Genomic DNA, 56,817 nt, shown 5'->3' with positions numbered 1-56,817 from the left:
ACGGCAGCGGGGGCAAGAGTTACCGCGAGGTGATGGGCAAGCCGATGAACGCCATCCCGGCCTTCCGCAACCCCGAGGCCCGCCTCGAGGTGCTCGACGCGCTCGGCCTGGACTACACCCTGATGTTCCCGACGCTGGCCAGCCTGGTCGAGGAGCGTCTCAAGGACGACCCCGAAGCAATTCTCGACATCGTCCACGGGTTGAACCGGTGGATGTATGAGACCTGGCAGTTCAACTACCAGGACCGGATCTTCTCCACCCCGGTGATCAACCTGTCCATCGTCGACCGCGCGATCGAGGAACTCGAATGGTGCGTCGAGCGCGGGGCCAAGACGGTCCTGGTCCGGCCGGCGCCGGTGCCCGGTTACCGGGGCAGCCGTTCGTTCGGCCTGCCCGAGTTCGATCCCTTCTGGGACGCCTGCGTCAAGGCCGGCATCCCGGTGTCGATGCACGCCTCGGACAGCGGCTACGCCGAGTACCTCAACGACTGGGAGCCCGGCGACGAGTTCAAGCCGTTCAAGCCGACCTCGTTCCGGATGGTCGCCATAGGCAAGCGGCCCATCGAGGACACGATGGCCGCGCTGGTGTGCCACGGCGCGTTGACCCGCAACCCCGACCTGCGCATCCTCTCGGTCGAGAACGGCGCATCATGGGTGCCCTACCTGTTCTACCAGTTCAAGGACGTCTTCATGAAGATGCCCAACGAGTTCCCGGAGGACCCGATCCAGGCGTTCAAACGTTGTGTGTACGTCGCGCCGTTCTGGGAGGACAATTTCAAGCAGATGGCCGACCTGTGCGGCATCGACCGCGTGATCTTCGGCTCGGACTGGCCACATCCGGAGGGCCTGGCCGACCCGATCAACCTCGTCGATGATCTCGAGGCCCACGGGCTCGATGAAGAAGGTGTCCGAAAGGTGATGGGCGGCAACATGGTCGATCTGTTCAAGGTCGAGAACAAGAAGGTCTACAAGCCCGACGTTCCTGCCCTCGTCCTGACCTGACATCCGCCCACGACACTCGCGAGGAACAGACATGACGGTCGCCAACCCGGAACAGATGCTGTTCGCCTCCACCACTGCGACCTTCCTGGAGAAGCAGGCGTCGCTGACCCATGTGCGTGGTCTGCATGCCTCCGGCGTCTCATTCCAGGACGAATGGTGGCGCCGGGCAGCCGAACTGGGCTGGACGAGCCTGCTGGTGCCTGAGGAACTCGGCGGCGGCAGTGTCTCCGGCGACGGGGTCGCCGACCTCGCCATGGTCGCCGAGCAGATCGGGCACACCGTCGCACCGGGCCCGCTGCATCCGGTCAGCATCGTCCTCGCCGGCCTGATCGAGGCGCCGAGCGGACACGAAGCAGCGATCGGGGCCCTGGTGTCGGGACACACGGTGGCCTCCTGGGCGGTGTACGAACCCACGCGGGGCTTCGCCCCAGCGCACGTCGCCACCACCGCAACCCGCACCGGGTCGGGTTACCGGATCGACGGCGTCAAGGACCGCGTCGAAGCCGGAGCCGAGAGCGGCGCGGTACTGGTGGTCGCCGAATGCGAGGGCCGGGTCAGACAGTTCCTGGTGCCGACCGACGCCGCCGGGGTGACGGTCACGCCGCAGGCTTCGATCGACATGGTGAAGCGTTACGCACGAGTGCAACTCGACGGTGTCCAGGTCGACGAGTCGGCAGTGGTGGGTGGTGCCGAACAGACTCCGGCGATCATCGAGCGCCAACGCCAGGTCGCACTGGTGCTGCAGTGCGCAGAGATCGTCGGGATCCTCGACGCCGTCCTCGCGATGACCAACCAGTGGCTGTTCGACCGCCACAGCTTCGGCCGGCCGCTGGCCTCCTACCAGGCCCTTAAACACCGGGCCGCCGATATGAAGATGTGGTTCGAGGCGTGTCGCGCCACCACCAGGGGCGCAGTGTCCGCGGTCGCGGCACGCTCACCGGAAGCCCAGATGCTGGTCAGCGTCGCGAAAGCCTATGTCGCAGATCGTGCTCCGGCAATGTTGCAGGACTGCGTCCAACTACACGGCGGGATCGGCGTGACCTGGGAACACGACCTGCATCTCTACCTGCGCCGGGTCGCGCTGTACCGGGCGATGTTCGGGTCACCCGAGGACCATCACCGTGCGGTGTTCGCGCTCACCAGCGCGAACCGCACCCGCGAGGAGCAGCAACGAATGGAGCCCTCAGCATGACCGAAACCGCACTCTCGACCGGGACCAGCGAATCGGTCGCCGACTTCGCGGCCCGCGCCCGCACCTGGCTCGCAGCGAACATGCCGCGCATCGACCCCGACCATCCGCCGTTCGCGGTGCGCGCCGAGGCCGAATCCTGGGAACGCGCAAAGGAGTTGCAGAAGCGGCTGTACGAGGGCGGTTTCGCCGGGATCTGCTTCCCGCGGGAGTACGGCGGGCTCGGCCTGGACTCCTCCTACCAGAAGGCCTTCGATGCCGAGTGCCGCTGCTACGAGATGCCGCTGATCCTCAATGTGCCCACGTTCACGATTTGCGCCGCGACGATCCTCGACATGGGTAGCGAGGCGCAGAAGCGCGACCGCATCTCGGCCGCCATCCGCGGCGACGAGGTCTTGGTGCAACTACTCAGCGAGCCCAGCGGCGGATCCGACCTCGCCGGCGTCATCACCCGCGCCGACCGCCGTGACGGCAAATGGGTGGTCAACGGCGCCAAGACGTGGAGCACCAGCGCGTTCGCCGGCGACTACGGCCTGCTGCTGGCCCGTACCGACTGGAACCTGCCCAAGCACGAGGGACTGACGATGTTCCTGGTGCCGCTGAACTCCCCCGGCATCACGATGCGCCGGATCAAAGAGGTCAACGGTTCCGAAGAGTTCTGCGAGGAGTTCTTCGACGGACTCGAACTCGGTGACGACGCAGTTGTCGGCGAAGTCAACAACGGCTGGGAAGTGGCCTCTCGGCAGCTCTTTCACGAGCGCCGCGCGGTCGGGGGCGGGTCGGAGTTCGCCAGCGGATCCGGCGCGGAGAACGCCCATGAGATGCCACCCGACCATGTCGAACTGGCCGAGATCACTGGACAGGCCGACGATCAGCGGGTCCGGGACCTCGCCGGTCGTGCGTTGGTGCGCCGCGCGGTCAAGGAGCAGCTCATCGCCCACGTGGCGCAGTCCATCGGGGCGGGCTCGCTGCCGCCGAACGCGGGCACGTTGATCCGGCTCTTCCACGCCGAAACCACCGAACTGGAGATCGACACGGCGTTGGCCATCGCGGGCACTGCCGGTGTGGTCGACGAAGGCGGGGACCTCGCAGGCCTCATGGACAGCGTCGGCGTCCGTTACCTGTCCCGGCAGACGGGGTCGTTGGGCGGCGGTAGTTCGGAGATGGCCCGCAACGTCATCGGCGAACGCATTCTCGGCTTTCCCCGGGAGCCCGCGGCCGACCGGGGCGTTCCGTTCAATCAGGTCAAACGCGGCCGCCAGTAGCCGTCACCTGAACCGGACCACCGGCATCTGCCGTAGCGCAACTCACAGTGACAGCTCTGTGTTTGCCCGGCGATGTGATCCGGGTCATAGTCGACATAAGTCCGCTGATGGTTCGGACAAGCGTTGCGCGGCAGGCGATGTCGGACTTGCGCTCGGCACACAGCACAACGGCCGATAACAATTCGGTAACAGCACCGAAACGATAGGTCGTCGCGTCCGGACCGGCATCAGGGCAGGTGAGGCCGCTGGCGGCGACCTCTCGACCACCGAGTTCGGCGTTGCCGCTGCTTGCTTCTGCCCATTTGCTGAAATACGGTCGAACCACCGATGACGTGACTGACGAAACTCGATACTTGTTCGGTGGTGAACAAAACCAAGTGGATGTGCGTGCGCCGCGCGCTGGACTGAAAAGTCCGAACGCGCGCCCAAGCGATGTGAACAGCTCGGCCGGACAGCCTGATTCATGGCAGCAGTATCTGCGTCGTCCGACCGACGCGGACGCGATCGCAATGCGCCGTCTGGTCGCCGAGACCGGGGTTCTCGATCTCAACTCCACCTACGCGTACCTGTTGATGGCCACCGATTTCGCCGACACATGTATCGTGGCGGACCGCGACGGTGAGCTGTGCGGGTTGATCACCGGCTACCATCCGCCGACCAGACCAGAAGTGCTGTTCGTCTGGCAGGTAGCCGTAGCCGCATCCGCGCAGGGTGCCGGCCTGGCGGGCACGATGCTCGACACGCTGACCCGATGGGTCCGCGCAGACCGCCATGGTCACCCCGTCACCGTGGAGGCGACAGTCGCTCCCAGTAACACCGCCTCGCGCGCGTTGTTCGGTGCCTTCGCCCGACGGCACGGTGTGCCGATGAGCGAACACGAACGATTCCTGGCCGAGCATCTCGATGCCGATCAGGCGCACGAAGACGAACCGATCCTGCAGATCGGTCCGATCACCGCGAATCTCGACAACTAGATCTGTGAAAGGACTTATGTCGATCTCAGAGCTCAACCCACCCATGACCGATGCCGACCTCCCCGAGGTGTACCACTCGGTGGAATCCGAGGTGCGCAGCTACTGCCGCAGCTGGCCCACCACGATGGCGGTCGCGCAAGGCTCCTGGCTGACCGACGTCGCCGGCCGGCGCTATCTGGACTTCTTCGCCGGCGCAGGGGCCCTGAACTACGGCCACAACAACCCTGCCCTCAAGCAGCCTCTGCTCGACTACCTCGCCAGTGACATGATCGTGCACTCCCTCGACATGGCGACCTCGGCGAAGACCGACTTCCTCGAGACGTTCGAGCGGCTGATCCTGCGCCCACGCGGCCTCGACTACAAGGTGCAGTTCCCGGGCCCCACTGGGGCGAATTCCGTCGAAGCCGCCCTGAAGCTGGCCCGGAAGGTGACCGGCCGCGAGTCGATCATCAACTTCACCAACGCTTTCCACGGCATGACGCTGGGAGCACTGTCGGTGACCGGGAACTCGATGAAGCGCGCCGGCGCCGGCATCCCGCTGGTCCATTCGACCCCGATGCCGTACGACAATTACTTCGGCGGAGCGACAGAGGACTTCCACTGGTTCGAGCGCGTGCTCGACGACTCCGGCGGCGGGCTCAACCACCCTGCGGCCGTCATCGTCGAAACGGTGCAGGGCGAGGGTGGCCTGAACGTGGCCCGCGCTGAGTGGCTGCAGGCACTGGCCGAACTGTGCCGACGCCGAGACATCCTGCTCATCGTCGACGACGTGCAGATGGGGTGCGGACGCACCGGACGGTTCTTCAGTTTCGAGGAAGCCGGGATCGTGCCGGACATCGTGACGCTGTCCAAGTCGATCAGTGGCTACGGCCTGCCGATGGCGCTGACGCTGTTCCGGCGCGAACTGGACGTCTGGGCACCCGGCGAACACAACGGAACCTTCCGTGGCCACAACCCGGCATTCATCACCGCCACCAAGGCGCTCGAGACCTACTGGGCCTCAGATTCTTTCGCAGATGAAACAGAGTCCAAGGGTCGGCATGTCAGGGATCGCCTCGAGGCCATCGCGCAGACCCACGAAGGTGTCAGCGCCCGCGGGCGCGGGATGGCCCAAGGGCTCAAGTTCGCCGAAGCCTCCCGGGCCGGCGAGGTGTGCCGGGCGGCGTTCGACCGCGGCGTGACGATGGAGACGAGTGGCCCCCGTGACGAGGTGGTCAAGTTGCTCCCGCCGCTGACCACGACGGTGGAAGATCTGGATAAGGGCATCGACATCCTGGCAGAATCGGTCGCAGCGACCCTGTCCTGACCCACCCTCTACCTGACCGAAAGGAGACGCGACTTTGATCGTGCGTACCACCGCCGACATAACCGGCACCGAACGTGACGTGTCGGCCAAGCACTGGCGGTCGAAACGGATCATCCTCGCCGACGACGGCGTCGGATTCTCGTTCCACGAGACCACCATCGAGCCCGGCTCGGTGAGTGAGTTCCACTACCAGCATCACGTCGAGGCCGTGTGGGTGGTCGAGGGCACCGGCACCCTCACCAACCACGAGACCGGCGAGGAGCATCCGCTGGCTCCCGGATCCATGTACCTGCTCAACGGCCACGAGCGGCACCGCGTCAGCTGCCACACCCAGTTGCGCATGCTGTGCGTGTTCAATCCGCCCGTCACAGGGCAGGAGGTGCATGACGAGAGCGGAGCCTACCCACCCGCGGCGGCGATCCGATGAGCGCCGACGGCACCGACCGCTGCCACGACCACTACCCCACCCGGCTGCCGCATGCCGTCGAGCCGATCGCACGACGCGAGCCGACGGTGTGGGGCCAGGAGTCCGACGGGCCGCTCACCGATGCGGACCTGACTTCGATGACCGCCAACGGGTACCTGGTGCGACCCCGGACCGTCGAGGACAACTGGCTACCGCCGGTTCGTGACGAACTCCAGCAGATCGGGGAACGCGCCGACGACAGCGACCCGCGGATCATCCGCGAGACCTCCGGCGGCATCCGTTCGGTCTTCCAGCCGCATCTGCTCAGCGACCTGATCGCCGAAGTGGTCACGCTCGACACCGTGCTGCCCGTTGCGCGCCAAATACTGGGCAGCGACGTCTACCTGCACCAGGCACGGATCAACCTGATGCCCGGATTCACCGGCGGCGGCTTCTACTGGCACTCCGACTTCGAGACCTGGCACGCAGAAGACGGCATGCCGCTGATGCGTGCGGTGTCCTGCTCCATCGCGCTGACCGAGAACTTGACCTACAACGGGGCTCTGATGGTCATGCCGGGATCGCACAAGACGTTCTACCCGTGTGTCGGTGAGACGCCCCAGAACCACCACCGGGCGTCGCTGGTCAAGCAGGAGATCGGGGTGCCCGATCGGGCGACGTTGACCGCAGCCGCCGACCAGTACGGGATCGACCAGGTGACCGGCCCCGCAGGCAACGCCCTGTGGTTCGACTCGAACATGATGCACGGGTCGGCGTCCAACATCACGCCGTTCCCGCGTTCCAACATCTTCCTGGTGTTCAACTCGGTGGAGAACCGGCTGTGCGCCCCGTTCCGGGCGGACAGCCCCCGCCCGGAATATCTCGCCGCCCGAACCGAGCAACCGTTCAGCGTCGCCGCCGCGACCTGATCACCGGCACGCATCCAACGGCCCGGCAGGGCCGTCAGAACAACGTCTGCTGTGCAGCCACCACCGGTGCGGGCACTGCCCGTACCGGTGCGCTGCGCTGCGGGCCGCGCGCCAACCGATGCTTGGTGAGCAGCGGGGAGACCCGGCTGCCGAGCTCGTGGCGATACTCCGGCGGCAGGTAGGCGCCGCGCCGATACAACCGGCGGTACTCGCCGACCAATTCGGGGTAGGCCTGCCCCAACCAGTCCATGAACCACCCGCGGGTCGACCCCCGCAGATGCAGTCCGAACACCGTCGCGCTGGTGGCGCCGGCCGCCGCGATCCGGCCGAGCAGGTCATCGAGGTGTTCGGTCGAATCGGTCAGACCGGGCAGCACCGGCGCCACCATGACGTGACAGTCGAGCCCTGCCGCGCGCACCGTCGAGATCAGCCCGAGGCGCGCCTGGGGAGACGGGGTGCCCGGCTCGACCCGGCTGTGCAATTCCGGATCACCCACGGCCAGCGACACCGCCACGCCGACGCGCACCCGGCGGGCCGCCTCGGTCAGCAGCGGCAGGTCTCGGCGCAGCAACGTGCCCTTGGTCAAGATCGAGAACGGTGTGCCGGAGTCGGCGAGCGCAGCGATGATCCCCGGCATCAACGCGTAGCGGCCCTCGGCCCGCTGGTAGGGGTCCGTATTCGTCCCCAGCGCCACCGTTTCCCTCCCCCACGACGGTCGATGGAGCTCGCGGCGTAGCACCTCTGCGACGTTGGTCTTCACCACCACCTGGGTGTCGAAGTCGCGGCCGCAGTCGAACTCCAGGTATTCGTGGGTGGGCCGGGCGAAGCAGTACCGGCACGCATGTGAGCAACCGCGGTACCCGTTGACGGTGTACTGGAAGGGCAGGTGGTCAGCCGTTCCCGGGACCTTGTTCAACGCCGACTTGCACAACACCTCGTGGAAGGTGATGTTCTCGAACTGAGGGGTGCGTACGCTGCGGACGAAGCCGATGCGCTGCAGTCCTGGCAGTGCGCCGTCGTCCACGCTGACGCCCTGACGATCCCATCGCATACTCTATGCGAACATACGTTCGATCCCGCGTCAAGGAGGATGGTCGTAGGAGAAGGAGCACTCGCGCCTTCCGTAGGTTGAGGGGCACATGTCGACTCAGGAACACACAGATCTTCAGGACCACGCCGCCGAACTGGAGTCCGAGAAGGGCTACATCGCCGGACTCTACGAGAAGCTCGACGCCGAGCGCGCGCGGGTGGGGCACCGCTACAAGTCGGTGCTGCGCGGCAGTGGGCAGACGCTGGTGGAACGCGATGCCGAGGTCCGCGCGCTGGCCAGACAGCTGGCCCGGCTGGATGTGGCCGACAGCGGGCTGTGCTTCGGCCGGTTGGACAGCCTTTCGGGGGAACGAATGTACATCGGCCGGATCGGCCTCCTCGACGAGGAGAACGACTACGACACCCTGCTGCTGGACTGGCGGGCGCCGGCGGCCCGCGCGTTCTACGTCGCCACCGGCGCCTCCCCGGAGAACATGCGCCGCCGCAGGCAGTTCCACACCCGAGGGCGGCTGGTCCTCGACTACACCGACGAGACCCTCGGCCGTCCCAGTGACGGCGAACGCGGCGGCTCGGGCGACGCCGCACTGCTCGCCGCCGTCAACGCGCCCCGCGGGGACGGGATGCGCGACATCGTCGCGACGATCCAGGCCGAGCAGGACGAGATCATCCGCCTCGACCATCAGGGTGTGCTGGTGATCGAAGGCGGCCCCGGGACCGGCAAGACCGTCGTCGCGCTGCACCGGGTGGCGTACCTGCTCTACACCCAGCGCCAGCGGATCGAGCACCACGGCGTACTCGTCATCGGACCCAACCCGGCCTTCCTGAACCACGTCGGTCGGGTCCTGCCGTCGCTGGGCGAATCCAATGTGGTGTTCATGACCGTCGGCGACCTGGTGCCCGGGCTGCGCGTATCGGCCGAGGATCCGCCCGAGGCCGCGCGGCTCAAGGGTTCGCGCACGATGCTCGACGTGCTCGACGCGGCGATCGCCGACCGGCAACGGGTTCCCGAGAACCCTCTTCCGATCGAACTGACCGACACCTCGGTGCGTATCGACGCCGAGACCGCCGAGTGGGCCATCCAGGAGGCCCGCGCGAGCAAGCAGCCCCACAACGACGCCCGCGCGGTCTTCACCGATGTCATCACGTGGGTGCTCACCGAACGGGCGATCGCCAAGATCGGCCGGGGGTGGCTGACCCGTGAGGACCGCGCCGCTTGGGAACATCTGCGGGCGGAACTGGTCGACGAGCTCGGCGACCACGCCGGGTTCGCGGCGGCGCTCGACCAACTCTGGCCGACGCTGACGCCGGAAACCCTTCTGGGCGAGCTCTACTCGTCGCACGAGCGGCTACGGGCCGCCGGCGCCGACCCCGCGCTGTTTCGCGCGGAGGGCGAGCGCTGGACGATCTCGGACGTGCCACTGCTCGATGAACTGGTGGACCTGCTGGGTCGCGACAAGACCGCCGATCAGGCGGCCGAGCGGGAACGCCGCGCCGAGGCCGAGTTCGCCGAAGGCGTGCTGGAGCTCATGGTCAGCCGGGAAGATCTGATGGAGGACGAGGACCAGTTGCTGGCCACCGACATGCTCTACGCCGAGGACCTCGCCGACCGCTTCACCGAGCGCGACAACCGTGAACTCGACGAGCGGGCCGCCGCGGATCGGGACTGGACCTACCGGCACGTCGTGGTCGACGAAGCCCAGGAACTCTCCGAGATGGACTGGCGGGTGCTGATGCGGCGCTGCCCGAGTAGGTCTTTCACCGTGGTGGGCGATCTGGCCCAACGCCGCTCGGCCGCAGGCGCCACGTCATGGGACACCATCCTCGAGCCCTACGTGCCCGGCCGTTGGATCTACCGGCCGCTGTCGACGAACTACCGCACCCCCGCGGAGATCATGAACGTCGCCGCCGCGGTTCTCGCCGAGTTCGCACCGGGGGTCAGGCCGCCGGACTCGGTTCGGGCAACAGGCGTCCAGCCATGGTCGCGTCAGGTCGACGAGAGCGAACTCGCCACTGCCATCGACGAGTTCACCGCCGAAGAAGCAGCACGGGAGGGCACCAGCATCGTGATCGGGCCACCCGGCGTACCGGGCACCGTCACCCCCGCGGAGGCCAAAGGCCTGGAGTTCGACGCCGTGTTGGTGGTGGAGCCGGAACGGATCCTCGCCGACGGACCACGCGGCGCGGCCCAGTTGTATGTCGCACTCACCCGGGCCACCCAACGTCTGGGAGTGCTCCACCGGGACCCGCTGCCGCCGGCCCTGTCAGGGCTGACTGCGCGGTAGCCGCAGGGCTACCACTTCGACAGCTGGCACCGCACGTTGTAGGGGTCGTCGTGCGCGACGAGCACCTGACCGTCGACCGCGATGTCGCAGTGCGCGTTCGGCGCGGCCTGTCCACCGCGGGTGGTGCTGCTCACGGTCAGTATCGCCCACTGCGGATCCGCCATCGTGGTCTCGAACACCCACGGCACCCCGGGGGCCAGGTTGACCTTCTCACGCTTGGCGAACGCGTAGGCGTCGGCGTTGAAGGCCTCCATGCTCGGCGGTTGAGACGTCAGATAGAACAGGTCGAACTCGTAGCCGCCCGCCGACGTGAGCGTGTACCGGACCTGCTGACCCTCGGGCTGAGCACTCGCCGTCACCGGGCCGACCGCAATGGATGCGGCCGCCGCCACCAGTGACACCCCGAGCGCCGCGCCTACTTTGGCTGTGGCTGTTCGCATGATGGTCACATCGCCGGACGGTACCGGATCGTTACGCACAGGACAGTCCTCCGACGCCGGGCTGGGTTAACGGCAAACCAATTGCCGGATTGTCCGCACGTTAATTTGTTCGTCACACACAGACATTTCTCAGAAACACAGGCGTTCTAACGTCCCGATTCGACACCCGCTCGGTGTGGTCGCTTCGGCGCGCATTGTGTCCCGAAGCTACTCCGACTCGACGCCTCATCAGCGAATGAGCGCTGTCGACAGCAAGAAAGGCCGTTCATGGAAAACCCCCGACGCACTTCCTTCAGACGATCCGCACTCACTGCAGGAAGTGTCGTAGCGGTAGCCAGCCTGCTGTTGGCAGGCTGCGGCAGCAGGGCAAGTGAAACCGATTCAGCAAATGCGGAATCCTGTGTGGACACCTCCGGTGACACCATCAAGGTGGGCGCGCTGAACTCGCTGTCGGGCACCATGGCGATCTCCGAGGTGACCGTCCGCAACGCCATCGATCTGGCGGTCGAGCAGATCAACGCCGACGGCGGGGTGATGGGCAAGCAGATTCAGGTGGTCGCCGAGGACGGCGCGTCCGAGCCGACGGTGTTCGCCGAGAAGGCCGAGAAGCTGATCAGCAGCGACTGCGTGGCCGCCGTGTTCGGGGGCTGGACGTCGTCCAGCCGCAAGGCGATGCTGCCGGTGTTCGAGAGCGCCAACTCACTTCTCTACTACCCCGTGCAGTACGAGGGCCTGGAGTCCTCCCCCAACATCTTCTACACCGGTGCGACCACCAACCAACAGATCGTGCCGGCTCTGGACTACCTCAAGGAGCAGGGCGTCCAGTCGCTGTACCTGGTCGGTAGCGACTACGTCTTCCCGCAGACCGCCAACCGGATCATCAAGGCATACGCCGAGGCCAACGGCATGGAGATCAAGGGCGAGGACTACACCCCCCTGGGCTCGACCGACTTCTCCACGATCGTCAACAAGGTCCGCAGCGCCGACGCCGACGCGGTGTTCAACACCCTCAACGGCGACTCCAACGTGGCGTTCTTCCGGGAGTACCGCAACGTCGGTCTGACCCCGCAGGACATGCCGGTGGTGTCGGTGTCCATCGCCGAGGAAGAGGTCGGCGGCATCGGTGTGCAGAACATCGAGGGTCAGCTGACGGCGTGGGACTACTACCAGACCATCGACACACCGGTGAACAACGAGTTCGTCGCGGCCTACAAGGCCAAGTTCGGCGCCGACAAGCCGACCTCGGATCCGATGGAGGCCGCCTACGTGTCGGTCTACCTGTGGAAGAACACAGTCGAGAAGGCACAGTCGTTCGACGTCGCGGCAGTGCAGGAAAACGCAGGCGGGGTCACGTTCGACGCGCCGGAGGGCCTGGTCACGATCGACGGCGAGAACAACCACATCACCAAGACCGCCCGCATCGGGGAGATCCGCCCCGACGGCCTGATCTACACGATCTGGGAGTCCCCCGGCCCGATCGAGCCGGATCCGTTCCTGGAGTCCTACCCGTGGGCCGCCGGCCTCTCCGGCTGATATGGATGTCCTGATCGGGCAGCTGGCAACAGGATTGAGCCTCGGCTCGATCCTGTTGCTGGCCGCACTGGGGTTGTCGCTGACGTTCGGCCAGATGGGCGTCATCAACATGGCGCACGGCGAGTTCATCATGGCCGGCTGCTACACCGCGTACGTGATACAGCAGGTGGTGTCGAGTGCCGGTGCCTCGCTGCTGATCTCGCTGGTCCTCGGCTTCTTCATCGGCGGCGCGATGGGCGCGCTCCTGGAGGTCACACTGATCCAGCGGATGTACGCCCGTCCCCTGGACACCTTGCTGGTGACCTTCGGCGTCGGGCTGGTCCTGCAGCAGGTGGCGCGTGACATCTTCGGAGCACCCGCAGTCAATGTGGTCGCCCCGGAATGGCTGTCGGGCGGCGTGGACATCCTCGGCGCCGTCGTGCCCAAGACCCGCATCTTCATCCTGGTGCTCGCCGTCGTCTGTGTCGCGGTGCTGGCCACCGTGCTCAAGACCAGCCCGATGGGGCGGCGGATCCGCGCCGTCGTGCAGAACCGCGATCTTGCTGAAACCAGCGGCATCTCGTCGCGCAAGACGGACATCACGACGTTCTTCATCGGATCCGGGCTGGCCGCTGTGGCAGGTGTGGCGCTGACGCTGATCGGCTCCACCAGCCCGACGATCGGTCAGAGCTACTTGATCGACGCGTTCCTGGTGGTTGTCGTAGGCGGTCTGGGCCAGATCAAGGGCACCGTGATCGCGGCCTTCACGCTGGGCTTCCTGAACTCGTTCATCGAGTTCAACACCACGGCATCGCTGGCCAAGGTCATCGTCTTCGTGATCATCGTGATCTTCCTGCAGGCCCGCCCGCAGGGCCTGTTCACCGTCAGGACAAGGAGTCTGGTGTGAGGACCCTCATCGGACGCTGGCAGACCTGGGCGGGCTTCGGGATCGCCGCGGTACTGCTGTTTGGGGTGGCACCGGTGGTGTTCTCCGAATTCCGGCTCAGCCTGCTGGGCAAGTTCCTGTGCTTCGCGATCGTCGCGGTCGGCATCGGCCTGGCATGGGGCCGGGGCGGCATGCTGGTTCTGGGCCAGGGCGTCTTCTTCGGCCTCGGCGGCTACATGATGGGCATGCACCTCAAGATCGCCGACGCGCAGGTGTTCGGCAACGATGTGCCCGACTTCATGCAGATCGCCGGCGTACGCGAACTCCCCGGCTACTGGGCGCCTTTCGCCTCTCCGGCGTTCACCCTGCTCGCCATCGTGGTGGTTCCGGCGGCGATCGCCGCGGCACTGGGGTTCGGCGTGTTCAAACGCCGGGTCAAGGGCGCCTACTTCGCGATCCTGTCGCAGGCGCTGGCTGCGGCGCTGGCCATCCTGCTGGTCGGCCAGACCAGCCTCGGAGGAAGCAACGGCCTCAACCGGTTCCGGACCTTCTTCGGCTTCACACTCAGCGACCCGGCGAACCGGCGGATGCTGTACTTCATCGCAGCCGCGGTCCTGCTGATCGTGGTGGCCGTGGTGCGCCAGCTGATGCAGAGCCGCTACGGCGAGCTGCTCGTCGCGGTGCGCGACGGCGAGGAACGAGTGCGGTTCCTGGGATACGACCCGGCCAACATCAAGGTGGTGGCCTACACCGTCGCCGCACTGTTCGCCAGTATCGCCGGTGCCCTGTTCGCGCCGATCGTCGGCTTCATCGCCCCGTCGCAGGTCGGCATCCTGCCCTCCATCGCGTTCCTCATCGGGGTCGCCATCGGCGGACGCACCACGCTGCTGGGCCCGGTGCTGGGAGCCATCGGGGTGGCTTGGGCGCAAACCCTGTTCTCCGAAAGGTTTCCGTCGGAGTGGACCTACGCGCAGGGCCTGCTGTTCATCGTCGTCGTCGGGTTCTTCCCCGCTGGTTTCGCGGGCCTGGCGGTGCTGTTCAGACGCCGACGCAAGGCCAAGGACAGCGTGGCCACCGAACCCGAGAAAGAACCCGACGCAGAAAAGGTGGGAGCCGCCCCATGACCGAAGCCGAGGCCATCTCATCCGAACGCGGACCGAAAGTCGGCGGCAATGTCGGCATGGGCACCCAGTACCTCGAAGTACGCGGTCTGACAGTCGATTTCGACGGATTCAAAGCGGTCAGCAACGTCGACCTCACGCTTTTCCAAGGCGACCTGCGGTTCCTGATCGGACCCAACGGAGCCGGCAAGACCACGGTGATCGACGCCATCACCGGGCTGGTGAGCGCCTCCGGTTCGGTCAGCAAGTCCGGGGTGGAACTGCTGGGCAAGAAGGTTCATCAGATCGCGCGTCGCGGTGTGGGCCGCACATTCCAGACCGCGAGCGTGTTCGAGCAACTGACCGTGCTCCAGAATCTCGACATCGCCGCCGGCGCCGGCCGGTCACCGTGGACGCTGCTGCGGCGGCGCCACGGCGTGTTGCCCGTGATCGAGCAGGCCTTGGACACGACCGGGCTCAGCGCGCTGGCCGACAAACCCGCAGGCGTGCTGGCCCACGGCCAGAAACAGTGGCTGGAAATCGGCATGCTGCTGGTGCAGAACGCCGACGTGCTGCTGCTCGACGAGCCCGTCGCCGGCATGAGCCACGAAGAGCGGGAGGAGACGGGCAACCTGTTGCGCCGCATCGGTGCTGAACGCACCGTTGTGGTCGTCGAGCATGACATGGACTTCATGCGGGCGTTCGCCACCTCGGTGACCGTTCTGGCGCGGGGCGAGGTCATCGCCGAAGGGTCCGTCGCCGAGGTTCAGGCCAACCCGAGGGTCCAAGAGGTCTACCTGGGAACGGCCGCCGCCGGCGCCGAAGCAGCCCGCGGGCAGACCAGTGAACAGACGGAGGGTTCCTAGATGCTGCAACTGGTCGACGTGCACAGCGGGTACGGCCGCTCCGAGGTCATCCACGGGGTGAGCATCGAGGTGCCCACCGACGGGGTGGCCGCGGTAATGGGGCACAACGGTGCGGGAAAGACGACGCTGCTTCGCGCCGCGGTGGGCCTGCTCAAGTGCAATTCGGGCAAGGTGCTGTTCGAAGGTCAGGACATCACCAAACTGCGCCCGTCGGCACGGGTGGCCCGCGGGCTGGCCTATGTCCCGCAGGGCCAGCAGTCGTTCGGGCAGCTGACCACAGCCGAGAATCTCCAGGTGGTCGCCGACGGGCGCAAGAACGGAAAGCAGCTGATCGACGAGCAACTCGATCTGTTCCCCGCCCTCAAGGAGCTGCTGACCCGGCGCGCCGGCCTGCTCTCCGGCGGTCAGCGCCAGCAGCTCGCGATCGCGCGTGCCCTGATCACGACGCCGAAATGCCTCATCCTCGACGAGCCGACCGAAGGCATCCAGCCGTCGGTGGTCGGCGAGATCGAGGAAGCGATCACCGCGCTGACCGCGCGCGGGGACCTCGGTGTCCTGCTGGTCGAACAGCACATCGGCTTCGCGCTGGAGTCCTCGCAGCAGTACTACATCATCGAGGCCGGCCGGGTCACCTCCAGCGGCACCGGTGGTTCGTCGTCCGAGGACGACGTCCGCGCCGCCATGGCCATCTAGCCCCTTCCCCTTCCCCGCGAGCGTGCATGTGTGCACGCGACACGCCGCTGAATTCTGTGCAAATGCGCACGCTCGGCGTGCAAGGGTTTGCGCTCTGCTTTTCCCGGGTACGGCGCGACGGAGAGAATGACTGATCGTACGGGGAGGAGCGGCCGATCATCAGACCGACGGCAGCGACAGAACGGCGAGGCAAGCGCCGCGGCCGGCCGCTGTCGGTCGCTGCCGCGTGGCTCACCGCCGGGGCCCTCGCCGCCGCCGGATGCGTACCGTCCGCACCGGAGCCACCCGCACCCACCGGGTCGACCACACCGCCGTCCGGCGCGACCGCCGACCCGCTGGCCCATCGAAACTCCACTTCGTGGACCGCGCGCAGCATGGTCAATGCGCTGGCAGACGCTGGTCTGGCGGTCCCTGATCCGCTCGACAACACAGACACGGAATGCCGCGACCTCGGCTGCGAGCAGTCGGTCGTCACCGACACCCTCAGGATCAAGACGTTCCCGACGGCCGAAGACGCCGCACGGTATGCCGCACCGCGCGGCCTGTACCGGACGGATACGATCGTCGTCGCCTTCGCTCCGCCGCTGACGGCGGCCGAGCGTAAGCCCTACATCCGGACACTGGACAGGCTCACGGAGTGACCGACGGTCCGGACAAGAAGTTGTCTCTGACCGGTTCGGTCGCCCTCGGAACCGGTGTGATGATCGGCGCAGGCATTTTCGCGCTGGTCGGCCAGGTCGCCGAGCTCGCCGGCTCCTGGGTGCCCTGGGCCTTCCTCGCTGCTGCGGTGGTGGTGGCGTTCAGTGCGTACTCCTATACCCGGTATTCGAGCGAGAATCCCTCGTCCGGCGGGATCGCGATGCTGCTCAAGGCCGCCTACGGGCCGGGGGTGATCGCCGGGACGTTCTCGTTGTTCATGTACGTGTCGATGGTGCTCGCCGAGAGTCTGCTCGCGCGTACGTTCGGCACCTACCTTCTGCAACCGTTCGGGCTGCAGGGTTCGGCGGTGTGGGTCCCCGTCCTCGCGGTCACGGCAATCGTGGGTGCGACCACGGTGAATCTTGTGGGCAACCAGTTGGTGGAAACCTCTGCCACGGCGACCGCTCTGATCAAGCTCGTCGGCATCGCCGTCCTGGCCGTCGCCGGCATCGCCGCGACCGGGGTCTCCGCGTTCTCCCGGCTGTTCACCGGTGGGGACGGACAGCCGCCGCCCGACCACGGCTGGATCGGGTTCCTGGCCGGCACCGCGTTGTGCATCCTCGCCTACAAGGGGTTCACCACGATCACCAACCAGGGCGACGATGTCCGCGACCCGCAGCGAAACATCGCCCGCTCGATCGTGATCGCCATCGCGTTGTGCACGGTGATCTACCTGCTGCTGGCGGTGGCGGTGGCCGGCAGCCTGTCGGTATCGGAGATCATCGCGGCCCGGGACTACGCGCTCGCCGAGGCCGCCGCACCGCTGTTCGGGCGGTGGGGAGTGTGGCTGACGGTCGCGATCGCCGTCGTCGCCACCCTGTCCGGTTTGGTCGCCAGCCTGTTCGCCGTCTCCCGGCTCTACGACATGCTCCGTCAGATGGGCCAGGTTCCCGCGTTGCCGGGCTCGGTGAACCGACAATCCCTGCTCATCACGGCGGCGCTGGCCATCGTGACCGCGGCGGCCTTCGACCTGAGCCAGATCGCCTCTCTCGGGGCGATGCTGTACCTGTCGATGGACATCGCCATCCACTGGGGAATCATCCGTCACCTCAGGGACGAGGTCGATGCCAAGATCTGGGTGCCGGCGGTGGCCATCGGGCTCGACCTACTGGTGCTCGCGCCGTTCGTGGTGATGAAGTTCGGCTCCGACCTTCTCACCCTCGGCATCACGGTCGCCGTCGCCGGCGCGATCGTCGTGGCTCAATGGTGGGCCGTGCGTCACCGATCGGCCGCATCTGCCTGAGCCGTCGCACGACGATAAAGTTCCCGGCCGAACACGCCGGTGAGACCGAAGGCAATCGTGCTGCCCGCCAGGACAAGTGATCCCGCAGCCAGCACCTGCTCGTTCGCCCCGAGCCGCTCCGCCTCCATCGTCAGGTAGAACAACGCCGCCACCCCGACGGGGCCGAACCAGCCCAGATACAGCGCGTCAGGAAGCCGCAGCTTCAGGGGCCTCATCATCAGCAGCACGATCGGGATCCGGCGCAGCAACAGCACCGCGAGCACCAACACCACGCCCTGCCAACCGAGTTCGACCCACTGCCGCCAGGGCAACGCCGCGCCGAACAGGACGAACAACGGCAGCACCGCAAACCGGTTTATCGCCTCGTCGACGGAGTCCTCGGAGGCCCGCTCGCGGCCGGTGCCGACGATGTTGAACGCGACACCGCCGACGAAGACGGCGAGGATGCCGTCCACGTGCAGCAGGCCGGCGGCTCCGAGGATGCCCAGAGCCAGCACCACGGTGAAGAACAACGACGGCGCGCTGGCGGTGGCACCATGACGCGCTCCCAACCGGAGTGCGTGTCCGCCCAGCCAGCCGATCCCCACGCCGAGCACCACTCCGCCTCCCACCTGCCATGCCGATTCGGTGAGAGCACCACCCGGAGTGAGCGCACCGGCCATCGTGACCGCCACCAGAACAAGAGGTAACGCCAGGCCGTCGTTGGAGCCCGATTCGACGGAGAGCAGTTGGCGATCACGGGCCGGTAGGACACGCTCGGCGGCATCGCCGGTGACCACACTCGATGACAGCACCGGGTCGGTCGGACTGATCGCCGCCCCGAACAGTGCGGCAGCCGCCAGCGGCATGCCGAGGATCGCCCACCCCAGCCCCGCCGACACCACGGCCATCACCGGCAGAACGAGCAGCAGCAGGATCAGAACCGGGCGAACGTGCCGCCGGATCTCGCCGAACGGATAGCGCAACGCGACCGCCATCACCGAAATCGCCAGCAGTACTCGGCTGACCTCGTGGAGCAACGACTGCTCGGCTACCAGCGTGGGCATCGCCAACACGCCAACGACCTGCGGTCCCAGCACGATACCGGCGACCAGTCCGAGGAGGGGCTCCGAGATCGGCAGGCTCCGCATCTTCGCCGACATCGTCGCCACCACGACCCCGAGGACACCGACCGCGGCCAGCACTATGTCCAGTTCCACGCGTCAAAGACTCCCATGCGGTGGTCGGGGCAAGCACAGCGGCGCACGAACTCCAGCAAAACGTATGCCGCCGGGTGTCTCGGGTACTTGGATCACCCTATGCGTATCAAAAGTTGTCCGGAATCGACACGCACCGGGACGCCGATGACCCGTCTGGACATCGTCGAACGTCGACGCCGGTGAGCGGCAACGGGGGCGGCGGCGGGCTCATCGAGGCCGTGCGGCAGCGGCGCACCGTCTTCGTCGACGCCTGGCGAAGCCGGCTGTGGCCCGTGCCCGCTCTGGGCGTGATTCTTGCGTTCCTCGCCGGAATCGCCGTACCTGAGGTCGACGGGGTGCTCGACGAGAGCATGCCGCCGCGGTTGGCGGACTACATCTTCGGTGGTGGCGCCGACGCGGCGCGGGAAGTGCTCGGGGCGGTCGCCACGTCGCTGATCACCGTGACGTCGCTGACCTTCTCGCTGACGGTGGTGACTCTGCAGCTTGCCAGCAGCCAGTACACGCCGCGGCTGTTGCGGACGTTCGCAGCGGATCGGTTCGTCCAGCGCACCCTCGCGCTGTTCCTCGCGACTTTCGTCTATGCGCTCACGGTGCTGCGTACCGTACGCAACGACAGCGACGGGGGCGCGGAGTTCGTCCCGCAGATCGCCGTCACGTTGGCCTACCTGCTGGCAATGGCGAGCGTGCTGGCGCTGGTCCTTTTTCTCGGTCATCTGGTCCGCCAGATCCGGATCGAGACGATGCTCGAGCACGTCTGTGCCGACGTCAAGGACACCACCCACCGGGTGCTCGACCCACTCGACGAACACCCGGACCACGCATCGGCGCCCTCCCCGCCCCCGGGGGCGTCGTTGATCACCGCTCGATCGTCGGGCTTTCTCGTCGAGGTCGACGAACAGGCTCTGCTGGCGGCCGCAGTCGACGCCGGCGCAGTCGTCTGGCTCGACCGCGCGGTCGGGTCCGACGTCCTGGCGGGGGTTCCGGTGGCGTTCTGCTGGTCGGCGACCGGTTCGCTCGACGAAGAGCAGTTGGCCGCGGTGCGCGACCGGGTAGCAGGCGCCCTGAGCACCGGCGTCGAGCGCACCGCCACCCAGGACATCGCCTACGGACTCCGCCAGCTCGTCGACGTTATCGTGCGCGCGCTGAGCCCGGGGATCAATGATCCGACGACCGCGGTACACGGGCTGAATTCGTGCAGCGCGATGTTGTGCGAACTCGCCGGGTACCGCCTGGGACCCTGCACCCTCCGGGACGGCGACGACGCGCCACGGGTGGTGCTGGCCCGTCCTGATCTGCCCGACCTGCTCGACCTGGTCTGCGACCAGCCGCAGCTCTACGGCGCTTCCGATCCCGCGGTGCTGGCCAGACTGCTGTCGATGCTGCGTGAACTCGCCTGGGTGGTGGTGCTGCCCGCACACCGCCAGGCCATTGCCGATCGACTCCTCCGTGTGGAGAGAGCGGCCGCTGAGCAGGACCTCGACCGAACCGACCGCCGCAAATTGGAGCAACTGGCCCACCATGTCCGGGAGGCGCTGGATCGCCGCTGGGCACCCGCGTGAGACGGTGGCGTGCTATTCGCGGAGATGCTGCGCCGACGCCGGTGCGGAGGTCTCGGTATGCACGCCGGACAGTTCGCGTGCCGAGTTGATCAATCCGACCATGCTGAATGCCTGTGGGGTGTTGCCCAGCTGGCGGCCCGCGGCGATGTCGTACTCCTCGCTGAGCAGCCCGACATCATTGCGCAGGGTGAGCAACCTCTCGAACAGCGCGATGGCTTCGGCGGTGCGCCCGATACCGGCGAGGGCGTCCACGAGCCAGAAGGTGCACGCCAGGAATGCGCCCTCGGTTCCGGGCAGACCGTCGACTCCGTGTTTGGTTTCGTAGCGCAGCAGCAGGCCGTCGCGGCCCAACTCTGCCTGCACTGCCTCGACGGTGCCGACCACCCGCGCGTCATCCCACGCCAGGAAACCCACCCGTGGAATCAGCAGCAGGGCCGCGTCGAGCGATGCCGATCCGTAGTGCTGTGTGAAGGTATTACGTTGGGCGTCAAAGCCGTTGGCGCACACCTCAGAGTGGATCTGCTCGCGTAGCGCCCGCCACCGCTGCACCGGCCCGGACAACCCATGGTTCTCCACAGTGTGGATTGCACGGTCCACACCGGTCCACGCCATCACCTTCGAGTGCACGAAGTCCCGGCGTGGACCGCGAACCTCCCACAGGCTGTTGTCGGGGTCACGCCAGTGCCCTTCGAGATAGTCGAGCAGCGCGCGCTGCATGTCCCAGGCGGTGTCATCCGCCTCCAAGCCTGCTTCCCGGCCCAAATGCAGACCGTCGAGCACCTCGCCCCAGACGTCGAGTTGGAACTGATCGGCGGCGGCATTGCCGATGCGCACGGGCAACGAACCCTCGTACCCCGACAGCCACGGCAGCTCCTCTTCGGGCAGCCTTCGACTTCCGTCGAGGCCGTACATGATCTTCAGCTCGGCTGGGTCACCGGCCAGTGCCCGCACCAGCCATTCCCGCCATGCCTTGGCTTCGGCTTCGTATCCGGTGCCCAGCAGCGCCTGCAGCGTGAAGGTGGCGTCGCGTAGCCAGCAATAGCGGTAATCCCAGTTGCGGGACCCTCCGAGTTCTTCGGGCAGCGACGTGGTCGCGGCCGCGACGATTCCACCGGTGGGCGCATAGGTCAGCGCCTTGAGCAACACCAAGGACCGACGCACGTCGGTCGCCCATCGGCCGGTGTAGGTGCACCGCGCAATCCAGTCGGTCCAGAATCGTTCCGTCTCGGCCAGCGCCCGCTCGGGGTCGGCGGGTTCAGGACGGGGCAAGTGAGACTCCATGTAGGTCAGCACGAAGGGGATCCGTTGCCCTGCGGCGACTTCGAAGCCAGCGACGCTCTGGAGATCCTCGCCGTGCACTGGAACCGGCGTACGAAACCAGACCGCATCAGGCCCGGCCACCGCGGCAAGATCCTGGCCGTCACGCCGCACCCAGGGCACTATGTGCCCATAGTCGAAGCGCAGTCGCAACGTCATCCGCATCGGCACCCGGCCGGTGACGCCCTCGACGATCCGAACCACGTCGGCCTGCCTGCCACGAGGGGGCATGAAGTCGATCAGCCGCACGGTGCCGTCGGGGGTGTCCCATTCGGTTTCGAGGATCAGCGTGTCCCCCCGGTATCGACGTCGGGTCGCCGCACCACCTGTCGCCGGTCCGAGAAGCCAACTGCCCGCAGCCTCGCCGCCGAGAAGCGCCGCAAAGCAGGCGGATGAGTCGAAGTTGGGCAGACACAGCCAGTCGATCGCACCGTCGCGTCCCACCAGTGCGGCAGTCTGAAGATCCCCCAGCAGCGCGTAGTCCTCGATCGGCGCCATGTCACGCGGCCTCGATGTCGATGACGACCTTGACATCACCATCTCGGGGCTCGAATGCTTCTCGAGCCCGGTGAAGTGGCACCCGTCTGCTGATCAGCCCCTCCAGCCAGCCGATGTCGGCCTTGGCCAGCGCATCCGCGGCGTGTCGGTAGTGACGCAGGTTGGCGTTCACCGAACCCACCACCGCATCGTTCTCCAGCACGATGTCGCGGTTCAAGGCGCCGACGTCGAGGTGCACAGTCCGGCCAGCCGGGGAGACGCCGGTCAGACACACCACCCCATAGCTGCTGGTAGTGGACATCACTTCGACGACCACCGGGCTGGCTCCGGTGGCCTCGATGACCACATCGGGGCACAATCGCCTGGTCACCTCGGCCACGGGGTCGTGGTGGTAGGTCGCCCCGAGCGATCTAACCAATGCCGGCTTGGGACCATCGGTCACCCGATCCAGGACATGTACGTCGAGCCCGCGCTGCACCCCCAGGAGTGCCGCGAGCAGCCCGATCGGCCCTGCCCCGGTGACCAGGACACGCCGGGGTTCGAACCAGCTGCGCTCGCCCACCCGGTAGACCTGTTCCCATGCCTTGGCGACGACGGATGTGGGTTCGATGAGTACGCCGACGCTTTCCAGCTCGGGATCCACCTTGGTTGCGTAACCGGCTTCCACACACCATTGTTCGCTTCCGTAGCCGTCCAGCTCCTTGATGCCCCGCTCGCGGTATCGGCCATTTCGGCACATGTCGAACTCGCCTAGAGCGCACGCTCCGCACGGCACCGGGTCCGGGCGGCGGACGACGCCGGCGACCAGGTCGCCGACGGTGAAGTCGCTGCCCGCCACGGTCCGGGCGACCCGCCCCAACGATTCGTGTCCGAGTATCAACCGCGTGCGGTGCGGCGGTGCCCAACCGTACTGGCCTGTCGCAATCTCCCTGTCGGTTCCGCAGACTCCGACGGATAGGGCGTCGACCAGTAACTCGCCGGGTCCTGGGTGCGGATCGGCCACGTCCTGCACCCGCAGCGAGTCCTGCGCGCCGGGCTCGACGGTCATTCCCCGCATCAGCCGGCCCAACCGGGCGAGCAAGGCGGCGACGTCGTCCCGTGCGGGTTGCGGGGTGGGTGGGTCGCGATGTGCACGGATGGTCCTTTCTGTTGCGTCTATTGCTGCGGCGGCTCGGGCATGTCCGACAGCTCAGCCAACGCCGACCAGTCGCCGACCTTGTCGACGCCGATCACGCTCAGAGATCCGTCGGTCTCCAGCACCACCGCGGCGATCTGGCTGATGTCACCTTGTCCGGAGGACCGGATCGCCTGGTGGATCTCGTCGACACTGACCCGTTGACGGCGCAATGCGCCGTCGAGCAGAACGCCCTGTGACACGAGGAGCGTCGGCCGCGCAGTCAACACCGAACGGCCGGCCTTCACCCGGGACGACACCGTCGCCGCCAGGAACTGCAGCGCCGCCAGCAACGCGAATGCCGCGGCCCCCTCTGTGAACGACACATCCGAGTTCAGCAGGATCGTGGCCAGCGTCGAACCGACCGCCACCGTCACCACCAGGTCGAACGCATTGAGTTTGGCCAACGTGCGCTTTCCGGAGATCCGTAGCACCACGATCAGCGTGAGGTAGGCGGCGGCACCGACGAGCAGCACCCTGACGACGTCGGCCCATTCGTCGAACCACATGCCGCTCACCTACTTTGCGACGAGAAGATCAGAGCCGACTGCGGCGGCCGCGCTCATGCGGCCTCCGCGGTTGGCGCGGCGACGCCGTCGTCCATCCGGTCCCGAAGCCGGGCCAATGTTCCGTCGAGCAGCCTCGATACCTGCACCTGTGAAATGTCGAGGCGCAGGGCGATCTCGCGTTGGGTCAGCCCCTGGAAGAACCGCATCCCGAGAATGGCCCGGCGCCGCGGGTCCAACTCGGCGATGGCCTCGCGCAGCACCATGAGGTTCTCCACAGTTTCGTAGCCTGGATCGTCCACCCCGTGAGTCGCGCCGATACCGGTGGGCTCCGAACCGTCATCCGCCGGACGGGGCGCATCCAGCGACAGCGGGCGGTAGGCCCAATGAGCCGAGTGGGATTGGGCCACATCGTCGTCGTCCACGCCGAGCTCGCGAGCCACTTCGGGGTTCGTCGGTAGACGGTTCAACCGCTGTGAGAGTGTCTCGACCGCGTGCCGCATCCTGAGCTGAGTCTCCTGCACCTTGCGGGGCACCCGCATCGACCACGTGCCGTCGCGAAAGTGCCGTCGCACCTCGCCGCGAATCGTCGGCACCGCGAAGGCCATGAAGCGCCCTTTGGCGGGCACGTACCGATCCACGCTCTTGACCAGGCCGATCCGGGCGACCTGGATCAGGTCGTCGGAAGGTTCACCACGACCGACGAAGCGGTAGGCGATGTGGTCGGCAAGCGGCAGACACTCCGTGATGATCCGCTGCCGCCACCGACGGCGCTCTTCGGCAGTCGAGCACGCGGCCAACCGCTCGAACAGGTCCTCGACGGCGGACCAGTCGGGGTCTCGGGCGTCCGAATCTCCGGTCTTGACACAATTGCGCTCCGCAACGTCCATGGCGGCCTCCTTCGGCGGTGCGGAAGAAGTGGTGGCGGCCCTCCGCGGGGTTGATTGGTCTGCAGTCCGCCTACCCGGATGGGATACGAAAACCTGACCGAGGCCCAATCGTTGCTGAATCGCAATAACTGCATGGCCACCGACGTCGCGAAGCACGCGAAGCTCATTCGATCTGCACGAAGCCCACAACCGGCTCTTAGGTTGCCGGTGTAGGGAGATGGGTCAAGCGGTGAATCCGCTAGGGCGGGGTTTCAAGCACGCGCGCTGGGGAACCTGTCTTTCGAGCCGGGGGTCCCTGGCATCCAGACACAGCGGCACGCCGGCCGAGCCTCGCTCGCCACGCCGCGGCGGAGGGAGACAATGAGCTCGTCACAGTTTCGGAGAAGCGGTTCGGTGTTGGCGGGAGCAGCGGCGTTGACGCTCGTTGCCAGCGGCTGCGGCGAGGACGTGGTGCTGGACGCCTCCAACCGCGGCTCCGGGTCACACACCGAGAACACAAGCGTCGAGAACGCCTACATCGTGCCGACGTATGTGCCCGGCTTTTGCGAGATCCAGCTCAACGCCGGGGGCGCGATGCGCTTCACCGTCACGAACAACCGTCCGGCGGAGACCGAGCGGCTCCTTGGTTTGTCGACGAGCGCCGCCGAGCAGGCCCGCATCATCGGCGCCGTGGAGATTCCGCCCAAGTCCACCGTCAGTTTCGGGGAGCCCAACGTTGAGCCGGGCAATGACGAGGCGAGCCGCCCGGCGGTGTTGCTGGATCGACTGGACCCGGATCTCAAGCCGGCCACCAACACCGACGTCACGTTCCGCTTCGAGCAGGCCGGTGACGTGACATTGCCGGTACCGGTGGAAGCGTGTCCCATCCAGTCCCAGTGATCTCCCTCAGCAGTCCGTCCGGATCTCGAACTCCGCGGTAGTGGTTTCCGCGGGATCGTCCTGGTAGAAACCCATGGCGGTTCCCGAGATGGTGAACACTCCGTCGGTGATCTCGGCATCGGCCTCGACGCCGACAGGGGTGGCGGGAGCGGTGGTCTCGGCGTTCCACGAGCTACCTGTGAAGCCGCCGAGATTCTCGATGCGCACCAACCTGGGCACCACCGTGTCACCGGTATGCACCTGCGCACTGAAACCCGGCGTCTCCTGCAGCGATTTGATGAACCAGACCCATTGGACCTGCTCACATTGGATCCGTGGGTTCTCGGCGACCTCGGTGCCGTTGATCGACACCTGCGCGGTGCGGGTGCCCAACGCTTCGTAGCCGCTCGAGCAGCCCGCGGCGACCAGGGTCACGGCCCCCATGGCGATAGCCAACCGTCTGCTGCTCATGCCGAGAAGTACCCGAGTACCGCCGGGCCATACCGTCAAAAGGCACAAATCCGATGATCAGCCGTCCGGGTATCAAGGTGCCGACTGCGGGTACCAGTGTCCGCATGAAGGTGCGACTGATAATCGTGGCCGCGGGCGCCGTGGCTCTGCTCGTCGGGATCGTGGGTCTGGTTGTCCCCGTGTCGGTGACCGCCGGCGAAGGCGAAGTCGTCAGGTGCGGTAGCGCGATCGCTCCCGACCTGTCCGCCGCCCGCGCCAATGACGACGCCAGCGAGGCAAACGTCCCCGTCTTCGGCGAGGTGCTCGTGGACCCGAACTACGTCCGGCTGTGTGAAAAGGACCTCGAGGATCGCCGGCTGTGGACGATCACGCTCGGCGCCGTCGGAGCGCTCACCCTCGTCGCCGCGGTGGCGCAGGGCGCGGTGGCACGCAGATTCACGACGTCACGCTGACAGCACCGTCGCCGTCGGTGAGCGCGACGTTTTGCACGACAATTACCGGCGCGTCGACGTACAGACCCGCGCGCTCGCGGAAATGACGGTCAGGTGAGGCGCGGAAGCAGCTCGGCCACAACGGCATCCGCGGCGATGTCCTCCTGTTGGCCGTTGGCCAGGTTCTTCACGCCGACGGTGCCCGCCTCGATGTCGCGGTCACCGGCGACCAACGCCAGCGACGCGCCTGACCGGTCGGCGGCACGCATGGCTCCCTTGAGTCCCCGGTCGCCGTAAGCCATGTCGACGCGCACGCCGGCCCCGCGCAATGCCGCCGCCAGAACCGCCAGCTCGAGCTTGGCCCGCTCCCCCAACGGCACGCAGTACACGTCGACGCGACCGGCCGAACCAACCGTCTTTCCCTCTGCACGCAGCGCCAACACCGTCCGGTCGACACCGAGGCCGAACCCGATGCCGGACAGGTCCCGGCCGCCCAGCTGCTGCATCAGACCGTCGTAGCGGCCGCCGCCGCCGATACCGGACTGCGCTCCCAGACCATCGTGCACGAACTCGAACGTCGTCTTGGTGTAGTAGTCCAGCCCGCGCACCATCCGCGGGTTGATCACGTACGGCACCGCCAACGCGTCCAGGTGCGCCAGCACCGTCTCGAAGTGCTGCTTGGCCGCATCGGACAGGTGGTCGATCATCACCGGGGCGTCGGCGGTCAGCTCCTGCATCTTCGGGCGTTTGTCGTCGAGCACCCGCAGCGGGTTGATCTCGGCACGACGCCGCGTCTCTTCGTCCAAGTCCAACCCGAACAGGAAGTCCTGCAACAGTTCCCGGTACTGCGGGCGGCAACTGTCGTCGCCGAGCGAGGTGAGCTCCAATCGGAACCCGTCCAGTCCGAGCGAGCGGAAACCGGCGTCGGCGACGGCGATGACCTCCGCATCCAGGGCGGGGTCGTCGACACCGATCGCCTCCACACCGACCTGTTGCAGCTGGCGGTACCGGCCGGCCTGGGGCCGTTCGTAGCGGAAGAACGGACCCGCGTAGCAGAGTTTGACCGGCAGTTGCCCGCGATCCAGACCGTGCTCGATCACCGCGCGCATGACGCCGGCAGTTCCCTCGGGTCGCAGCGTCACCGAACGCTCACCACGGTCGGCGAAAGTGTACATCTCCTTGGAGACCACGTCGGTGGACTCCCCGACACCCCGCGCGAACAGCGCGGTGTCCTCGAAGATGGGCAACTCGATGTCGCCGTACCCGGCCCGCCGGGCCGCGGCGAGCAGGCCGCCACGCACAGCGACGAACTCCGCCGACTCCGGCGGCACATAGTCGGGAACGCCCTTGGGCGCCTGAAAAGAGACAGAAGGACCACGGTCAGTCACGGATTCAAACCTTCGAGAAACGGGTTGGCACGACGTTCGTCGCCGATGGTGGTGCGCTCGCCGTGCCCCGGTAATACCAGGGTGTCATCGTCGAGCACCAGCAGTTTTGTCACGATCGACGCCAGCAGATCACGACCGCTGCCGCCGGGCAGGTCGGTGCGGCCCACCGACTGGCGAAACAGCGTGTCGCCGGTGAAGGCCACCGCGCCCGGACCCGCGCCGACACCACCGTCGACCCGGAACACGACAGAACCCCGAGTGTGCCCCGGGGTGTGGTCCACCGCCACCGTGACACCGCCCAGTTCGATCTTGTCGCCGTCGCGATCGAGTTCGATCACCTGTCTGGGCTCGCGGAACATGGCGCCGAAGGCCATCTGCGCGATCCGCGGCCCGAATCCCTTGATCGGGTCGGTGAGCATGAATCGGTCCTCCGGATGTATGTAGACAGGACAGCCGTACGTATCGCCCACCTTCTGCGCCGACCACATGTGGTCGATGTGGCCGTGGGTCAGCAACACCGCCGCCGGGGTGAGGCGGTTCTCGTCCAGAATCCGGCGCAGTGGCCCCATCGCCCGCTGACCGGGATCCACGACGACGGCGTCGGCGCCGGCCTTGGGGGCCAGCACGTAGCAGTTGCACGCCAACATGCCCGCCGGGAATCCGGTGATCAACACTGTTCCAGCTTCCCATGTCCAGTTCCCGTCGCTGTTCACGAGGGTCGCGGCGCCCGTCGTGGACGACAGCTGGCACACTCGGTGCCGACTGGATCGAACGCGAGGAGGAACCGGCGGTGCCGACGAACGAACAACGGCGTGAGACAGCCAAGCGCAAGCTCGAACGACAACTCGAGCGACGGGCAGAGAACGAACGCAAACGCCGTATGTACACGATCATCGGCTCGGCCGTGGCCGCGGTCGTGGTGATCGGCGCCGTGGTGGCGACCATCGTCCTGACCAACCGCGATTCCGGTCAGCAGACCGCGTCGACGTCGGGCACCACCGCGACCACCTCGGAGGCGTCGCCGCTGGACGCACCCGAGCCGGCACAGGCCGGTGCGCTGCCCCCGTTCCAGCCGCCCGAGGGCCTGGGAAGCGACTGCCAGTATCCGCAGTCCGCGGAGGAGGCCAGCAAGCCCAACGACGCGCCGCGCGAGGGCCGGGTGCCGACCGAGCCCGCGCAGGTCAGCGCCAGCATGGCGACCAACCAGGGCAACATCGGACTGCAGCTCGACAACGCCAAAGCCCCGTGCACGGTCAACAGCTTCGCCAGCCTGGCCCAGCAGGGTTGGTTCGACGACACCCCGTGCCACCGGCTGACGACCAGCGAATCACTGAAGGTCCTGCAGTGCGGCGACCCCACAGGCGTGGGCACCGGCGGTCCCGGCTACCAGTTCGCCAACGAGTACCCGACCAATCAGTACCAGCCCGACGATCCGGCGTTGATGGAGCCCGTGGTCTATCCGCGGGGAAGGCTGGCCATGGCCAACGCGGGTCCGGGCACCAACGGCAGCCAGTTCTTCCTGGTGTTCGGCGATTCGCAGCTGCCGCCGAACTACACGGTGTTCGGCACCATCGACGAGACCGGTCTGCAGACGTTGGACAAGATCGCGGCCGAAGGGACGATCGACGGCGGCCCGGACGGCCCGCCGAAGCTGGACGTCAACGTCGAGTCGATCGCCCTGGACTGATCGACCCGCCCTGACCGCCCCGCCGCCGAGGTGGTCGGGAGGGCTCAGGCCGCCGAGGTGACGCGGTAGACGTCGTAGACACCCTCGACGTTGCGGACCACGTTGAGCACGTGACCGAGGTGCTTGGGGTCGCCCATCTCGAAGGTGAACCGACTGATCGCCACCCGGTCGTTGGACGTCGTCACCGACGCCGACAAGATGTTGACCTTCTCGTCTGCCAGCACCCGGGTGACATCGGAGAGCAGCCGGTGCCGATCGAGCGCCTCGACCTGGATCGCCACCAGGAACACCGACGACGGAGACGGTGCCCACTGCACGTCGATGATGCGCTCTGACTGGTCTTGCAGCGACGTGGCGTTCGTGCAGTCGGTGCGGTGCACGCTGACTCCTCCACCGCGGGTCACGAACCCCATGATGTTGTCGCCCGGCACCGGCGTACAACACTTGGCGAGCTTGGTCAGCACCCCCGGCGCTCCGGGCACCGCGACCCCGACATCGTCGGTGCTGCGCTGCCGCATCGGCATGGTCGCCGGCGTGTAGCGTTCTGCCAACTCGTCGGCGGCTTCGTCGTCACCACCGAGCTGGGCGACGAGTCGCTGGACCACATGTCGCGCCGAGACGTGCCCCTCGCCGACCGCGGTGTAGAGGGCGGAGACGTCGAGATAGCGCAGCTCCCGCGCCAACGCCCCCATGGATTCTCCGGTCATCAACCGCTGCAACGGAAGTCCGCCGCGGCGTACCTCCCGGGCGATCGCGTCCTTGCCGGCTTCCAGCGCTTCCTCGCGGCGCTCCTTGGCGAACCACTGCCGGATCTTGGCCTTGGCCCGCGGCGACACCACGAACATCTGCCAGTCGCGCGACGGGCCCGCGTTGGGCGCTTTGGACGTGAAGATCTCGACCAGTTCCCCGTTCTCGAGCTTGCGCTCCAACGCCACCAGCCGGCCGTTCACCCGGGCGCCGATACAGCGGTGCCCGACCTCGGTGTGCACCGCGTAGGCGAAGTCCACCGGCGTGGAACCGGCGGGCAGGGTGACCACATCGCCCTTCGGGGTGAAGACGAAGATCTCCTGCACCGCAAGGTCGTAGCGCAGCGACTCGAGGAACTCCCCGGGGTCGGCCGCCTCCCGCTGCCAGTCGAGCAGCTGACGCATCCAGGCCATGTCGTCGATGTCGGCGGCGGCGTGGCCGGTAGGCAATCCGTTGCGTCCCTTGACCTCTTTGTAGCGCCAGTGCGCAGCGATCCCATACTCGGCGGTGCGGTGCATGTCGCGGGTGCGGATCTGCACCTCCAGCGGCTTGCCCTCAGGCCCCACGACGGTGGTGTGCAGCGACTGGTACACCCCGTAGCGCGGCTGGGCGATGTAGTCCTTGAAGCGCCCCGCCATCGGCTGCCACAGCGAGTGCACCACGCCGACGGCGGCGTAACAGTCCCGGATCTCGTCGCACAGGATGCGCACGCCCACCAGATCGTGGATGTCGTCGAAGTCGCGCCCTTTGACGATCATCTTCTGGTAGATCGACCAGTAGTGCTTGGGCCGGCCCTCCACCACCGCGCTGATCTTCGACGCGGTCAGCCTGGCGTTGATTTCGGCCCGCACCTTGGCCAGATAGATGTCGCGCGACGGCGCCCTGCCCGCGACCAGACGCACGATCTCCTCGTACTTCTTCGGATGCAGGATTGCGAACGAAAGATCCTCGAGCTCCCACTTCACCGTCGCCATGCCCAGCCGGTGCGCCAGTGGCGCAATCACTTCCAGCGTCTCGCGGGCTTTGCGGGCCTGCTTCTCCGGGGGCAGGAATCGCATGGTGCGCATGTTGTGCAGTCGGTCGGCAACCTTGATCACCAATACCCGCGGGTCGCGCGCCATCGCGATGATCATCTTGCGGATGGTCTCGCCCTCGGCCGCGTTGCCCAGCGTCACCCTGTCCAACTTGGTGACGCCGTCGACGAGGTGACCGACCTCGGTGCCGAACTCCTCGGTGAGGGCCTCAAGCGTGTAACCGGTGTCTTCGACGGTGTCGTGCAGCAGCGCCGCGATCAGCGTCGTGGTGTCCATCTCCAGCTCGGCCAGGATGTTGGCGACGGCCAGCGGATGGGTGATGTACGGGTCCCCGGATTTGCGTAATTGGTCGGCGTGGTGCTGCTCGGCAACCTCGTAGGCCCGTTGCAGCAGGGTGAGGTCCGCCTTCGGGTAGATCTCGCGGTGCAGGGCGACCAGTGGCTCGAGCACCGGGTTGACGGTGCTGCGCTGAGAAGTCATCCGGCGCGCCAACCTGGCCCGTACCCGCCGTGAGGCACTGGTCGACGCCTTCGACGGATCGGCCTTGGGCAGCTCCATCGGCTGGGTCTCGGGACTCTGCACACCCACGCCGGCCGGCGGTTGCGCGGCCTGGGGCGGGCGGGGGTCCTCGCTGGCCATGCTCACCTCCGATGCTGTGCTCTTCGCAGGATATCCGCTCAGACGGTGTAGAGGCTGGTGACCGGCAACGGCTCCAGCACCGCGCGACCGCCCAGGGCGGCGAGCTCCAACATCACCACCGCCCCGATCACCTCCGCTCCCGCGGCGGCGAGCAACCGGTTGGTGGCGGTCAGTGTCCCGCCGGTCGCGAGCACGTCGTCGATCACCATGATCTTGCGTCCCGCCAACTCGATTCCCTCGGCAGGAACCTCGAGCGTCGCGGTGCCGTACTCCAGGCTGTAGGTCTCGCTCAGCACCGGCGGCGGCAGCTTGCCGCCCTTTCGCACCGCCAGCACGCCGATGCCCAGCTCGAGGGCAACCGCGCCGCCGAGCAAGAATCCGCGGGCATCCACACCGGCCACCAGGTCCGCGCCGCGGGCGAGCTCGGCGATCGCCCTGCTGACCTCGCCGAGACCGCCGGCATCGGCGAGCACCGGGGTCAGATCCTTGAACTGGATACCCGGCTCGGGAAAGTCGGGCACTTCACGCAGCAGCGAGGCGATGACCTGCGCCACCCCTGTGGTGTTCACTGGCTCAGTTGCCATCGGTCCATGTTCCACCCCGCACCCCATCGCGTCGGATTGCTACTCACCGCATACATCTCCGTCGACGCCAGCAGTGTCCGCTGCTGACGGTACAGCGGCAGGGTCGGCATGTCGGCCCACAGGATCTGACCTCCCTCGCCGAGCAGCCGGGCGAGCTCCTTGGGGTCGGAGATCACAGCCACCGTCGAGATGATCCCGTCGATGCGCTCGTTGGTGTAGCGGGGCAGATTGTTGCCGTTGCCGCTGTGCAAGCTGTAGGCGTCCATGATCGAAGACCCCGACGAGCCACTGCCCGCCGCTCCGCCGACGCTCGCGATCAGCACATCGATCTCGTTGTCGCGCAACGACAGCGGTCCGATCTCCTCGTCTGCGACGTCCTCGACGGTGATCCCGGCCGGCGCGCACGCGTTCGCGATGGACCCCACCATGGCGGCAAGTCGGGCGTTCGGTGTCTGATAGCCGATGCGCACCGTCAGGAGCTGACCGCCCAGTGCGTCGCGGGCGGCGTCGGGGTTCGCGGCGACGAACTGCCCGGCTTCCGGTGGGGTCTCGGCCACCCCGTAGGCGTCCTCGGTCGCGGCGTTGAGGCGCGAGTCGAAGACCGGCACCGACGCGTTGCGCGCGATGACGTCTCTTGGGGTGCACAGCGCGAGGGCCCGGCGCGCGGGGACGGCGGCCAGCGGGCCCTCCGGGGCGAAGATCAGCTGTTCGACGCCGGCCGACGGCGCATCGGTCCGCTCGTAGTCGTCGGGAAGGTTCAGCGTGCCCGACGATCCGGCGGTGATGTCGACGACGTCGTAGGCGCCCTCGTTCACCCGGTCCTGCAGATCGGCGCTGCGGGGCCACACAGTGACCCTGCCGGTGATCGGTTGCGCACCCCACCACTGGTCGTTGGCCACCAGCACCACGCCGCCCTCGGCCGTCACCGAATCCAGCTTGTAGGGTCCCGACGACGGGAAACGATCCAGATCCAGTTCAGGGGCCAAGTCCCAGGTGGTGTTCCAGGCCTGGGCGATGCGCTCGACGACCGGCCCGTCGTTGTCGAGCAACGCCGTGGTCACCCCGCCGTCGCCGAGACCGAGTTCGTCAGCGATGACGTGCGACGGCATCAGCGATGTCGCGGCGAACAGCTGACCGTAGTCGGTGAACGGACGGTCCTGGGCGAAGGACACCCGCGCCTGCTTCTTCCCCGGCGCACATTCGATGGAGGCGATGTCGGTGTAGCCGGCCCGGTTGGCCGCGTCGAACCAGGGGAACCTGCCCGACTGCGACGCCCATGCCAGCACCATGTCGTCGCAGGTGATGGGTTTTCCGTCGGAGTACACCGCCTCGGCCTTGATCTCGTAGTCGAGGATCAGTGGTGTCCGGCCCACCACCGAGATGCTGCCGAAATCGTGGTCCCCGACGACCTGGCCGTCCGGGCCGTGGTAGTTGAACCCCGTCAGCACCCGGGCGAAGGCCGCAGGACCGCCGGACGCCGCGCCGGCGACGGTGTTGGTGTTGTAGGTGGTCAGCTTCCCGTCGACGACGTAGTCGATGGAATCCGCGGCGCCCTCCGAGCACGACGTGAGCCCCAGGGCACCCACCACTGCCAGTACCGCGGACAGCAGTGTCGTGCGACTCGGGCGGAGACGGTGGGTCATCGGACCTACCCGCCCCTAGCGCTTTCCGGGGCTTCGCTTACCCGACGGTCGTCCGGTCCTGCTGGAGGTGGGCCGGACGGGGCGGGCACCCGGCGCCGGCTTGTCCGGCGGGAGTGGCGCGGGCGCGGCCGGGGCCGCGACCGATGCCGGCTCGGCGTCGGGACGCTCGTCCTCGCCATCGGTGTGTGATTCGGCGTCGGCCGACTTCGCCGCCGCGGTCTGGCGCCGGTTGAGGACCTTCGTGGTGTGCTTGCGCACCACTTCGGTACGTTCCCGCAGGCTCACCAGAAGCGGGGTGGCGAAGAAGATCGACGAGTAGGTTCCGACGATGACACCGACGAACTGGACCAGAGCGAGGTCCATCAGGGTGCCGACACCCAGCAGCCACACCGCGATGACCATCAGTGCCACGATCGGCAGCACCGAGATGAGGCTGGTGTTGATCGACCGCATGAACGTCTGGTTGACCGCCAGGTTGGCTTGTTCGGCGAAGGTGCGTCGGGTGGTGTGCTCGAAGCCCTGGGTGTTCTCCTCGACCTTGTCGAACACGATGACGGTGTCGTAGAGCGAGAACCCCAGGATCGTCAGCAACCCGATCACGGTGGCCGGGGTGACCTCGAACCCGACGAGCGCGTAGACGCCGGCGGTGACCAGCAGGTCGAACACCAGGGTGGTGAGCGCGGCGATCGCCATGTAGCGCTCATAGCGCACGGCGATGTAGATGGCCGCCAGGATGAGGAACACGACCAGTGCGATGAGCGCTTTCTGGGTGATCTGGCCACCCCAGGTCTCCGAGACCGCTGAATCACTGATCGCCTGCCTGCTCGGCTCGCCGTCGGCGCCCCGCGGCTGGAACTGATCGAACAGCGCGGTGCGCAGTTCCTCGGTCTCCTCGTTGCTCAACGTCTCCGAGCGGATCTGGAATGTCGCCGTTCCACCGCTGCCGACCACCACCACCGACTCGGGTGCCTGGCCGATCGTCTCGCTGAAGACCTGCTCGACCTGCTGTGTAGTGGCCTGCCCGTCACCACGCGGCAGCGAAACCTTGGTACCACCCTCGAAGTCGATACCGAAGGTGAAGCCCCGCAACAGGATCGCCCCGAGAGAGAGGGCGACGATGACAGCGGTGACGGCGTACCAGAACTTGCGCCGGCCCATGACCTCGAAGGCGCCGGTACCGGTGTAAAGGCGGACGAAGAAGCCGTGCTTGGGGACGTCGCCCACCGTGAACTCGGGATCGGGTGCCTCGACTGCGGTCGATGTGGCCGTCTCACCGCGGTTGTGCCTTGCCATCTGCTATCCCCGTCCCGCGGCGTGTGCCGCCGCTCGGCGTTCGCGTGCGATCTGCTGGACGGCTCCCAATCCGTTCAAGGACGGCTTGGCCATCGTCGTGGACTTGGACGCGAGATAGGCCAGCGGCCACGTCACCAGGAACACGACGACGACGTCGAGGATCGTGGTCAGCCCCAAGGTGAACGCGAAGCCCTTCACCTGGCCGACGGCCAGGAAGTAGAGCACTGCAGCGGCCAGGAAGGTGACGGCGTTGCCGGACAGGATCGTCTTTCGCGCCCTGGCCCAGCCCCGCGGAACCGCGGACCGGAAGGAGCGGCCCTCCCGTATCTCGTCCTTTATTCGCTCGAAGAACACCACGAACGAGTCCGCCGTCATACCGATACCGATGATCAGACCCGCGATGCCCGCCAGGTCCAGGGTGTAGTTGATCCATCTGCCGAGCAGCACCAGGAGCGCGAAGACCATCGCGCCCGACGCCACCAGCGACAGCGCGACGAGCAGGCCCAGCGCACGGTAGTAGAGCAGCGAGTACAGCAGCACCGCGGCCAGACCGACCGCGCCCGCGATCAGTCCCGCCCGAAGCGAAGACAAGCCAAGGGTGGCGGAGACGGTCTCGGCCTCCGAGGACTCGAACGACAGCGGCAGCGAACCGTACTTCAGCACGTTGGCCAGTTCCCGCGCCGAATCCGCCGTGAACTGCCCGGTGATCTGGGTACGGCCGCCCGGGATGGCCTCCTGGATCTGGGGCGCACTGACCACCTGCGAGTCCAGCACGAACGCGGTCTGAGTGCCGACGTTGGCCGCGGTGAAATCAGCCCACAGGTCTCCGGCATCACTCTTGAACTCCACATCGACGACATACTCGCCGCGCTGCTGATCGAGCCCGGAGGTGGCGTTGGCGATGCCCTCGCCGCTGATGATCGAGCTGTCCAGCAGATAGACCTCGTCACCGTCAACCGAGCAGGTCACCAACGGCAGGTTGGGGTCGTCGTTGCCTGCGAGCACATCCTCTTCACCACAGCGGGTCGCCTGGAACTGCATCGCCAGGATCTGGATCGCCTGCTCGCCGCTCTGCCTCAGCTGCTTCTCGTCCTGGATGCGTTCGGCCAGGGGCGCGTCGTCGTTCTGCAGCGGCCCGGGTTCCGGGCTCGGGGCAGGCTCCGGGCCCGGCGACGGAGTCGGGGCCGGCTGCGCGGGGAACGGACGAGGCTGCGGCGTCGGGGGCGCTTCGGTCGGGGGCGCACCCGGTGCAGCGCCCGGGGCCCCTCCGGGAGGCATGCCCGGGACCGCACCGGGAGGCATACCCGGGACCGCACCCGGCGGCATGCCGGGCAGGGGTGCTTCCTGCGGCGGCCCCGCGCCCTCGGCCGGGATGGCATGGATCACCGGCCGGATGTACAGCCGCGCCGTCTGCCCGAGGCTGCGTGCTTCGCTGCCGTCGTTACCGGGCACGGTGATCACGAGGTTCTGGCCGTCGATGATGACTTCCGAACCCGACACGCCCAGGCCGTCGACGCGGGCGCTGATGATCTGTTGTGCCTGGTTCAGCGCGTCCTGGGTGGGCGGTGAGCCGTCGGGGGTGCGCGCAGTCAGCGTGACCCGGGTGCCGCCCTGCAGGTCGATACCGAGCTTGGGGTCCGGTTCCTTGTTCCCGGTGAAGAACACCAGCAGGTAGGCGCCGATGACCAGTACCAGGAACACGGCCAGGTAGCGGGCAGGGTGCACCGGCGTCGAGGACGATGCCACGTGTAAGGGTCTCCTAGAGATCAGTTCGTCGGGTACCGCGCAGGGCGCAGAGGCTCACAAAGACTACGTGCTGGCGCCGAGTGTCAGCTGTCAGTCTTGGTGTTCCGGCTCTCGGTGATCTCCGTGGCCTCGTCGAAGTCGTCGTCCTCGACGTCCTCGACATCGTCGGCTCCGTCGACAATGCGGTCCCGCACGGCCAGCTTCATCCACGTGGTGACGACGCCGGGAGCGATCTCGAGGTCGACGTACTCGTCGCCGAGTGCCGTGATGGTCGCCTGCAGGCCCGAGGTGGTGTGGATGCGGTCACCGACCTCCAGGGAGTTGTGCAGGTCGATGGTGGCCTGCATGGCCTTCTTCTGGCGCCGGGACGCGAAGTACATGAACGCGCCCATGACGATGAGCAGTGGGAGGAAGATGACCAGGTCCATGGCAGCCGTGTCTTTCGTATCGGTCTCGCGGTCACGGCTCCCGAACCCGCGGGTGGGGGCCGCATCTATGAAGAAGCTGTTGACCAGTGTGCCATTGCGACCGACCGCGTCCACGTCCCCGGGTCGGCTTCGGCGCCCCCGCAGCCGGGTCTCCGGTGGCCGGCGGGAGCGATCCCGGGCGGCAGTGCGACGAAATCCGTTGCCGCGGTGCCGTGTCACTGATCTTCCCGGTACGAGCAGTGTTGGTTCTCGACGGATCAAAGCACCTTGCGACTAGGCTCGAACCCACCGCGGCAGTCCAATTCTTCCGTTCCCGTACGGGCACCCAGGAGGTTTCCAGTTGAGCACCCTCGAGCAGAGCCGCCACCTCGCCACCGAGATTCCGGGCCCGCTGTCGACCGAGCTGATCGCCCGAAAGAGCGCCGCGGTCGCGCGCGGAGTGGGCAACACCATGCCCGTGTACGCGGCGCGGGCGTTCGGCGGCATCGTCGAGGACGTCGATGGTAACCGGCTCATCGACCTCGGCTCGGGAATCGCGGTCACCACCATCGGCAACTCCTCGCCCCGGGTCGTCGAGGCCGTTCGTGACCAGGTGGGCAAGTTCACCCACACCTGTTTCATGGTGACCCCGTACGAGGGGTACGTCGCCGTCGCCGAGGCCCTCAACCGGCTCACCCCAGGGACCGGCGAGAAGCGGTCAGCGCTGTTCAACTCGGGTTCGGAGGCCGTCGAGAACGCGGTCAAGATCGCCAGGACCTACACCGGCAGGCAGGCCGTCGTCTCCTTCGACCACGCCTACCACGGCCGGACCAACCTGACGATGGCGCTCACGGCCAAGTCGATGCCCTACAAGCACGGGTTCGGCCCGTTCGCACCGGAGATCTACCGCGCGCCCATGTCCTACCCGTTCCGCGACGCCGAGTTCGGCAAGGAGATGGCCACCGACGGCGAACTCGCCGCCAAGCGGGCGATCAGCGTCATCGACAAGCAGGTCGGTGCCGAGAACCTCGCCGCGGTGATCATCGAACCGATCCAGGGTGAAGGTGGCTTCATCGTCCCCGCGGACGGCTTCCTGCAGGCAGTGCTGGATTGGTGCCGCGCCAACGACGTGGTGTTCATCGTCGACGAGGTGCAGAGCGGGTTCGCGCGCTCCGGCGCGATGTTCGCTTGCGAACACGAAGGCATCGTGCCCGACCTAATCGTCTCCGCGAAGGGGATCGCCGACGGGATGCCCCTGTCGGCGGTCACCGGGCGGGCCGAGATCATGGATGCACCTCATGTCAGCGGTCTGGGCGGGACCTACGGCGGCAACCCGGTGGCGTGTGCGGCCGCACTGGCGACGATCGAGACCATCGAGGCCGAGGGCCTGGTCCAGCGCGCGGCCCAGATCGAGACGCTGATGAAGGACAAGCTGGGCCGGATGCAGGCCGAGGACGAGCGCATCGGCGACGTCCGCGGGCGTGGCGCGATGATCGCCGTCGAACTGGTCGAGCCGGGCACCACCGAACCCGACGCGGAGCTGACCAAGAAGCTGTGCGCGTCGGCGCACCGTGCCGGGGTGATCGTGCTGTCGTGTGGCACGTTCGGCAACGTGCTGCGGTTCCTGCCCCCGTTGACGATCAGCGACGAACTGCTGCTCGAGGGCATCGACGTGATCGCGGGCATCCTCGCCGACATCCGCTAGCTAGCACCGCGGGAGCGAACCAGGCTACAGCCACCTCGAGAACGCCTCAAGGCTCCCCGCCCCACCCTCTCGGAGGTGCGGCCGGGAACCTCGACGGCAGCGCGCTAGTGGTGACTCAGCGTGCGGTCACTGCGGTCGCCGCGGCGGAACATGTTGCGCCAGCTGCGGCCGCCTTCGCCGGTGGCCTTGTGGTCGGCCCTGTGACCCGAGGTGACGGCACCGCCTGACGCGTCTTCGGCCGCCACGTTCTGCGGGCCGGTGTGGGTGCCGACGGCATGGTCGGTCGCCACACCGTGGTCGGGCGACTCCAGTGGCCGTTGGGCGTATTCGACGTCGCGGACGCTGCGCACCGAGAGTCGACCGAGCCCGAGCGCACCCAGGAACACGACGAGCGCGCCGAGTCCGTAGAAGTACGTCAACTCGAGCCACACCTGCTTGGTCTCGGCCGTGGCGACCGGCGTGCCGACGTCGCCCAGCCCGAGCGGACCTGCCAGCGCACGGCCCACCACGAACCACGCACCGCCGGCGACGGCCAGCCAGCTACCGAGCATCGCGGCCGCGCGGTTGCGGGACGCCAACAGGATCAGGCCGCCGACGACGACCACCACGCCCGGCAAAACCTCGAGCCAGCCCCGGCCGGTGGTCCACGCCCACGGCCGGTCCGGACTGAACGCGAAGTCGAAGTACGGACCCACGAACGGGATCAGCGCACCCCAGGCACCCAGCAGTATCAGCAAGAACCCGCTGGCCGCGCCACGGCTACGGGCAATCTTCATCCGGCCGCCCCGGGGACTGTCGGGATGCTTCGATCCGATCATGATTCCTCCTCTTGAGTGGAGGTCGGGTACCCGACAGCGAACGCAGATAACCCCGATACGGCGGGGGTTTACCGGTTTGAGACCAACGGGCCGTCATTCGAATAGCCCGGCCTGGCCCAACCCAGTGGCTCCGCTGGGCGGTGTCATTCCCAGGTGCGTCCAGGCCTGGGCGGTGGCGACGCGGCCACGCGGCGTGCGCGCGATCATGCCGGCCCGTACCAGGAACGGCTCGCACACCTCCTCGACGGTCGCGGCTTCCTCCCCTACCGCCACGGCGAGCGTCGACACTCCGACCGGGCCGCCGGCGAAGCTGCGCGTCAGCGCCGAGAGCACCGCGCGGTCCAGCCGGTCCAGTCCGAGTTCGTCGACGTCGTAGACCGCCAGCGCGTACTTGGCGATGTCCCGGGTGATGACGCCGTCGGCGCGCACTTCGGCGTAGTCGCGGACCCTGCGCAACAACCGGTTGGCGATGCGGGGCGTGCCGCGGGACCGGCGGGCGATCTCGGATGCCGCGTCGGCGCCCAACTCGATACCGAGGATGCCTGCCGAGCGGGCCAGCACCCGCTCCAGCTCGGCCGGCTCGTAGAAGTCCATGTGCGCGGTGAACCCGAAGCGGTCACGCAGCGGGCCGGTCAGCGCGCCCGACCGGGTGGTGGCGCCGACCAGCGTGAACGGCGCGACGTCCAACGGAATCGACGTGGCGCCGGGGCCTTTGCCGACGACGACGTCGACGCGGAAGTCCTCCATCGCCAGGTAGAGCATCTCCTCGGCGGGCCGGGCGATCCGGTGGATCTCGTCGATGAACAACACGTCGTGCTCGACGAGGTTGGACAACATCGCCGCCAGATCCCCGGCACGCTCCAGCGCAGGCCCGGAGGTGACGCGTAGCGAGGTGCCCAGCTCGGCGGCGATGATCATCGCCAGCGACGTCTTGCCCAGACCGGGCGGCCCGGACAGCAGGATGTGGTCGGGGGTGCCGCCACGGTTCTTGGCTCCCTCGAGCACCAGCTGCAGCTGCTCGCGGACCCGGGGCTGGCCGATGAACTCGCCGAGCGAGCGGGGCCGCAGGCTGGCGTCGATGTCGCCCTCGCCGACCGTCAGCGCGGCGGACACCTCGCGGTCGCTGGTGTCCTCGTGGTCTTCCTCGTCGAACCGGCCCATCACTTCCTGCCCAGCATGGACAGCGCCGAGCGCAGCGCACTCGACTGGTTGGCGTCGGGGTCGTCGGCGAGCACCTTGTCGGTGGCCTCCTCGGCCTGCTTGACCGCAAACCCGAGTCCGACCAGTGCCTCGACGACCGGCCCGCGCACGGCATGGCCGACAGCAGCAGCCATGCCCGTCGACGCCACCACCCCCACCTTGTCCCGCAGCGTCAGCACCAGCAGTTCAGCAGTCTTCTTGCCCACCTTGGGGATTCGGGTCAGCGCGGTGACGTCACCGTCGCCGATCGCCTGCCTCAAAGCGGGGCCGTCGTACATCGCGAGGGCTCCGAGCGCAATGCTCGGCCCGATGCCGGAAACCCCGATCAGGGTGAGGAACAGATTGCGGGCATCGGCATCGGCGAAGCCGTACAGCGTCATCGAGTCCTCACGGACGATCATCGCCGTGATCAGCCGGGCCTCGGCGCCGCGGCGCAGACCGGCCAGCGTCGCGGGGGTCGCCATCACCTTGTAGCCGACACCGGCGGCTTCGATGACGGCGTGGTCGAGGGCGATGTCGAGGACCTCGCCTCGCACCGCGGCGATCACGTACCGCTCCGAGACATCCGCACCGGTTTCGCGTGACCCTTGGCGGCTTTCAGCGTGGCCTGATACTTGCGGCGCTGCTCGGCCGCCATCGCCTCCGCCTCGGCCATCCTGGCGATCATCGGGGCCCGCCAGCAATGGCAGATCGCCAGCGCCAGCGCGTCGGCGGCGTCCGCAGGCGTCGGCTTCTGTTGCAAGGTGAGGATTCTGGTGACCATCTCGGTCACCTGTGCTTTGCCGGCCCGTCCGTTGCCGGTGACCGCAGCCTTGACCTCGCTGGGCGTGTGGAAGTGCACGTCGATGTCGCGCCGGGCCGCGGCCAGCGCGATCACCCCGGCGGCCTGGGCGGTGCCCATCGCGGTAGAGGCGTTCTGGTGCGCGAACACCCGCTCGACGGCGATCACGTCGGGTCGGTGGGTGTCCATCCAGTGTTCGACGGCGTCGCTGATGGTGAGCAGACGGTGCGCCAGCGGGTGCTCGGCCGGGGTGCGCACCACGTCCACATCGAGCGCAATCACCTGACGGCCCTTGCCGCTCTGGATTACCGACAGGCCGCACCTCGTCAGCCCGGGGTCGACTCCCATCACCCGCACGTCAGCCCCTTCGTCAGAACATCTGTTCGAGAGCTTAGCGGCTGCCGCCGACGACCCCGGGCAGGGACACGCGGCCGGTTCCCGGCGTCGGCGACACCGCAGCGAGTTCGATACCCCGGTACTGCGGCGCAAGGGTGCGCGCTGCCGCGAGCAGCGGTTCGGTGCTACGAAGCACCCGCGCCAGGAGGAACCCGCCTTCCAGGGCGCCGATGAGTGCCAGCGTGACGTCGCGCGCCGCGGGCTCGTCGAGCCCGCGGGCGACGAAGTAGCCGGTCCCGCCGGCGATCCAACCGTCGAAGATCACCTGCGTGGTCTGGCGCAGCTCCTCGACGGTGTCGGCGACCTCCCCGGCGACACTGGCCACCGGACACATGTTGGCGAACCCGGTCGCCGCCATGTCCGCGGCGGCCTGGGTGAACACGCCGTCGACCGCCTCGCCGAGGTCGGAATAGTCGTCGACGATCGTCGGGATGAGCAGACCGTAGGCGGCGCCGGCGTTGATCAGCGCCTCGCGCGCGATCTGCACCTTGCCACCGCGGAAGTGGTGATACAGCGATCCGATCGGGGAGCCGGATGCCTCCGCGATGTCTTTGATTCCCACACCTGCATAGCCCCGGTGGCGCATCAGCTCAGCAGCCGCGGTGAGGATCGACTCTCTGGTGGACCTTGCCATGTTCGCCTCCCGGCGCCAGGCTAGAGCATACGTTCTAGAACGATCATTCTAGTGGAGGCGAGATGAAGACGGTCGAAGTCGACGCGCGAAGCCGGTTTCCCAGGGCAGCGTCCGCCACCACCAGCGACGCACCGTCCACTCCGCGCCGTCGAGGTCTCTCACCTTCGCCATGGGGCCGCTGCTTCCGATCGGGCCGGGCTGTCAGTCCTCGTCGAGCGCGGCGGCGACGTCGTCGGGAATGTCGATGTTGGTGTAGACGTCCTGCACGTCGTCGCTGTCCTCGAGCGCGTCGACGAGCTTGAACACCTTGCGGGCAGCCTCGAGGTCGACGGGCACGGTCACCGAGGGCTGAAAGCTCGCCTCGGCGGAGTCGTAATCGATTCCGGCTTCCTGCAACGCAGTTCGAACGGCGACCAGATCGGTTGGCTCGGAGATGATCTCGAAGCTGTCGCCGAGATCGGTGACATCCTCGGCGCCGGCTTCGAGCACCGCGGTGAGTACATCGTCCTCGGTGAGGCCGTTCTTCTCCATCGTGATGACACCCTTACGGGAGAACAGGTAGGACACCGAACCGGGGTCAGCCATGTTGCCGCCGTTGCGGGTCATCGCGACCCGCACCTCGCCCGCGGCGCGGTTGCGGTTGTCGGTCAAGCACTCGACCAGCACCGCGACGCCGTTGGGGCCGTAGCCCTCGTAGGTGATGTTCTGCCAGTCGGCGCCGCCGGCTTCCTCGCCGCTGCCGCGCTTGCGGGCGCGTTCGATGTTGTCGTTGGGCACCGAACTCTTCTTGGCCTTCTGGATGGCGTCGTACAGAGTCGGGTTACCGGCCGGGTCGCCGCCACCGGTCCGTGCCGCGACTTCGATGTTCTTGATCAACTTCGCGAACATCTTCCCGCGGCGCGCGTCGACGACGGCCTTCTTGTGCTTGGTGGTGGCCCACTTGGAATGGCCGCTCATGCAGCTACTACCTCGCTCGTCTCAATCGGTGGCAACCCGACGAGTCTACGTCGACGCCGCGGCGAAGCCGTCACGTCGGTGCCAGGAAGCGCGGCGCCGGATCCGTCCCCCGACGCGGGCAGGCTGGTGTTCCTTCGGTCACAGTCCACAAGCAACGAACTTACTGCGAAGTAAGATTATTGCCCATGACGTTCTCCCTGGAGCTGTCCCCCGACCTGATCCACGTCCGCGATTGGGTGCACGAGTTCGCCGCCGCCGTGGTCCGGCCCGCGGCAGCGGAGTGGGACGAACGCGAAGAGACGCCGTGGCCGATCATCCAGGAGGCGGCCAAGGTCGGGCTGTACTCCATGGACCTGTTCGCCGAGCAGGTCGCCGAGCCTTCCGGCCTGGGCTTGATCGTCGTCTTCGAGGAGATGTTCTGGGGAGACGCCGGCATCGCGCTGGCCATCCTGGGGACCGGGCTCGCCGCAGCCTCGCTGGCCGCGAACGGAACCCCGGAGCAGGTCGGCGAATGGGTGCCACAGATGTTCGGCAGCATCGACGAACCCGAGGTCGCCGCGTTCTGTTCGTCGGAGCCCGGCGCCGGATCCGACGTCGGCGCGATCCTGACCCGGGCCCGCTACGACGAGGCCACCGACGAGTGGGTGCTCAACGGAACCAAGACGTGGGCCACCAACGGTGGCATCGCCAACGTCCACGTCGTGGTCGCGTCGGTACATCCGGAGTTGGGCACGCGGGGCCAGGCGTCGTTCATCATCCCGCCGGGAACCCCGGGGCTGACCCAGGGCCAGAAGTTCCTCAAGTACGGCATCCGCGCATCTCACACGGCCGAGGTGGTGCTCGAGGACGTCCGCATCCCCGGCCGGCTGATCGTCGGCGGCAAGGAGAAGTTCGACGAGCGGATCGCCAAGGTGCGCGAGGGCAAGAAGGCGGCCGGCCAGGCGGCGATGGCGACCTTCGAGCGCACCCGGCCCACCGTCGGCGCGATGGCCGTGGGGGTGGCCCGGGCCGCCTACGAGTACGCCCGCGACTATGCCTGCGAGCGTGAGCAGTTCGGGCGCAAGATCGGCGATTTCCAGGGAGTGGCGTTCAAGCTCGCCGACATGAAGGCCCGCGTCGACGCTGCCCGGCTGCTGGTCTACCGCGCCGCGTGGATGGCCCGCAACGGCAAGGAATTCACCTCCGCCGAAGGTTCGATGGCCAAGCTGGTGGCCAGCGAGACGGCGGTCTACGTCACCGACGAAGCGATCCAGATCCTCGGCGGAAACGGCTACACCCGCGAGTACCCCGTCGAGCGGATGCACCGTGACGCCAAGATCTTCACCATCTTCGAGGGCACCAGCGAGATCCAGCGCCTGGTCATGGGGCGTGCCATCACCGGCCTGCCGATCCGGTGATTTCGGCGTGCTCGTCGTCGCTCACCGGCGACGATCACGCCAAAATCGCGCCTCAGACGCGGCCGGTGACCATGTCGACGAACAGCGCATGCACCCGGCGGTCGCCGGTGACCTCTGGATGAAACGCCGTGGCGAGGGTGCGCCCCTGCCGCACCGCCACGACATGGTCGGCGGCGCGTGCCAGCACCTGCACCTCGGGTCCGACACGTTCGACCCACGGCGCCCGGATGAACACCGCGTGCACCGGCCCGTTGAGCCCATCGAAGGCGACGTCGTCTTCGAACGAGTCCACCTGACGACCGAAAGCGTTGCGGCGCACCGTCATATCGATCGCCTTCAGGGGTACGGCGTCCCGGCCGGCCACCCCGGCGTCGAGGATCTCGCTGGCGAGCAGGATCATCCCGGCGCAGGAACCGTAGGCGGGCATGCCGTCGGCCAGTCGGGCCCGTAACGGGTCGAGGAGTTCGAACTCGCGCAGCAGGTGGCTCATCGTGGTGGACTCACCGCCCGGGATCACCAGTGCCTCCACCGAGTCGAGTTCACCGCCCCGGCGCACCGTCACCGCGTCGGCTCCGGCGGCCCGCAGCGCCGCGAGGTGCTCGCGGGTGTCGCCCTGCAACGCGAGCACACCGATTCGAGTCCTCACCTGCGTCCCGGCGTGAAATCGCGGGGGTAGCGGGTAAGCCCCTCCTGCATCACCGCCGCAACCATCTCGCCGTACTGGTTGTAGATCTTTCCCTGGGTCAACGACCGCCCACCGCAGGCCGACGGGGACGACTGGTCGTAGAGCAGCCACTCGTCTGCGCGGAACGCGCGCATGAACCACATCGCGTGGTCCAGCGACGCCACCATCAGGTGCTTGCGTTCCTCGGGGTGGTTGACCTGAGCCGACCCGAGCAGCGTCAGGTCGCTCATGTAGGCCAGCGCGCAGATGTGCAGGACGTGGTCGTCTGGCAGCGGATCGCGGTGCCGGAACCACACCTGCTGTTGAGAGGCTTTGCCCTCACGTACCCCGAGGAGTTCGCGGGGCACGATCCGCACGTCCCATTCGTCGAACTGGCGGAAACTGGCGTCGTCGAACACCTTGCTGGCGGACTTGAAATCGGGGATGTCGTCGGGCGGTGGAGCGGCGGGCATCGTGTTCTGATGTTCGATGCCGCTCTGGTCGGTCTGGAACGACGCCGACATCGAGAAGATGGTCTCGCCGTGCTGGATCGCGGTCACCCGGCGGGTGCAGAAGGAACCACCATCGCGGATCCGCTCGACGGTGTACACCGACGGCGACCGGGCGTCACCGGCGCGCAGGAAGTACCCGTGCAGGGAGTGCACCTGGAACTTCGGGTCTACGGTGCGCACCGCGGAGACCAGCGACTGGCCGGCGACATGGCCGCCGAACGTCCGCTGCAGGAAACCGGACTCCGGGCTGAAAACGCCGCCGCGATAGATGTTGACCTCGATCTTCTCCAGATCGAGGATCTCTTCGATCGCCACCGTCGAGTTCTACCAGCCGCGCTCGGCGAGCCGATGCGGGGCTGCGATGCCCTCCACGTTGATGCCGACCATGGCCTCCCCCAGCCCACGGGACACCTTCGCCAGCACATCGGGATCGTCGTGGAACGTGGTGGCCTTGACGATCGCAGCCGCGCGCTGCGCCGGGTCACCGGACTTGAAGATGCCCGAGCCGACGAACACGCCTTCCGCGCCGAGCTGCATCATCATCGCCGCGTCCGCCGGGGTGGCGATGCCACCCGCGGTGAACAGTGTGACCGGCAGCTTGCCGGCCCGGGCGACCTCGACCACCAGGTCGAACGGTGCCTGCAATTCCTTTGCGGCGACGTACAGTTCGTCTTCGGACAGCGACGTGAGACGACGGATCTCGCCACCGATCTTGCGCATGTGGGTGGTGGCGTTGGAGACGTCGCCGGTGCCGGCCTCACCCTTGGAACGAATCATCGCCGCGCCTTCGGTGATGCGCCGCAGCGCCTCGCCCAGGTTGGTGGCCCCGCACACGAACGGCACGGTGAACTTCCACTTGTCGATGTGGTTGGCGTAGTCGGCGGGCGTCAGCACCTCGGACTCGTCGACGTAGTCGACGCCGAGGCTCTGCAGGATCTGCGCCTCCACGAAATGACCGATGCGCGCCTTGGCCATCACTGGGATGGTGACCGCATCGATGATGCTCTCGATCATGTCGGGGTCGCTCATGCGCGACACCCCGCCCTGCGTCCTGATGTCGGCCGGGACGCGTTCCAGCGCCATCACGGCCACCGCACCGGCGGACTCGGCGATGCGGGCCTGCTCCGGGGTGACGACGTCCATGATGACGCCACCCTTGAGCATCTCGGCCATACCGCGCTTGACCCGCGCAGTCCCGCGGGCGGGCGGTGCCCCCAGGCCTTCCCCAGGCATTTCGGATTCCACCGTGATCTCCTTCAATCGCTACTGATCCAGTCTAAGGGCGGCCGGCAAATCCATTGATCCGGTGTACGCCGCCGTCACCGGATCGGCCGCAACGGCCTCTCGGTCGCCGCGTCCGATGCGTCGGCCAGCGCATTCGCCTCGCCCAGAAGCTCGCCCAACTGCAGCGGGTACACCGTCTCGCCGCCGGCGACCAGTTCGTCGATCATTGTCGCATCGCACCACCGGTGGTCGGTGATGTAGGTCCGCTCCAGGCCGGAGCGCCCCGATTCGGACGGCTCGAACCGGGTCGTCCGGTGGACGAAGTAGATCTCCTCGCTGCGGATCACCGAACCGTTGAAGTCGATGACGGCGTCGCGACGCCAGACCGGACCGACCAGATCCTCGGCGGTCACCTTCAGCCCGGTCTCCTCCTCGAGTTCGCGGGCCGCCGTCTGTGCCAGCGACTCCCCCACCTGGGCAGCGCCTCCGATTGTGAACCACCACCGGGGGGCCGACGCGGCACTGGCGGGGACCGCAGGATCGGAGCCGCGCAGCAGCAGCACGGCACCGTCGTCGTCGAGCAGCACCACACGTGCAGATGTCCGCCGGTTCGCAGGCACAGTCTCACGGGGCGACACCTCGCCGCCCTCGGAGATCTCGAAATAGGTTGGCAGTGCGGCGGTTCCACCGAGCCGCAGAATGCGGACGGCGGGGCGTTCGCGCAGAGCCAGCGTGTCGCGGACGGCGTCGTTGTGGAAGCGGCGCGCCAGCAGCACGCGCGCCTCCGCGTCGGCCAGCTCGGCGATCAACGCCACGGGCAGCCATGCCGGGTCAACCTGGGCCAGCGCCCAGGACAGCTCGTTCTCGGCCGTTTCCCTGCCTGACCGCGGCGCCCTCTCGGCGGCGTCCGCGAGCGCGGCCAGGCGTCTGCCTTCCGGTCCCCGGCCGTATGCGTCGACGGCGACCGCTCGTGCCACCACCGCTCTGCGGGCCAGCGCCCCGTCGAGGGCCTGCCACGACAGGTCGTAGCGCACGTGCAACCTGTCGAGACGGTTTGCGGTCTGGAACGCCCAGACACCCACCACCAGCACAGCCGCGACCAGCACAGCGATCAGGACCGCGGTGACCCACGGAATCAAGTTGTTCTCCCCGTGGCTTCGCGATTACCCGCCACCTGCACCTTCGTGCCCGATCCTGCGACCGTCTCGTAGACCCGCATGATCTGCTCGGCGACGACCGACCAGTCGTAGCGCTGCACCGACACCGATGCGCAGTCGATGTAACGCTGCCGGACGACGTCATCGGCGAGAACCTCGATCAACCCCGCGGCCAGCCCGGCAGGGTCGTCGACAGGGACCAACCGCCCGGCCTCGCCGTCCGCGAGTACCCGCCGGAACGCGTCGAGGTCACTGGCCACGACTGCGGTCCCGGCGGCCATCGCCTCCACCAGGACGATGCCGAAGCTCTCCCCGCCGGTGTTGGGTGCGCAGTACACGTCTGCGCTGCGCATCGCCGAGGCCTTGCCGGCGTCGTCGACCTGTCCCAGGAATCGCAGCCGGTCGGCCAGCGGGCCCGCCGCGGCGCGCAGCTCGGCCTCATCGCCTCGGCCCACGACGAGGATCTCGATGTCGGCGAACCGCTCGACGAGCGCGGGCAGCGCACCGAGCAGCACTGCCATCCCCTTGCGGGGTTCATCAAAACGCCCAAGGAACAGCACGGTCTTGCCGGCACGCGGGTATCCCGGCAGCCGTGGCGCCGTCGCGAACGACCCGACATCCACCCCGTTCGGGATCTCCACGGCGTCGCTGCCCAGAGCTTCCATCTGCCAGCGCCGAGCCAGATCCGAGACCGCGATCCGGCCGACGATCTTCTCGTGCATCGGCCGGAGGAACGGCTCGAACACCGACAGCGTCAGCGACTTCGTCGTCGAGGTGTGAAATGTCGCGACGATCGGCCCCTCGGCGACGTTGAGCGCCAGCATCGACAGGCTCGGGGCGTTCGGCTCGTGCAGGTGCAGGACGTCGAACTCCCCCTGCTGGAGCCACTTCTTGACCCTGCGATGGGTGGCCGGTCCGAAACGCAGTCGGGCCACCGACCCGTTGTAGCGGATCGGGATGGCCCTGCCCCCGGACACCACGTAGTCCGGAAGAGAGCCGTGCACGCCGGCCGACGCCGGCGCCAGCACGCTGACGTCGTGGCCGCGGCGGTGCATCACCTCGGCGAGCTGCAGCACGTGCGATTGCACGCCGCCGGGGACATCGAACGAGTACGGGCAGACCATGCCGATGCGCATCAGGTGGCTCACCCGGACCCCGGGTCGCTTCGCTCCAGCCCGCCGGAAAACCGGGCCCTGCGCTCCTCCGACAGGTCCGCCACCCACTGCGGCTGCATCATATGCCAATCGGCCGGGTGCGCGGCGATGTTCACGGCGAACCGGTCCGCCAACGCCTGGGTGATGGCCACCAGGTCGCCCGACGAGGTGTTGACCTCCGGGTAGACCCGCATGCCCCATCCCTCGCCCTCGAACCAGCAGTGCACCGGAAACAGCGCCGCCCCGGTCTGGACGGCCAGCCTGGCCGGGCCTGCGGGCAGCCGGCTCGCCTCACCGAAGAAGTTCACCTGCACTCCGGTGCGGGTCATGTCACGGTCGGCCATCAGGCACACCACGCCGTTGTCGCGGAGACGGTCACACAGCACCTCGAAGGGCGGCCTCTCGCCTCCCGACAACGGCACCACCTCGAATCCCAGCCGCTCCCGGTAGGCCAGGAAGCGGTAGTAGAGCGATTCGGGCTTGAGACGCTCGGCGACGGTGGCGAAGGCGCCATGGTTCTGCACCAGCCAGACCCCGGCCATGTCCCAGTTGCCGCTGTGCGGCAGCGCCAGCACCGCCCCGCGGCCCTGATCCAACGCCGTCCACAGCAGGTCGATGTCCTGGACACTCAGTTGTGTGCCCAGTTTCGCGTGATCCATCGACGGCAATCGGAACGCCTCCCGCCAGTATCGGGCGTAGGAGGCAAGCGAAGCACGGATCAGCGCATCCGGCACCTGCTCGGGAGCCGCCCCGATCACCCGGGCCAGGTTCCTGCGCAACTGGTCGGGACCGCCGTTGCGCGCCGCGAGTTGGGCGCCGAAACCGAACGCGTTGCGCGCCACGATCTCCGGAGCTGCGCGGACCAACCGCCAGCCGGCCGCATAACCCCAGTCGCTGAGGTGGCCACCCCAGGAGCCGGGGGGGCCGAGAAGGGCCCCGCGATCGGTGTTGGCACCGGCCGGGTGCTGGGTCATTGTTCCCCGGACTCCGGTTTCTCGCCGTTGTCGGTGACCGTGAGCCGATCCATCGCCCCCGTCGAGGTCCGCACGCTGTGCAACCGCTGCCCGACCGTCACCACGCTGGCCACCGCGAGCGCCCACATCGCGGCGTCGAGCACCCACGGCAGCGGGACGAACGGCAGATCCGACAGCCAGGTACCGAGCAAGATGATCACCAGCCGCTCGGGTCGCTCGATGATGCCGCCGTCGCCGGTCAGCCCGCTGGCTTCCGCGCGGGCCTTGATGTAGGAGATCACCTGCGACGACACCAGGCAGATCATCGTGGCGACCACCAGCGCGGCATTCTCGAGTCCGAACGCCGCCCACCAGAGCAGCCCGCAGAACACCGCGCCGTCGCTGATCCGGTCGCAGGTGGCGTCGAGGACCGACCCGAAGCGGGTGCCGCCACCACGTTCGCGGGCCATCGCCCCGTCGAGCATGTCGGCGAGGACGAAGAACGCGACGACGAACGCACCCGCGAACAGCTGTCCGATCGGGAACAGCGTGAGCGCGCCCAGCACCGCACCCGCGGTGCCGAGGATGGTCACGCTGTCGGGCGTCAACCCCAGGCGCAGCGCCCCTTTGGCCACCGGCCGCGACAGCTTCGCGTACGCCGCGCGGGTCATCAGGTAGAAGTCACTCACCGCTGGTTGTCCCACTCCGTGGCCAACAGCTGGCGGGTGTCCCGCAGCAACTGCGGGATGACCTTGGAATCCCCGATGATCGTGATGAAGTTGGCGTCGCCGCCCCACCGCGGAACCACATGCATGTGCAGATGCTCGGCCAGGCTGCCGCCCGCCGAGTGACCGAGGTTGAGACCGACGTTGAACCCGTGGGGCTGTGAAACCGCCTTGATGACCCGGATCGCCTTCTGCGCGAAGGCCATCAGCTCGGCGCCCTCCTCGACGGTGAGATCTTCGAGCTCGGAAACCCGGCGGTACGGCACCACCATCAGATGACCGGGGTTGTACGGGTACAGATTGAGCACGGCGTAGACCAGCTCGCCCCGGGCCACGACCAGGCCGTCCTCGTCGGACATCGTGGGGATGTCGCTGAACGGCTCGGTGGTGGTGGCGCGACCGGTCTTCATCGGCGCCTCGGCGATGTAGGACATCCGGTGTGGCGTCCACAGCCGCTGCAGGTGGTCCGGGTCGCCGACGCCGCGGTCTACGATCGTGTCCTCCGGATCCACGTCACCCCTCGCCCGCAGCAGGGTCGCCGGAGCCGACGACGACGAGTTCCGCGGTGGGCGTGGCGTTCTCGCGGCGCGCCACCCAGTCGACGATGGCCGCGATCGCCCCGTCGCACGGAACTGCGTTGATCTGGGTCCGGTCAGCGAACCGGAACGACACCGCGCCCGCTTCCACGTCGCGGTGGCCCGCGAGCAGCATGAACGGCACCTTCTGGTTGGTGTGGTTGACGATCTTCTTGGCCATCCGATCGTCGCTGGCGTCGACCTCGGCACGGATGCCGTGCTTGCGCAGCCGGGCCACCATGTCGTCGAGGTAGTCGACGTGGCCGTCGGCGACCGGGATGGCCACTACCTGCACCGGCGCCAGCCAGGCCGGGAACGCGCCCGCATAGTGCTCGGTGAGGATGCCGAAGAACCGCTCGATGGAGCCGAACAGCGCGCGATGGATCATCACCGGACGTTGCCGGCTGCCGTCCGCGGCGGTGTACTCGAGTTCGAAGCGCTCGGGGAAGTTGAAGTCCAGTTGGATGGTCGACATCTGCCAGCTGCGGCCGAGCGCGTCGCGGGCCTGCACCGAGATCTTCGGGCCGTAGAAGGCCGCACCGCCCGGATCGGGAACCAGTTCCAGACCGGACTCGGCGGCCACCTGCGCGAGGGTGTTGGTGGCTTCTTCCCAGATCTCATCGGAGCCGACGAACTTCTTCGGGTCCTTCGTAGAGAGCTCCAGGTAGAAATCCTGCAGACCGTAGTCGCTGAGCAGGTCGAGGATGAACTGCAGCAGCGAGGCGAGCTCGCCGCGCATCTGATCGCGGGTGCAGAAGATGTGCGCATCGTCCATCGTCAGCCCACGCACCCGGGTCAGGCCGTGCACCACACCCGACTTCTCGTACCGGTAGACCGCGCCGAATTCGAAGGCGCGCAACGGAAGCTCGCGATACGACCGGCCCCGCGCCCGGAATATCAGGCAGTGCATCGGGCAGTTCATCGGCTTGAGGTAGTAGTCCTGTCCGGGCTTGCGGACAGTGCCGTCCTCGTTGAGCTCGGCATCGATGTGCATCGGCGGGAACATCCCGTCCGCGTACCAGTCGAGGTGCCCGGAGGTGTGGAACAGCTGCGCCTTGGTGATGTGTGGGGTGTTGACGAACTCGTACCCGGCCTCGATGTGCTTGCGGCGGGAATAGTCCTCCAGCTCGCGCCGCACGATGCCGCCCTTGGGGTGGAAGACCGGAAGACCCGATCCGATCTCGTCGGGAAAGCTGAACAGGTCGAGCTCCGCGCCGAGGCGGCGGTGATCGCGACGCTGAGCCTCCTCGAGCAGTTCGAGGTGCCGGTCGAGTGCTTCCTGCGACTCCCACGCCGTGCCGTAGATGCGCTGCAGGCTCGCGTTGTCCTGATCGCCACGCCAGTAGGCGGCCGAACTGCGGGTCAACTTGAACGCCGGGATGTAGCGGGTGGTGGGGATGTGCGGGCCGCGGCACAGGTCACCCCAAACCCGTTCGCGGGTACGGGGATTGAGATTGTCGTAAGCAGTCAGCTCGTCCCCACCGACCTCCATGACGTCGGGGTCACCGGACTTGTCGTCGATGAGTTCGAGTTTGTACGGCTCGCTCTTGAGCTCTTCGCGGGCGGCGGCCTTGGACTCGTACACCCGCCGCGAGAACAGCTGGCCGTCCTTGACGATCTGGCGCATCCGCTTCTCGAGCGCCTGGAGATCCTCCGGGGTGAACGGTTCGGCGACCTCGAAGTCGTAATAGAACCCGTCGGTGATCGGGGGACCGATGCCGAGCCGGGCGTCGGGGAACAGCGCCTGCACCGCCTGGGCGAGGACGTGGGCGGCCGAATGGCGGATGACGCTTCGTCCGTCTTCGGTGTCGGCCGCCACGGGTGTGACCTCGACGTCGTCGTCGGGCACCCACGACAGGTCGCGTAGTCGCCCGTCGGCGTCGCGCACGACGACCACGGCGTCGGAGGCTCCCCTGGCCGGCAAGCCGGCGTCACGTACCGCCTGCCCTGCGGTCGTCCCGGCAGCGACCCGGATCGGGGCTGCTGGGGCGGTGCTGGCGGGGGCGCTCATCGCGGGCTCTCCAAACTCTCGGAAAATCTTCGGTGGTGTGTCGGGCGGAGTTCAGGCCGCTGACCGCGACCATGCTATCGGGATCGGCCCTCACGCCCCGATACCAATCGGGCTATCCAGCCACTTGTGCTCGATGGTCACCAATTCCCCTGCCCAGTCGAGTACGCCGAACAGCCACAACGTGCCGATCACGACGGCGGCGGTGAACGCCGCGCCCAGCACCTGAACCCACAGGCCTTGGCGTTTGAACCAGTCCATCGTGGCGTCGTAGCGGGTGCGGGCGTAGGCCAGCAGTCTGCGTGCCCAGTCGAATTCGGTGGCCAGGATCGCCAGCCCGACGAACACGATCGCCCAGCCCGGGCCGGGGTACGGAATCGCGACGATGCCGACGGCGAGGACCAGCAGGCCGACCACCCCGACGGCGATCCGGTACGTCAGATCGGCGACGCGCCGCTCGCGCAGACCGTCGCGCCAGCGCGCCCACTGCCGGGTCACAAGCACCCGGCGCCCGCCCTCGCTCACGGCTGACCCGGTTTCAACGTGACGAACAGCGCGTGCGCTTCGGCGACGACGTCGTCCCCGTCGAGGATCCGGCCGGAGACGAAGATCTTGCGACCCTCCATCGAGTCGATGCCGGCGTCGACCCGGAGCTGCTTTTCCACCGGGGCGATGTTGCGGTAGTCGACGTGCAGGAACGCGGTGCGCTGCGCGCGGCTGCGGCTGAGTTTGAACGCGGTGAATCCGAGCAGCGAATCGAACAGCAACGCGACGGCGCCACCGTGGGCGGCTCCGTTGCGACCGAGGTAGTAGCGGCGGAACAGGGCGGTGCCTGCGACCCGGCCGTCGTCGGTGACGTGCAACTCCGCCGGCACCTGCAGGATGTTGCCGCGGTTGGGCAGGTCCATCCGGCGTCCCGAGGGGGACGACCATTCGTCGGCGTCGTAGGGCGCGAGTAGCTGCGAGGCCTTCTCGAGCAGGTCGGCGGCTTCGGTGATCACCTCGTCGGGCGCGTCGGCAGCGCGCGCATGGTCCTGCAGCGAACGCACGGCCTCGACGAAGCGCCCGTAGTCCGGTCCACCACTGCGGGTGGGTCCCGGCGGATTGAATCCCCCACCTGCGTGCACATCGACGGATTCGTGGGCGCTCACCCGCTTACCGTATTGGTTGGCTCATGTATCGGCTGCCCCGGCTTTGCTCAACGTGTCGAATTCGGCGTCGGTGAACTCGATCTGCCCGGCGGCGACGTTCTCCTCCAGATGGGCGACCTTGGGGGTGCCCGGGATCGGCAGCATCACCGGCGAGCGTCTGAGCAACCAGGCCAACGGCAGCTGCGAGGGGGTGGCGCCGTGGTCGGCAGCAATGCGCTGCAACGGCCCATCGGCGGCCGCCAGCCGCCCGGCGGCCAGCGGAAACCACGGGATGAACGCGATACCTGCGGTTTCGCAGGCGTCGAGGACGGGTTCGGCGGTGCGCGCCGACAGGTTGTACATGTTCTGCACCGACACGATCGGGGCGATCGCGCGCGCCGCGTCGAGCTGTTCGGCGGTGACCTCGGACAGGCCGATGTGCCGGATCTTGCCCTCACGCTGCAGCGCCACCAGCTCGCCGATCTGGTCCTCGGCGGGGAACTTGGTGTCGATGCGATGCAGCTGGAACAAGTCGATCGTGTCGACTCCGAGCCTGCGAAGACTCATCTCACATTCCTGGCGCAGGTACGCCGGGAAGCCCAGCACCGGCCACTGATCCGCATCGCGCCGAAGCCGAGTCGGTTCCCAGTGAGGTCGTCGCCGAGGGTGAAGGTCGAAGTCACGGGGACGACGCTACGCCGACGGTGACAAGCTGACATCTGTGAAATTGAGCGCCCTGTCCGGCATGCCGCTGACCTACACCGAGGTCGGGGCCACCGCGGGTCCGATGCCGTCCGGATACCACCACCTGCACAAGTCGTCGGTGATCGGCCGCGGCCGGGACCGATTCGACGAGGCCGCCGCCCGGGGGATGCGCTGGGGCATGCTGCGCGGCGCGGGGCTGCGGGTGGAGGC

At 67.5% G+C, this 56,817-nt stretch carries 55 protein-coding genes and 1 pseudogene; 22 read left to right on the top strand and 34 right to left on the bottom strand.

Going from position 1 to position 56,817, the window contains the following annotated elements; genetic code table 11:
• From WA944_RS04810 to thpD, 7 genes are all read left to right on the top strand, one after another.
• On the top strand, positions 1 to 1,001 hold a 1,001-nt coding region (locus tag WA944_RS04810), incomplete at its 5' end, for an amidohydrolase family protein (protein WP_526646456.1).
• 31 nt (positions 1,002 to 1,032) lie between these two features.
• Positions 1,033 to 2,193: an acyl-CoA dehydrogenase family protein gene (locus tag WA944_RS04805; protein ID WP_526368576.1), complete on the top strand. Its 1,161-nt coding sequence runs from the start codon at positions 1,033 to 1,035 to the stop codon at positions 2,191 to 2,193.
• Positions 2,190 to 3,455 (top strand): acyl-CoA dehydrogenase family protein, encoded by a 1,266-nt coding sequence (locus WA944_RS04800; protein ID WP_526368578.1) that lies wholly within the window; start codon positions 2,190 to 2,192, stop codon positions 3,453 to 3,455. The genes WA944_RS04805 and WA944_RS04800 overlap by 4 nt, the downstream gene beginning before the upstream one ends.
• Positions 3,456 to 3,889: 434 nt before the next feature.
• On the top strand, positions 3,890 to 4,429 hold the full coding sequence (gene ectA / locus WA944_RS04795) for a diaminobutyrate acetyltransferase (RefSeq protein ID WP_526646454.1): 540 nt from the start codon (positions 3,890 to 3,892) through the stop codon (positions 4,427 to 4,429).
• 43 nt (positions 4,430 to 4,472) lie between these two features.
• Positions 4,473 to 5,735 (top strand): diaminobutyrate--2-oxoglutarate transaminase, encoded by a 1,263-nt coding sequence (gene ectB, locus WA944_RS04790; protein WP_526610207.1) that lies wholly within the window; start codon positions 4,473 to 4,475, stop codon positions 5,733 to 5,735.
• Between the two features lie 34 nt (positions 5,736 to 5,769).
• Positions 5,770 to 6,162: an ectoine synthase gene (locus WA944_RS04785; RefSeq protein WP_526368582.1), complete on the top strand. Its 393-nt coding sequence runs from the start codon at positions 5,770 to 5,772 to the stop codon at positions 6,160 to 6,162.
• Positions 6,159 to 7,070, top strand: coding sequence for an ectoine hydroxylase (gene thpD, locus WA944_RS04780; RefSeq protein WP_526368584.1), 912 nt, complete (start codon positions 6,159 to 6,161; stop codon positions 7,068 to 7,070). Before WA944_RS04785 ends, thpD begins: the two co-directional genes overlap by 4 nt.
• 34 nt (positions 7,071 to 7,104) lie before the next feature.
• On the opposite strand, the gene WA944_RS04775 is transcribed toward thpD, so the two are convergent.
• Entirely contained in the window at positions 7,105 to 8,121 is a 1,017-nt protein-coding gene (locus WA944_RS04775) for an Rv2578c family radical SAM protein (RefSeq protein WP_526646452.1), read from the bottom strand.
• Positions 8,122 to 8,209: 88 nt separating this feature from the next.
• Here WA944_RS04775 and helR point away from each other — a divergent pair, with 88 nt between their 5' ends.
• Complete coding sequence (helR, locus tag WA944_RS04770) at positions 8,210 to 10,402, top strand: RNA polymerase recycling motor ATPase HelR (RefSeq protein ID WP_526368586.1); 2,193 nt, start codon at positions 8,210 to 8,212, stop codon at positions 10,400 to 10,402.
• An 8-nt stretch (positions 10,403 to 10,410) separates the two neighbouring features.
• Here the strand turns inward: helR and WA944_RS04765 are convergent, their stop codons facing one another.
• Positions 10,411 to 10,842: an Rv2576c family protein gene (locus WA944_RS04765; protein ID WP_526368588.1), complete on the bottom strand. Its 432-nt coding sequence runs from the start codon at positions 10,840 to 10,842 to the stop codon at positions 10,411 to 10,413.
• A 267-nt stretch (positions 10,843 to 11,109) separates the two neighbouring features.
• On the opposite strand from WA944_RS04765, the gene urtA reads away from it, so the two are divergent.
• From urtA to WA944_RS04730, 7 genes are all read left to right on the top strand, one after another.
• The gene (gene urtA / locus WA944_RS04760; RefSeq protein WP_163890173.1) at positions 11,110 to 12,375 is read left to right on the top strand and encodes an urea ABC transporter substrate-binding protein; all 1,266 of its coding nucleotides are present in this window, start codon (positions 11,110 to 11,112) and stop codon (positions 12,373 to 12,375) included.
• A 1-nt stretch (position 12,376) separates the two neighbouring features.
• Complete coding sequence (gene urtB, locus WA944_RS04755) at positions 12,377 to 13,261, top strand: urea ABC transporter permease subunit UrtB (RefSeq protein WP_526368590.1); 885 nt, start codon at positions 12,377 to 12,379, stop codon at positions 13,259 to 13,261.
• Positions 13,258 to 14,364 carry an urea ABC transporter permease subunit UrtC gene (gene urtC / locus WA944_RS04750; protein ID WP_526368592.1) on the top strand — a complete coding sequence of 369 codons (1,107 nt, stop codon included), beginning with the start codon at positions 13,258 to 13,260 and terminating at the stop codon, positions 14,362 to 14,364. The genes urtB and urtC overlap by 4 nt, the downstream gene beginning before the upstream one ends.
• A complete protein-coding gene (urtD, locus tag WA944_RS04745) occupies positions 14,361 to 15,206 on the top strand; it encodes an urea ABC transporter ATP-binding protein UrtD (RefSeq protein WP_526368594.1) in 846 nt (281 codons plus the stop codon). The genes urtC and urtD overlap by 4 nt, the downstream gene beginning before the upstream one ends.
• The gene (gene urtE, locus WA944_RS04740) at positions 15,207 to 15,899 is read left to right on the top strand and encodes an urea ABC transporter ATP-binding subunit UrtE (protein ID WP_526368596.1); all 693 of its coding nucleotides are present in this window, start codon (positions 15,207 to 15,209) and stop codon (positions 15,897 to 15,899) included.
• Positions 15,900 to 16,273: 374 nt separating this feature from the next.
• On the top strand, positions 16,274 to 16,540 hold the full coding sequence (locus WA944_RS04735) for a hypothetical protein (RefSeq protein WP_526368598.1): 267 nt from the start codon (positions 16,274 to 16,276) through the stop codon (positions 16,538 to 16,540).
• Positions 16,537 to 17,841 (top strand): amino acid permease, encoded by a 1,305-nt coding sequence (locus WA944_RS04730; RefSeq protein ID WP_526610212.1) that lies wholly within the window; start codon positions 16,537 to 16,539, stop codon positions 17,839 to 17,841. The genes WA944_RS04735 and WA944_RS04730 overlap by 4 nt, the downstream gene beginning before the upstream one ends.
• On the opposite strand, the gene WA944_RS04725 is transcribed toward WA944_RS04730, so the two are convergent.
• Positions 17,817 to 19,040, bottom strand: coding sequence for a cation:proton antiporter domain-containing protein (locus WA944_RS04725; protein ID WP_526368602.1), 1,224 nt, complete (start codon positions 19,038 to 19,040; stop codon positions 17,817 to 17,819). The genes WA944_RS04730 and WA944_RS04725 overlap by 25 nt on opposite strands.
• Positions 19,041 to 19,219: 179 nt before the next feature.
• Here WA944_RS04725 and WA944_RS04720 point away from each other — a divergent pair, with 179 nt between their 5' ends.
• The gene (locus WA944_RS04720) at positions 19,220 to 20,599 is read left to right on the top strand and encodes a DUF2254 family protein (protein ID WP_526368604.1); all 1,380 of its coding nucleotides are present in this window, start codon (positions 19,220 to 19,222) and stop codon (positions 20,597 to 20,599) included.
• 12 nt (positions 20,600 to 20,611) lie between these two features.
• Here WA944_RS04720 and WA944_RS04715 read toward each other — a convergent pair whose 3' ends face one another.
• From WA944_RS04715 to WA944_RS04700, 4 genes are all read right to left on the bottom strand, one after another.
• Positions 20,612 to 22,414 (bottom strand): glycoside hydrolase family 15 protein, encoded by a 1,803-nt coding sequence (locus WA944_RS04715; RefSeq protein ID WP_526368606.1) that lies wholly within the window; start codon positions 22,412 to 22,414, stop codon positions 20,612 to 20,614.
• A gap of 1 nt (position 22,415) precedes the next feature.
• On the bottom strand, positions 22,416 to 23,462 hold the full coding sequence (locus WA944_RS04710) for a glucose 1-dehydrogenase (protein ID WP_526610216.1): 1,047 nt from the start codon (positions 23,460 to 23,462) through the stop codon (positions 22,416 to 22,418).
• 107 nt (positions 23,463 to 23,569) lie between these two features.
• Positions 23,570 to 24,097, bottom strand: a complete 528-nt coding sequence (locus WA944_RS04705; protein ID WP_526368610.1) for a DUF421 domain-containing protein — start codon at positions 24,095 to 24,097, stop codon at positions 23,570 to 23,572.
• Positions 24,098 to 24,150: 53 nt separating this feature from the next.
• Complete coding sequence (locus tag WA944_RS04700) at positions 24,151 to 24,984, bottom strand: SigB/SigF/SigG family RNA polymerase sigma factor (RefSeq protein ID WP_526368612.1); 834 nt, start codon at positions 24,982 to 24,984, stop codon at positions 24,151 to 24,153.
• Between the two features lie 393 nt (positions 24,985 to 25,377).
• On the opposite strand from WA944_RS04700, the gene WA944_RS04695 reads away from it, so the two are divergent.
• Entirely contained in the window at positions 25,378 to 25,863 is a 486-nt protein-coding gene (locus WA944_RS04695) for a copper chaperone PCu(A)C domain-containing protein (RefSeq protein ID WP_526646449.1), read from the top strand.
• A gap of 6 nt (positions 25,864 to 25,869) precedes the next feature.
• Here the strand turns inward: WA944_RS04695 and WA944_RS04690 are convergent, their stop codons facing one another.
• Positions 25,870 to 26,313, bottom strand: a complete 444-nt coding sequence (locus WA944_RS04690; protein WP_526368616.1) for a lipoprotein LpqH — start codon at positions 26,311 to 26,313, stop codon at positions 25,870 to 25,872.
• Positions 26,314 to 26,417: 104 nt separating this feature from the next.
• Here WA944_RS04690 and WA944_RS04685 point away from each other — a divergent pair, with 104 nt between their 5' ends.
• Positions 26,418 to 26,765 carry a hypothetical protein gene (locus WA944_RS04685; protein WP_526368618.1) on the top strand — a complete coding sequence of 116 codons (348 nt, stop codon included), beginning with the start codon at positions 26,418 to 26,420 and terminating at the stop codon, positions 26,763 to 26,765.
• A gap of 89 nt (positions 26,766 to 26,854) precedes the next feature.
• Here the strand turns inward: WA944_RS04685 and hisS are convergent, their stop codons facing one another.
• Positions 26,855 to 28,132, bottom strand: coding sequence for a histidine--tRNA ligase (gene hisS, locus WA944_RS04680; RefSeq protein WP_526368620.1), 1,278 nt, complete (start codon positions 28,130 to 28,132; stop codon positions 26,855 to 26,857).
• Entirely contained in the window at positions 28,129 to 28,806 is a 678-nt protein-coding gene (locus WA944_RS04675; protein ID WP_526368622.1) for an MBL fold metallo-hydrolase, read from the bottom strand. Before WA944_RS04675 ends, hisS begins: the two co-directional genes overlap by 4 nt.
• Before the next feature lie 116 nt (positions 28,807 to 28,922).
• Between WA944_RS04675 and WA944_RS04670 the strand changes: the two genes are divergently transcribed.
• Positions 28,923 to 29,819, top strand: coding sequence for a peptidylprolyl isomerase (locus WA944_RS04670; protein ID WP_526368624.1), 897 nt, complete (start codon positions 28,923 to 28,925; stop codon positions 29,817 to 29,819).
• Positions 29,820 to 29,863: 44 nt separating this feature from the next.
• On the opposite strand, the gene WA944_RS04665 is transcribed toward WA944_RS04670, so the two are convergent.
• The 6 genes from WA944_RS04665 to yajC all read right to left on the bottom strand — a co-directional run bounded on the left by WA944_RS04665 (position 29,864) and on the right by yajC (position 37,933).
• Positions 29,864 to 32,158, bottom strand: a complete 2,295-nt coding sequence (locus WA944_RS04665; RefSeq protein WP_526368632.1) for a RelA/SpoT family protein — start codon at positions 32,156 to 32,158, stop codon at positions 29,864 to 29,866.
• A 119-nt stretch (positions 32,159 to 32,277) separates the two neighbouring features.
• Positions 32,278 to 32,823, bottom strand: a complete 546-nt coding sequence (locus WA944_RS04660) for an adenine phosphoribosyltransferase (RefSeq protein WP_526368626.1) — start codon at positions 32,821 to 32,823, stop codon at positions 32,278 to 32,280.
• Positions 32,805 to 34,466, bottom strand: coding sequence for an ABC transporter substrate-binding protein (locus WA944_RS04655; RefSeq protein WP_526368628.1), 1,662 nt, complete (start codon positions 34,464 to 34,466; stop codon positions 32,805 to 32,807). The genes WA944_RS04660 and WA944_RS04655 overlap by 19 nt, the downstream gene beginning before the upstream one ends.
• Before the next feature lie 15 nt (positions 34,467 to 34,481).
• Positions 34,482 to 35,759, bottom strand: coding sequence for a protein translocase subunit SecF (gene secF, locus WA944_RS04650; protein ID WP_526610221.1), 1,278 nt, complete (start codon positions 35,757 to 35,759; stop codon positions 34,482 to 34,484).
• A gap of 3 nt (positions 35,760 to 35,762) precedes the next feature.
• Positions 35,763 to 37,505: a protein translocase subunit SecD gene (gene secD / locus WA944_RS04645; protein WP_526646447.1), complete on the bottom strand. Its 1,743-nt coding sequence runs from the start codon at positions 37,503 to 37,505 to the stop codon at positions 35,763 to 35,765.
• An 83-nt stretch (positions 37,506 to 37,588) separates the two neighbouring features.
• Positions 37,589 to 37,933, bottom strand: a complete 345-nt coding sequence (gene yajC / locus WA944_RS04640; protein ID WP_526374011.1) for a preprotein translocase subunit YajC — start codon at positions 37,931 to 37,933, stop codon at positions 37,589 to 37,591.
• A 340-nt stretch (positions 37,934 to 38,273) separates the two neighbouring features.
• On the opposite strand from yajC, the gene gabT reads away from it, so the two are divergent.
• A complete protein-coding gene (gabT, locus tag WA944_RS04635) occupies positions 38,274 to 39,617 on the top strand; it encodes a 4-aminobutyrate--2-oxoglutarate transaminase (protein WP_526374010.1) in 1,344 nt (447 codons plus the stop codon).
• Between the two features lie 104 nt (positions 39,618 to 39,721).
• On the opposite strand, the gene WA944_RS04630 is transcribed toward gabT, so the two are convergent.
• From WA944_RS04630 to WA944_RS04605, 6 genes are all read right to left on the bottom strand, one after another.
• On the bottom strand, positions 39,722 to 40,435 hold the full coding sequence (locus WA944_RS04630; RefSeq protein ID WP_526374009.1) for a hypothetical protein: 714 nt from the start codon (positions 40,433 to 40,435) through the stop codon (positions 39,722 to 39,724).
• 93 nt (positions 40,436 to 40,528) lie between these two features.
• Positions 40,529 to 41,596, bottom strand: a complete 1,068-nt coding sequence (ruvB, locus tag WA944_RS04625; RefSeq protein ID WP_526610151.1) for a Holliday junction branch migration DNA helicase RuvB — start codon at positions 41,594 to 41,596, stop codon at positions 40,529 to 40,531.
• Positions 41,596 to 42,183, bottom strand: coding sequence for a Holliday junction branch migration protein RuvA (gene ruvA, locus WA944_RS04620; protein ID WP_526610153.1), 588 nt, complete (start codon positions 42,181 to 42,183; stop codon positions 41,596 to 41,598). The genes ruvB and ruvA overlap by 1 nt, the downstream gene beginning before the upstream one ends.
• Positions 42,180 to 42,773, bottom strand: a complete 594-nt coding sequence (gene ruvC / locus WA944_RS04615; RefSeq protein WP_205390394.1) for a crossover junction endodeoxyribonuclease RuvC — start codon at positions 42,771 to 42,773, stop codon at positions 42,180 to 42,182. Before ruvC ends, ruvA begins: the two co-directional genes overlap by 4 nt.
• A gap of 34 nt (positions 42,774 to 42,807) precedes the next feature.
• A complete protein-coding gene (locus WA944_RS04610; protein WP_526371522.1) occupies positions 42,808 to 43,446 on the bottom strand; it encodes a TetR/AcrR family transcriptional regulator in 639 nt (212 codons plus the stop codon).
• A 201-nt stretch (positions 43,447 to 43,647) separates the two neighbouring features.
• Complete coding sequence (locus tag WA944_RS04605) at positions 43,648 to 44,403, bottom strand: YebC/PmpR family DNA-binding transcriptional regulator (protein ID WP_526371520.1); 756 nt, start codon at positions 44,401 to 44,403, stop codon at positions 43,648 to 43,650.
• 185 nt (positions 44,404 to 44,588) lie between these two features.
• Between WA944_RS04605 and WA944_RS04600 the strand changes: the two genes are divergently transcribed.
• Positions 44,589 to 45,800 (top strand): acyl-CoA dehydrogenase family protein, encoded by a 1,212-nt coding sequence (locus WA944_RS04600; RefSeq protein ID WP_526371518.1) that lies wholly within the window; start codon positions 44,589 to 44,591, stop codon positions 45,798 to 45,800.
• Between the two features lie 52 nt (positions 45,801 to 45,852).
• Here WA944_RS04600 and pdxT read toward each other — a convergent pair whose 3' ends face one another.
• The 12 genes and pseudogenes from pdxT to WA944_RS04540 all read right to left on the bottom strand — a co-directional run.
• Entirely contained in the window at positions 45,853 to 46,446 is a 594-nt protein-coding gene (pdxT, locus tag WA944_RS04595) for a pyridoxal 5'-phosphate synthase glutaminase subunit PdxT (RefSeq protein WP_526371516.1), read from the bottom strand.
• Positions 46,443 to 47,291: an acyl-CoA thioesterase II gene (gene tesB, locus WA944_RS04590; RefSeq protein ID WP_526371514.1), complete on the bottom strand. Its 849-nt coding sequence runs from the start codon at positions 47,289 to 47,291 to the stop codon at positions 46,443 to 46,445. Before tesB ends, pdxT begins: the two co-directional genes overlap by 4 nt.
• Positions 47,292 to 47,300: 9 nt before the next feature.
• Complete coding sequence (gene pdxS / locus WA944_RS04585; RefSeq protein ID WP_205390568.1) at positions 47,301 to 48,209, bottom strand: pyridoxal 5'-phosphate synthase lyase subunit PdxS; 909 nt, start codon at positions 48,207 to 48,209, stop codon at positions 47,301 to 47,303.
• 86 nt (positions 48,210 to 48,295) lie between these two features.
• Complete coding sequence (locus tag WA944_RS04580) at positions 48,296 to 49,339, bottom strand: NUDIX hydrolase (RefSeq protein WP_526371512.1); 1,044 nt, start codon at positions 49,337 to 49,339, stop codon at positions 48,296 to 48,298.
• Complete coding sequence (locus WA944_RS04575) at positions 49,336 to 50,493, bottom strand: glycosyltransferase family 4 protein (RefSeq protein ID WP_526371526.1); 1,158 nt, start codon at positions 50,491 to 50,493, stop codon at positions 49,336 to 49,338. Before WA944_RS04575 ends, WA944_RS04580 begins: the two co-directional genes overlap by 4 nt.
• Before the next feature lie 8 nt (positions 50,494 to 50,501).
• Entirely contained in the window at positions 50,502 to 51,485 is a 984-nt protein-coding gene (locus tag WA944_RS04570) for a phosphatidylinositol mannoside acyltransferase (RefSeq protein ID WP_526371510.1), read from the bottom strand.
• Positions 51,482 to 52,153 (bottom strand): phosphatidylinositol phosphate synthase, encoded by a 672-nt coding sequence (gene pgsA / locus WA944_RS04565; RefSeq protein ID WP_526371508.1) that lies wholly within the window; start codon positions 52,151 to 52,153, stop codon positions 51,482 to 51,484. Before pgsA ends, WA944_RS04570 begins: the two co-directional genes overlap by 4 nt.
• Positions 52,150 to 52,722, bottom strand: coding sequence for an ATP adenylyltransferase (locus WA944_RS04560; protein WP_526610168.1), 573 nt, complete (start codon positions 52,720 to 52,722; stop codon positions 52,150 to 52,152). The genes pgsA and WA944_RS04560 overlap by 4 nt, the downstream gene beginning before the upstream one ends.
• Positions 52,703 to 54,775 (bottom strand): threonine--tRNA ligase, encoded by a 2,073-nt coding sequence (gene thrS, locus WA944_RS04555; protein ID WP_526610156.1) that lies wholly within the window; start codon positions 54,773 to 54,775, stop codon positions 52,703 to 52,705. The genes WA944_RS04560 and thrS overlap by 20 nt, the downstream gene beginning before the upstream one ends.
• A gap of 90 nt (positions 54,776 to 54,865) precedes the next feature.
• Complete coding sequence (locus WA944_RS04550) at positions 54,866 to 55,297, bottom strand: TIGR02611 family protein (protein ID WP_526371758.1); 432 nt, start codon at positions 55,295 to 55,297, stop codon at positions 54,866 to 54,868.
• The gene (locus WA944_RS04545) at positions 55,294 to 55,923 is read right to left on the bottom strand and encodes a PaaI family thioesterase (protein WP_526371756.1); all 630 of its coding nucleotides are present in this window, start codon (positions 55,921 to 55,923) and stop codon (positions 55,294 to 55,296) included. Before WA944_RS04545 ends, WA944_RS04550 begins: the two co-directional genes overlap by 4 nt.
• A gap of 21 nt (positions 55,924 to 55,944) precedes the next feature.
• Positions 55,945 to 56,535: pseudogene (locus WA944_RS04540) on the bottom strand (aldo/keto reductase); the annotation flags it as partial.
• An 88-nt stretch (positions 56,536 to 56,623) separates the two neighbouring features.
• Here WA944_RS04540 and WA944_RS04535 point away from each other — a divergent pair.
• Positions 56,624 to 56,817, top strand: a 194-nt coding sequence (locus WA944_RS04535; RefSeq protein ID WP_526646444.1) for a DUF1990 family protein, incomplete at its 3' end; no start/stop codon positions are given.

The sequence above is a fragment of the Mycobacterium sp. genome, from assembly GCF_049683355.1.
Classification (GTDB): domain Bacteria; phylum Actinomycetota; class Actinomycetes; order Mycobacteriales; family Mycobacteriaceae; genus Mycobacterium.
This window is presented reverse-complemented; position numbering and strand designations above follow the sequence as displayed.

Bases quoted from the DNA above. Each gene is read 5' to 3' on its own strand.
- WA944_RS04805 (WP_526368576.1), top strand. From the start codon at position 1,033: ATGACGGTCGCCAACCCGGAACAGATGCTGTTCGCCTCCACCACTGCG.
- WA944_RS04800 (WP_526368578.1), top strand. From the start codon at position 2,190: ATGACCGAAACCGCACTCTCGACCGGGACCAGCGAATCGGTCGCCGAC.
- ectB (WP_526610207.1), top strand. From the start codon at position 4,473: ATGACCGATGCCGACCTCCCCGAGGTGTACCACTCGGTGGAATCCGAG.
- thpD (WP_526368584.1), top strand. From the start codon at position 6,159: ATGAGCGCCGACGGCACCGACCGCTGCCACGACCACTACCCCACCCGG.
- WA944_RS04775 (WP_526646452.1), bottom strand. From the start codon at position 8,121: ATGCGATGGGATCGTCAGGGCGTCAGCGTGGACGACGGCGCACTGCCA.
- helR (WP_526368586.1), top strand. From the start codon at position 8,210: ATGTCGACTCAGGAACACACAGATCTTCAGGACCACGCCGCCGAACTG.
- WA944_RS04765 (WP_526368588.1), bottom strand. From the start codon at position 10,842: ATGCGAACAGCCACAGCCAAAGTAGGCGCGGCGCTCGGGGTGTCACTG.
- urtA (WP_163890173.1), top strand. From the start codon at position 11,110: ATGGAAAACCCCCGACGCACTTCCTTCAGACGATCCGCACTCACTGCA.
- urtB (WP_526368590.1), top strand. From the start codon at position 12,377: ATGGATGTCCTGATCGGGCAGCTGGCAACAGGATTGAGCCTCGGCTCG.
- urtD (WP_526368594.1), top strand. From the start codon at position 14,361: ATGACCGAAGCCGAGGCCATCTCATCCGAACGCGGACCGAAAGTCGGC.
- urtE (WP_526368596.1), top strand. From the start codon at position 15,207: ATGCTGCAACTGGTCGACGTGCACAGCGGGTACGGCCGCTCCGAGGTC.
- WA944_RS04735 (WP_526368598.1), top strand. From the start codon at position 16,274: ATGGTCAATGCGCTGGCAGACGCTGGTCTGGCGGTCCCTGATCCGCTC.
- WA944_RS04715 (WP_526368606.1), bottom strand. From the start codon at position 22,414: ATGGCGCCGATCGAGGACTACGCGCTGCTGGGGGATCTTCAGACTGCC.
- WA944_RS04710 (WP_526610216.1), bottom strand. From the start codon at position 23,462: ATGACCGTCGAGCCCGGCGCGCAGGACTCGCTGCGGGTGCAGGACGTG.
- WA944_RS04705 (WP_526368610.1), bottom strand. From the start codon at position 24,097: ATGTGGTTCGACGAATGGGCCGACGTCGTCAGGGTGCTGCTCGTCGGT.
- WA944_RS04700 (WP_526368612.1), bottom strand. From the start codon at position 24,984: ATGGACGTTGCGGAGCGCAATTGTGTCAAGACCGGAGATTCGGACGCC.
- WA944_RS04690 (WP_526368616.1), bottom strand. From the start codon at position 26,313: ATGAGCAGCAGACGGTTGGCTATCGCCATGGGGGCCGTGACCCTGGTC.
- WA944_RS04685 (WP_526368618.1), top strand. From the start codon at position 26,418: ATGAAGGTGCGACTGATAATCGTGGCCGCGGGCGCCGTGGCTCTGCTC.
- WA944_RS04665 (WP_526368632.1), bottom strand. From the start codon at position 32,158: ATGGAGCTGCCCAAGGCCGATCCGTCGAAGGCGTCGACCAGTGCCTCA.
- WA944_RS04660 (WP_526368626.1), bottom strand. From the start codon at position 32,823: ATGGCAACTGAGCCAGTGAACACCACAGGGGTGGCGCAGGTCATCGCC.
- WA944_RS04655 (WP_526368628.1), bottom strand. From the start codon at position 34,466: ATGACCCACCGTCTCCGCCCGAGTCGCACGACACTGCTGTCCGCGGTA.
- secF (WP_526610221.1), bottom strand. From the start codon at position 35,759: ATGGCAAGGCACAACCGCGGTGAGACGGCCACATCGACCGCAGTCGAG.
- yajC (WP_526374011.1), bottom strand. From the start codon at position 37,933: ATGGACCTGGTCATCTTCCTCCCACTGCTCATCGTCATGGGCGCGTTC.
- WA944_RS04630 (WP_526374009.1), bottom strand. From the start codon at position 40,435: ATGATCGGATCGAAGCATCCCGACAGTCCCCGGGGCGGCCGGATGAAG.
- ruvB (WP_526610151.1), bottom strand. From the start codon at position 41,596: ATGGGCCGGTTCGACGAGGAAGACCACGAGGACACCAGCGACCGCGAG.
- WA944_RS04610 (WP_526371522.1), bottom strand. From the start codon at position 43,446: ATGGCAAGGTCCACCAGAGAGTCGATCCTCACCGCGGCTGCTGAGCTG.
- WA944_RS04605 (WP_526371520.1), bottom strand. From the start codon at position 44,403: ATGAGCGGCCATTCCAAGTGGGCCACCACCAAGCACAAGAAGGCCGTC.
- WA944_RS04600 (WP_526371518.1), top strand. From the start codon at position 44,589: ATGACGTTCTCCCTGGAGCTGTCCCCCGACCTGATCCACGTCCGCGAT.
- pdxS (WP_205390568.1), bottom strand. From the start codon at position 48,209: ATGCCTGGGGAAGGCCTGGGGGCACCGCCCGCCCGCGGGACTGCGCGG.
- WA944_RS04575 (WP_526371526.1), bottom strand. From the start codon at position 50,493: ATGCGCATCGGCATGGTCTGCCCGTACTCGTTCGATGTCCCCGGCGGC.
- WA944_RS04570 (WP_526371510.1), bottom strand. From the start codon at position 51,485: ATGACCCAGCACCCGGCCGGTGCCAACACCGATCGCGGGGCCCTTCTC.
- thrS (WP_526610156.1), bottom strand. From the start codon at position 54,775: ATGAGCGCCCCCGCCAGCACCGCCCCAGCAGCCCCGATCCGGGTCGCT.